This window comes from Enterobacter cloacae complex sp. IR53041 (assembly GCF_049238285.1).
In the GTDB taxonomy this organism is placed as follows: domain Bacteria; phylum Pseudomonadota; class Gammaproteobacteria; order Enterobacterales; family Enterobacteriaceae; genus Enterobacter; species Enterobacter roggenkampii.
Map to the genome: position 1 here is coordinate 1 of NZ_JBMKHB010000015.1, position 57,671 is coordinate 57,671.

Sequence of the window (57,671 nt, forward strand, 5' to 3'; positions counted from 1 at the left end):
ACTGTCGTTCTCAAAATCGGTGGAGCTGCATGACAAAGTCATCGGGCATTATCTGAACATAAAACACTATCAGTAAGTTGGAGTCATTACCGCCAGAGAGATATTAATAAAAACATCTTATTTTGATTTGCATCACGGCACTATGTCAAAAAACAAGAAAGAACTGCAATATTTTATTGCAGTACGATTAAAAGAAGAGAAAAGTGGGTGATAAAAGACGACTATTCCATTGAGGATATGAATAATAAATAAGATTTTTCACAAAGAAAATTCTTATTTATTAGGTAAGGAAGAAATAAACGAGAAATAATTAATTTGCCGTAACTCAACAATGCCATTCTTTTTCGTTACGTCTTCCATCCGATCGCCAGGGCTTCTGCTCTCCGCTCAGTCAGGAAAAACACTTTCAATGCGACTTTCTATAAAATCTGTAAAATCAAGCACCTCCTTAACTGCCGCTTTTTTAATCAAAAACGAGTAATAGCACATATCGTATAACGGTGCTACATTACGCCGCCCGCCCAAATCAGCAGTGGCCAGGCAACGCCGTAAAGTTCGGTAAAGCCTGCAACCATCACCTTGAAGAACGGTCTTATCGGCACGTCGTATCGCAAACTCTGCGCTACCTTTACAGGCTTCACATAGGTTTTACTATTTTGTCTCAATCCAAATTTCAACGCGCGTTTTTACACCCGCGTTACTGGTTTACATGGTTTGGTCTTGGCGTTCTCTGGCTGCTGGTTCAACTTCCGTACCCTGTCCTGCGTTTGCTGGGGTCGAAACTGGGCAGCGCTTCCCGCTTCTTCCTGAAACGCCGCGAATCCATCGCGCGTAAAAATATTGAGCTTTGCTTTCCGCATTACAATGCCGAAGAGCGCGAGAAACTCATCGCTGAAAACTTCAAGTCTATCGGCATGGCACTGCTTGAAACCGGCATGGCCTGGTTCTGGCCGGATGAGCGCGTCCGCAAGTGGTTTGACGTGGAAGGGCTGGATAACCTTAAACGCGCGCAGATGCAAAAACGCGGCGTGATGGTCGTCGGCGTTCACTTTATGTCGCTGGAACTGGGTGGCCGCGTGATGGGCCTGTGCCAGCCAATGATGGCGACCTATCGACCACACAACAGTCCGCTGATGGAGTGGGTACAAACGCGTGGCCGCATGCGTTCGAATAAGGCGATGATCAGCCGTAATAACCTGCGCGGTATGGTCGGGGCTCTGAAGAAAGGTGAAGCCGTCTGGTTTGCCCCCGATCAGGATTATGGACGTAAAGGCAGCAGCTTTGCGCCTTTCTTTGCGGTTAAAGATGTTGCGACGACCAACGGCACCTTTGTCATTTCTCGTTTGTCGGGCGCTTCCATGCTGACCGTGACGATGGTGAGAAAAGCAGATAAATCAGGCTATCGTCTGCACATCTCTCCTGAGATGGCTAACTATCCTGAAAACGAGTGCGAAGCCGCGGCGTTTATCAATAAAGTCATCGAAACTGAAATCATGCGTGCGCCAGAGCAGTATCTGTGGATGCATCGTCGTTTCAAAACCCGCCCTATTGGCGAAGCCTCGCTCTATATTTAAGCTCTTCAGAAAGGTTAGTTTCGCTAAGAAACTAACCTTTTCAATCACCTGTCATCCGTTAAGAAACCGTTTTTCATTGCGTCGCCCAAAGTGAATTTATTGCGATGCGAAATCAAACTGTCGCCGTTCCACGACACTCGTAAGTGACGGAAATTATTTAAAAAAATCCCTCTTGTCACCCCTCATTTTTAGGCGTACATTAGCGCCGTCTGGCAACAGGAAAGCACAGAATTCTGAGCTGGAGTCAGCGGCGAAACGGGAAAATTCTCATTTCCGCTTTGACCGGATTTCAGTTCTCTATAATCAGGTGGACTCTGTTTTTAAATGCGTACCACAAGATACGCGGAGCGATGAAACGTGAAATATTTCTTTATGGGCATTTCGGTGATTGTTTTAGTCTGGGCCGGAACCTTTGCCCTGATGATCTAGTGAAGAACATGCAGTCAAAAAAACAGGAGCCATTGGCTCCTGTTTTTTTATGTCATGATGACGCGGGATTTTCAGCCACGCTCTTCGAGGAGAGAAGCCCGTCGGCCCGGAACATACTCTTGATGCCCCTCACCGCCTGACGAATGCGGTCGCTATTTTCAATCAGGGCAAACCGCACATGGGTGTCGCCATAATCACCAAAGCCAATTCCCGGTGATACGCACACCTTCGCATCCTGGAGCAGCTTTTTGGCAAACTCCAGCGATCCCATCGCCGCGTATGGTTCCGGAATTTTCGCCCAGACGTACATGGACGCCTTCGGCATTTCCACCATCCAGCCCGCTTCATGCAAGCCTTTTACCAGCACGTCGCGACGGCGCTTATACTGAGCGGCAATCTCGTGGACGCACTGCTGGTCGCCCTCAAGAGCAGCGATAGCCGCAACCTGCAGCGGCGTGAAGGTGCCGTAATCGTGGTAACTTTTAATTCGCGCCAGTGCGCTCACCAGCGTTTTGTTACCCACCATAAAGCCAATACGCCAGCCCGCCATGTTGTAGCTTTTCGACAGGGTGAAGAACTCTACCGCCACGTCACGCGCGCCCGGGACCTGCATAATAGATGGCGCTTTCCAGCCATCATACACGATGTCGGCATAGGCTAAATCGTGAACCACCAGCACGTCATAACGCTTCGCCAGCGCGACCACTTTCTCGAAGAAATCGAGCTCCACGCACTGGGCCGTTGGGTTCGATGGGAAACCGAGGATCATCATCTTCGGTTTCGGATAGCTTTCGCGAATCGCACGTTCCAGTTCGTTAAAGAAATCGACCCCTTCCACCAGCGGAACCGAACGGACCTGCGCCCCGGCAATCACCGCACCGTAGATGTGGATTGGGTAGCTGGGATTCGGTACCAGCACCGTATCGCCATGATCCAGCGTAGCCAGCATCAGGTGTGCCAGCCCCTCTTTCGAGCCGATGGTGACAATCGCTTCACTTTCCGGATCGATATCAACCTGATAGCGATCCTGATACCAGCGCGAGATCGCGCGACGTAATCTGGGAATACCGCGCGAGGTCGAGTAGCCGTGCGTATCCGGACGCTGGGCAACCGTGCAGAGTTTTTCAACGATATGCGGTGGCGTTGGGCCGTCAGGGTTACCCATGCTGAAATCAATAATATCTTCGCCGCGCCGACGCGCAGCCATCTTCAGTTCAGCGGTGATATTGAAAACATAAGGGGGGAGACGATCGATACGCGTAAAACGGCGTTCAGGACTGAATTCAGCCATAGATTCCTCAGATTAACGTTAGCGCCCGGACCGTCCGAGCGACGCTGCCACCGATGTGGCGTGCTTAGAAAATAACCTGAAAAAAATCACGCTGTCGAGAGGGAAGTGAAAAAAAAGCGATCGCCTGAAAACCGGAACCCGGCTGTGCCGAAAAGCGGAAGTCCCTGTTTCAGGGTTGGCTTTCTGATAGCTGTTATTTAACAGGATGATATCAAAACAGTTACCTGACGATACGCAGGCTATAAAAAATCAGGATGTGTCCGTTACCGACATAAGATCCCCTTTAGAAATTATGGTTTTTCCTCATTTGATAAACCTGACGGATAGCTGGTCAACACGCGTCAGGTTTTTTATCATGGTTCTTTCCCGTTTTCCCAGGTCTACTCGTGCACGAAATATTCACTATGCTGCTGGCGGTTTTTGACCGTGCGGCATTAATGCTGATTTGCCTGTTTTTCCTCATTCGCATTCGCCTGTTTCGCGAGCTATTGCACAAATCCGCACACTCGCCAAAAGAGCTGTTGGCCGTTACCGCCATCTTTTCGCTGTTCGCCCTGTTCAGCACCTGGTCTGGCGTGCCGGTAGAGGGTTCGCTGGTTAACGTGCGCATTATCGCCGTGATGTCCGGCGGAATTTTGTTTGGCCCGTGGGTGGGTGTCATTACCGGCGTGATTGCCGGAACCCATCGCTACCTGATTGATATCGGCGGCGTCACGGCGGTGCCCTGCTTTATTACCAGCATTATCGCCGGGGTGCTCTCCGGCTGGATCAGCCGCAAAATCCCGAAAAAACAGCGCTGGCGCGCAGGGATCGTGGCGGGCATGGTGTGCGAAACGCTGACCATGATCCTGGTCGTCGTCTGGGCCCCGACCACCGAACTTGGGCTGGATATCGTCTCAAAAATCGGTATTCCGATGATCCTGGGCAGCGTGTGCATCGGCTTTATCGTGCTGCTGGTGCAAAGCGTAGAAGGGGAAAAAGAGGCCAGCGCCGCCCGTCAGGCCAAGCTGGCGCTTGATATCGCCAACAAAACGCTGCCGCTCTTCCGCCACGTTAACGCGGAGTCGTTGCGTCAGGTCTGCGAAATCATTCGCCATGACATCCACGCTGACGCTGTCGCCATCACCAATATTGACCACGTGCTGGCCTACGTTGGCGTCGGGGAGCACAACTATCGCGATAATGATGACACCATCAGCCCAACCACCAGACAGGCGATTAACTACGGTAAAATCATTATTAAAAACAATGATGAAGCCCACCGAACGCCGGAAATCCACTCCATGCTGGTGATTCCGCTGTGGGAGAAAGGCGTCGTGACGGGCACGCTGAAAATTTATTACTGCCACGCGCATCAGATCACCTCCACGCTGCAGGAGATGGCCATCGGCCTGTCACAGATTATCTCCACCCAGCTGGAAGTATCCCGGGCGGAACAACTGCGTGAGATGGCAAATAAGGCAGAGCTGCGCGCGCTGCAGAGCAAAATCAATCCCCATTTCCTGTTTAACGCGCTGAACGCGATCTCCTCGTCCATTCGTCTTAATCCGGACACCGCGCGCCAGCTTATTTTTAACCTGTCGCGCTATCTGCGCTACAACATCGAGCTGAAAGATGACGAGCAGATCGACATCAAAAAAGAGCTGTATCAGATTAAAGACTACATCGCGATTGAGCAGGCGCGCTTTGGTGACAAGCTCACGGTCATTTACGATATTGATGAAGAGGTCAACTGCGTGATCCCAAGCCTGCTTATCCAGCCGCTGGTCGAAAACGCGATTGTTCACGGCATTCAGCCGTGTAAAGGCAAAGGCGTCGTCACCATCAGCGTCACCGAAAGCGGCAACCGCGTACGTATTGCCGTGCGCGATACCGGCCACGGCATTGATCCAAAAGTCATTGAGCGGGTGGAGTCTAACGAGATGCCTGGAAATAAAATCGGCCTGCTGAACGTGCACCACCGGGTCAAGCTGCTTTACGGCGACGGGCTGCATATTCAGCGTTTTGAACCGGGCACCGAAATTGCTTTTTACGTCCCGAACGAGCGCTCTCCCGTTCATTCGGCAACGTCACTGTTGCCCCAGATGGAGTAACCCATGAAAGTCATCATCGTAGAAGATGAAATTCTGGCTCAACAGGAGCTAACCTGGCTTATCAACACCCACAGCCAGATGGAAATTGTGGGTACCTTTGATGACGGTCTGGACGTGCTGAAGTTTCTGCAGCATAACCGGGTCGATGCCATCTTCCTGGACATCAATATTCCGTCGCTGGATGGCGTATTGCTGGCGCAAAACATCAATCAGTTTGCCCATAAGCCGTTTATTGTGTTCGTGACCGCCTGGAAAGAGCACGCCGTAGAGGCCTTCGAGCTGGAGGCATTTGACTATATCCTTAAGCCTTACCAGGAGTCGCGGATTGTCAGCATGCTGCAAAAGCTGGAGGCCGCGTGGCAGCAGCAGACCGCCCCTGCAAACGCCAGCCCAACGGTACGGGAAAACGACACCATTAATTTGGTCAAAGATGAGCGCATCATCGTGACGCCGGTCAATGATATCTACTATGCCGAAGCCCATGAAAAGATGACGTTTGTCTATACGCGACGGGAATCTTACGTGATGGCGATGAACATCACCGAGTTTTGCAGCAAGCTGCCTGCGTCGCACTTTTTCCGCTGCCACCGCTCGTTCTGCGTCAATTTAAACAAGATCCGCGAGATCGAACCCTGGTTTAACAACACCTACATTTTGCGTCTGAAGGATCTGGATTTTCAGGTGCCGGTGAGCCGCAGCAAGGTAAAAGAGTTCCGCCAGCTCATGCACCTGTAACAAAAAAGCCCTCTCCTGCGGGAGAGGGCTATGCGTCAGAGGATTTGACCGAGAACCTGACGCAGGTGGGCACCCGACCCCAGCAGGCCTGGGTTATCATGCACGATCAGATAGACCGGAATGTCCTGCACGTAGCTTCTGAAGCGCCCTTTATCCTCAAACCCGCCGCGGAAGCCGGAGGCTTTGAAGAACTCCAGGAAGCGCGGCACAATGCCGCCCGCGATATAAACGCCTCCGAAGGTACCCAGCGTCAGCGCCAGGTTGCCGCCGAAGCGCCCCATGATCACGCAGAACAGCGCCAGGGCACGACGGCAGTCAATGCAGCTGTCCGCCAGCGCGCGTTCGGTGACGTCTTTCGGCTGCAGATTTTCCGGCAGACGACCGTCCGATTTCACAATCGCCCGGTACAGGTTCACCAGCCCCGGTCCTGAAAGGACGCGCTCGGCGGAGACGTGGCCGATCTCCGCGCGTAACTCTTCGAGGATAATGCCCTCTTCTTCGCTGTTTGGCGCAAAGTCCACGTGACCACCTTCACCCGGCAGGCTCACCCAGCGCTGAGCGACATGCACCAGATGTGAAACGCCCAGCCCGGTACCGGCCCCGTAAACCGCAATCGGCTTGCCTTCGACCGGTTCAGCGCCGCCAAACTGGATCAGATGCTCAGGCTTCAGCATCGGGATCGCCATGGACACCGCGGTAAAGTCATTGATGATTTCAAGATGCGCAAAGCCGAGGTTTTTTTTCATCTCGGCGATGGAGAATGCCCAGGTATGGTTGGTCATGGCGACCCAGTCGCCGGTTATCGGGCAGGCAATGGCGATGCAGCCATCTTCGACGCTTATCTGATGCTCCTCCAGATAGACGCGGACAACGGCCTCAAGGCTTGGATAATCGAGACCGGAATAGGTTTTCGCCCGGGAAATTTCACCGCTATTTACATCGCATAATGCAAGGCGCGCATTCGTGCCGCCCACATCGCCTACCAAAGCATACTTTGTCATTCTTCTACTGCTCCGCTAAAGTCAGAATAAATCTTTGGGACACTGTAAATTCAAGGCGTGATAACAACAACGACCGGAAGGTGAATGCCCATGGATTATCGATCTTCGTCACAGAATAACTTTACCGTTTCAGCACCTTTTGCACTATTGCCATAAGGCTTAATGTGCAAAGTAACGTAATACCGTTTTGTACAAGGAAATCATCATGCTTCACCCGCGAGCCAGAACCATGCTGTTGCTGGCAATTCCGGCGCTCATCATAGGCGTGGTTTCAAGTCTGGTCCTTATTGTCGTGATGAAAGTCGCGTCGGTGCTGCAAACACTATTATGGAACGCGCTTCCTGCAGGGCTGGGCGTCACCGCTGACTCTCCTGCCTGGATCGTTGGGATGCTGACGTTAACCGGTATTGCGGTGGGCCTGGTGATCCGTTTTAGTCCCGGCCATGCTGGCCCCGATCCGGCACTGGAACCGTTGATTGGTGCCCCGGTAGCCCCCTCGGCGTTGCCAGGGCTAATTATTGCGCTGATTATCGGTCTGGCCGGCGGTGTTAGTCTGGGACCTGAGCATCCGATTATGGCCGTGAACATTGGCCTGGCGGTTTTTCTTGGTTCACGCATTTTGCCCCGCGTTGGCGCGCTGGACTGGACCATTCTCGCCTCCGCAGGCACCATCGGGGCACTCTTCGGCACGCCCGTTGCGGCGGCACTGATCTTTTCTCAGACGCTCAGCAGTAACAACGATGTCCCGCTCTGGGACAAGCTCTTTGCCCCACTGATGGCCGCCGCCGCCGGAGCGTTGACGACCAGCCTGTTTTTCCATCCCCATTTTTCACTCTCCCTCCCCCACTACGGCCAGATACAAATCGCCGATATTTTCAGCGGTGCCATCGTCGCCGCCATCGCCATTGCGCTGGGCATGGTGGCAGTATGGTGTCTTCCACGCCTTCACCGGCTGATGCACAGACTCAAACACCCGGTGCTGATTCTGGGGGCTGGCGGTTTGATTCTGGGTATTTTAGGTACGATCGGCGGGCCGGTGACGCTGTTTAAAGGACTGGACGAGATGCAGCAGCTGGCCTTCAGCCAGGTGTTTAGCGTCTCCGACTATCTGCTGTTTGCCGTGATCAAGCTGGCAGCGCTGGTGGTGGCGGCCGCCTGCGGTTTCCGCGGTGGACGCATCTTCCCGGCGGTCTTTGTCGGCGTCGCGCTGGGGCTGATGCTGCACGAGCATGTCGATGCCGTTCCGGCTGCGATTACCGTTTCCTGCTCGATTCTGGGGCTGGTGCTGGTGGTCACGCGCGATGCCTGGCTGAGCCTCTTCATGGCCGCCGTGGTGGTACCGGATACCACCCTCATCCCGTTACTTTGCATCGTGATGTTGCCCGCCTGGCTCCTGCTGGCGGGCAAACCGATGATGATGGCCTGGCGAAACGACAAATGATCAGGCGCTGTTGCGCGCTTCCAGCGCTTTGGTGATCGCCCCCAGCAGCGGAGGGATATCGGCTTTCGGCAGCATCACCTCAATCAGCGAGAGCCGCTCGTGGTGTGCCACTTTCTCAAGGACGTCCGCCAGCTGCTCCGCTTCACTGACCCGCAAGCACTGGGCCTGAGGATCAAGGCTCAGGGCCTGCGGGATTTGCGTCCAGTTCCATAGTGCAATGTCGTTGTAACGCTGCTCAGGCCCGTGGTTCGCTCTTTCCACCGTGTACCCTTCGTTGTTCAGGACCAGAATAATGGGGTGTTGTTTATCCCGCAGCATCGAGCCAAGCTCCTGAATAGTAAGTTGCGCCGCGCCATCCCCCGTCAGGACAATCACGCGCCGGTTCGGGCAGGCCGTTTGCGCGCCAAATGCTGCCGCCAGCGTATAGCCAATCGATCCCCACAGCGGCTGGACGATAAAATTCACGTCAGCCGGCAGACGAAGGTCGATCGCGCCGAAGGCCGAGGTGCCCTGATCCGCAAGAATGATGTCTCCCGGACGAATAAATGTCTGCAACGTTTGCCAGAAATTCGCCTGCGTCAGCGAGCCATCCGGCTGCGGGTAGGCCATCGCGCTTTGAGAAGACTGCGCGGGTGTCTCGTGCACGTGCTGTTTGCACAGTTCCACCAGCGTTTCGATTGCCTGAAGCATAGGGATGCCGGTAAACCAGAGATCACCAACGCGTGAGGCATGAGGCTGAACTTCTATCGTTTGTGCCGGGGTGAGCTGATGCGTGAAGCCGGCGGTCAGGGTATCGGTAAATCGCGTGCCGATGCACAGTACGGTATCCGCCCCTTCAATCGCCTCTTTTACCGCACCGGCGCTCGCTGAACCGCTGTAGGTGCCATAAAATCCGGCGTGACGTTCGTCAAATATCCCTTTGCCCATCAGCATGGTGGCGTGTGCCATCGGCACGTCTTTGACCCATTTTTGTAGCGCATGCTTCAGGCCGTGGCGCAGGACAAGGAAATCGGCCAGCAGCGCAGTACGCTTGCTCCTGGCAAGCTTGTTTTCTGCGGCGTCCCGGAACGCTTTCAGGCAAGCACTATCGGCATGTGGATGCCTGAGCGTGAGAGCGTTTACAGGGGGAGTGGCGGCCTTTTTTGCCACATCGGCAGGCAACATCAGATAGCCGGGGCGACGCTCCCGGAGCATTGTCGTTAACACCCGGTCGATTTCATAACAGGCGTTTTGTTCGGTCAGGATCGCCTGTGCAGCAGTGATCGGCTCGCTCATATGATAAAAATGACGAAACTCACCGTCGCCAAGCGTGTGGTGCAGCAGCTCCCCTCTTTGCTGTGATGCCGTACCCGGTGCCCCTACAATATGCAAGACCGGAACGTGCTCGGCGAAGCTGCCCGCAATGCCGTTCATGGCGCTTAACTCTCCTACGCCAAATGTCGTCAGCAGCGCGGCAAAGCCCTTACATCGGGCGTATCCGTCAGCGGCATAAGAAGCGTTTAACTCGTTGGCACAGCCCACCCAGCAGATATCCGGGCTGTCTATCACATGGTCGAGAAACTGCAGGTTATAGTCGCCCGGCACGCCAAACAGATGATCGGCTCCACAATCAGTAAGACGGTCCAGCAGGTAATCGGCGACGCAGTATGGGGTACGCATGAACAGGTATCCTTCTAATGTTGACCTCACCTTGAGTATTAAATAAGCGTGATGGCTGTCCAGAATTGGCGATAAGAAGGGCATGGAAAGAATGCTTTACAAAAAAGGCTGCGCTATGCTGCTTTTTTTCACGAAAATGTAAACGCATACACTGATTTTTCACTTCAGCGCCAGAGGTCACGAAAATGGGTTATCAGCCAGACAAAAATCGTTACAGGACAATGGAGTATCGCCGCTGCGGGCGAAGCGGACTCAGGTTGCCTGCCATCTCACTTGGGCTGTGGCATAACTTTGGTGACACCACCCTTATCGAAAACAGCCGTCAACTTTTACAGCGTGCGTTCGATCTGGGCATTACGCATTTCGACCTTGCCAACAACTATGGCCCGCCCCCCGGATCGGCCGAACGTAATTTCGGACGTATTTTGCAGGAGGATTTCCTGCCCTGGCGCGACGAGCTAATCATCTCCACCAAAGCGGGTTATACCATGTGGGAGGGGCCTTACGGCGACTGGGGGTCACGTAAATATCTGCTGGCAAGCCTCGATCAAAGCCTGAAGCGCACGGGGCTGGAGTATGTAGATATCTTCTATCATCACCGGCCAGACCCTCAAACGCCGCTGCAGGAAACCATGAAAGCGCTTGACCATGCGGTGCGTCAGGGGAAGGCTTTGTATGTCGGATTATCCAACTACCCGGCTGTTCTGGCTCGCCAGGCGATTGATATCCTTAATGACCTCGGGACGCCCTGCCTGATCCACCAGCCGAAATACTCCCTCTTTGAACGTGCGCCGGAAGCGGGGCTGCTGGACGTGTTGCAGGAAAAAGGAGTCGGCTGTATTCCCTTCTCGCCGCTGGCCGGCGGGCAACTGACCAATCGCTATCTGAACGGCATCCCCGCAGACTCACGCGCGGCAAGCGGCAGTCAGTTCCTTAAACCCGATCAGCTCACCGAAGAGAAGCTGGAGAAAGTCAGGAAGCTGAATGCCCTGGCAGAAAGTCGCGGCCAGAAGCTGTCCCAGATGGCGCTGGCCTGGGTATTACGCCATGAGGACGTGACGTCGGTGCTGATTGGGGCAAGTAAAGCGGCTCAGATTGATGACGCCGTGGGGATGCTGGCAAACCGCCATTTCTCTGCAGAAGAGTTGGCCCGTATAGACGCGATCCTGAGCAGCTCAATATAACATCACTTTTAGCAAAAAGTGCTCTCACCCAGGAATTCGGAGTTGAGGCGATGATACGACGCTTTACCAACTCGTAAAATTGCGCTAACAGGCCCAACAAAGGCCCCGATCGTGAAGGAGAAAGAGTATGTTCAGGTCACTGATTCTTGCAGCGGTATTACTGGCTTCGGCGCCGCTGATCGCCACTGCGGGCGAAATCACCCTGTTGCCATCAGTAAAATTACAAATTGGCGATCGTGACGACTACGGCAGATACTGGGACGGCGGCTACTGGCGCGACCGTGATTACTGGCATCGTCACTATGAGTGGCGCGGCGATCGCTGGTGGAAACATGATAACGGCAGACACCGCGGCTGGTATAAAGACAGCGCCTATGAGCGCGGTTACCGTGAAGGCTGGAACGATCGTGACGACCGTCGCGGCGGCTGGGGTCGCGGGAAAGGTCATGGTCACGGCCACCATCACTAATCAAAAAGGAGCCTCCACGGCTCCTTTTTTTGTTAAAGACCCAGCGCAGTTCCCACTAACAACCACAGGTTCAGCGCCACGACCACCACCACGATGGCCCACCCGGTTCGTTTCACCAGCGTTGAGTTGACCAGCTCGCCCATCAGAGTTTTGTTGCTGGTAAAGATCAGCAGCGGCACCAGCGCCAGCGCAATACCAAAACTCAGCAGCACCTGGCTCATGACCAGAATTCGCGTTGGGTCGAGTCCCATCAGAATCACCACAAAAGACGGCAGCATGGTGACGGAACGACGAACCCACAGCGGAATATGGAACCGGACAAACCCCTGCATCACCACCTGGCCTGCCAGCGTGCCCACCACCGTAGAAGAGAGACCAGCAGCCACCAGGCTAAGGCCAAATATCGTGGCGGCAGCATGGCTCAGCAACGGCTCCAGCGTGAGATACGCCTGGTCGAGATCGGCAATACCGGTATGACCGTTAAAGTGGAAAGCTGCGGCTGCAGTAGCCATCATCGCCAGATTGACAAACCCCGCGATGGTCATGGCGATCGCCACGTCCCACTTGGTGGCGGAGTAACGCTCTTTACGCGTCCCACCGTGGAGATGCTGAGTCAGAGAGGAGTGGAGATAGATCACATGCGGCATGATGGTCGCCCCCAGCACCCCGGCGGCCAGGAACACCGCTTCCGAGGTCGGCAGGCTTGGGATCGCCATTCCTTTACCGAGCTGCGCCAGATTCGGCTGTGAGAAGATTAGCTCAACGATATAGGCCGCCGCTACAAACAGCAGCAGACCGCCAATGACCTTCTCCAGCGGCTTTTGACCCCGACGCTGCAGCATCAGGATCAGGAACGTGGCAATCCCGGTGAGGACCGCCCCCTGCAACAGCGACACACCCAGAATCAGCTTAAAGCCGATCGCTGCGCCAATAAATTCAGCAAGGTCAGTGGCCATGGCGATGATTTCAGCCTGAACCCAGTAGAGCCAGACCGCGGGACGCGGATAATGGTCGCGAATTTGCTCCGCCAGGTTTTTGCCCGTCGCAATCCCCAGCTTTGCGGAGAGCATCTGAATCAGCATTGCCATCAGGTTTGCCCAGACGACCACCCAGAGCAGCTTATAACCGAAGCTGGCCCCGGCCTGAATATTGGTCGCAAAGTTACCTGGATCGATATAACCAATGGCAGCGATGAACGCAGGTCCCATTAATGCGAACCGCAACTTGCGCGCTGCTCTGCCACTGCTACCCTCTACGCGACTGTTTGTCATTTCTGCCTCTGAAATATAGCCTTTGCTATGTTTAATGCTATCAAAATGAGAATGATTATCAAGATCATTTATGAAGTTTGCAGTGATTTCTCTGATAGCTTTGAACGATAGACGGGCGGGTAAGTGGGGCGATCTAACTGAAACTGAAATCGCGCATGCTTTTGTGAAGACTAGCACACAAACTTAACTTTTCACTCATTTACCTAACATAACAAAAATGTATTGTGGATCACTATTTTTGAGACTCGTCACAGGATGTAACTATAGTGTGTCCTCGATCTCGTTTTCTTTTCGCTTGTTACATAGAATGTGCACGAAAATTAAACCTGCCTCATATTTGGAGCAAATATGGACCGCGTCCTTCATTTTGTCCTGGCACTTGTTGTCGTTACTGCACTCGCATTGCTGGTCAGCACAGACCGCAAAAAAATTCGTATTCGTTATGTTGTCCAACTGCTGGTCATTGAAGTTTTACTTGCGTGGTTCTTCCTGAACTCCAACGTAGGCCTCGGCTTCGTGAAAGGCTTCTCCGAAATGTTCGAAAAACTGCTCGGATTCGCCAATGAAGGGACCAACTTTGTCTTCGGTAAAATGAACGACGAAGGTCTGGCGTTCTTCTTCCTGAAGGTTCTCTGCCCTATCGTCTTCATCTCCGCGCTGATCGGTATTCTGCAGCACATCCGCGTTCTGCCGTTCGTGATTCGTGGAATTGGTTTCCTGTTATCCAAAGTGAACGGCATGGGTAAGCTGGAATCCTTCAACGCCGTCAGTTCCCTGATCCTCGGTCAGTCTGAGAACTTCATCGCGTATAAAGATATTCTCGGCAAGATGTCCCGCAACCGCATGTACACCATGGCGGCAACCGCAATGTCTACCGTTTCCATGTCTATCGTGGGCGCGTATATGACCATGCTGGAACCAAAATACGTGGTGGCTGCGCTGGTACTGAACATGTTCAGCACCTTTATCGTTCTGTCGCTGATCAACCCGTACCGCGTTGACGCCAGCGAAGAGAACATCCAGATGTCTAACCTGCACGAAGGCCAGAGCTTCTTCGAAATGCTGGGTGAATACATCCTGGCCGGTTTCAAAGTCGCGATTATCGTTGCCGCCATGCTGATCGGCTTCATTGCGCTGATTTCTGCACTGAATGCCCTGTTCGCCGCGGTGCTGGGTATCTCCTTCCAGGGCATTCTGGGCTACATCTTCTACCCTGTTGCATGGGTGATGGGTGTTCCGGCTCACGAAGCGCTGCAGGTGGGCAGTATCATGGCAACCAAACTGGTTTCTAACGAATTCGTTGCGATGATGGATCTGCAGAAAATTGCCAGCACGCTTTCTCCGCGCGCGGAAGGTATTCTCTCCGTGTTCTTGGTCTCCTTCGCGAACTTCTCGTCTATCGGTATCATCGCCGGAGCGATTAAGGGTCTGAACGAAGAGCAGGGTAACGTGGTTTCTCGCTTTGGCCTGAAGCTGGTTTACGGCTCTACGCTGGTGAGCGTCCTGTCCGCATCCATCGCGGCACTGGTTCTGTAACGTTTACCGTTAAACAAAAACCGGGAGCCTGGCTCCCGGTTTTTTTATGCCCGCAATTCTTCCAGCGGTTTGGGTTTGCCTATCAGGTATCCCTGCAGGTAATCCACACCAAAGCGAAGCAGCATCTCCCGCTGGGCCGGCGTTTCGACGTATTCCGCGACGACGCACAGCGATTTCGCCTTCGCCAGATTACACATCGACTGGACGATCATTGCATCCATGTCGTCTGTACAAATGTCTTTCACAAAGCAGCCGTCAATTTTAATGATGTCCGCCTGCAGGCGTCTGAGGCGCTCGTAGTTGGCGTAGCCAGTACCAAAATCATCTATGGCAATTCGGAAACCGTAATCCCGCAGCTGCTGAATATTGTTGATACTTGTGCCTGAATTTGAAAAAGCCTGCTCCTCGGTGATCTCAATCACGACGGCCTGAGGTGCCACGCCGTACCGTTCAAACAGCGCGCAAATCTCGGTCGCCACCTCTTTTTGCATCAGCGTGAGCGGCATCAGATTGACGGAGAAACGGGTGCCAGCCTGTGTTGAAGGGTGATCGCGCAGCCACAGCAGTAATTTCTCCATAATGCACATATCAAACCGATGGCTGAGGTTGAACTGGGCAATCAGCGGAATAAAGCGGTCAGGGGTGAAGATCTCGCCCTCGCTCTCCATACGCGCCAGGATTTCGTAATACCCGCTCCCGTCCGCCTTCTGGATCGGTTGCGCGTATAAATGGAACTGCCCCGCCTCAAGGGCATGCTTAATCCGCGCCAGCATCAGGACACGCTCTGTCGTTTGTCCTGATGCCGCCTCAAGGCTATTCGTGAGCGCGAGAACGTTTTGCTCTCCGCAGGCCTGCTCTGCCAGCCAGCTCAGCTGTCCCAGCGTGTGATGCAGCTTTTCGCCGTTTTCGACCATTCCCCAGGATGCGCCAAATTCAATATCCAGCCCGGTGTTGTTCCAGAAAATCTTACGGCTGTTCAGCCGATCGACCATATGCTGGAGACGCTCGGCGGTTCCCGGCCCCAGTAATACCAGCACCAGTTCGCTTCCCGGAAGCTGGAAGAGCGTCTCATCTTTCTGCAAAAGTGGCTGTAGCGACGTGGCGATCGTACGTTTGCAGTGGACCCGCATGATAATCCCGTAGTGGCGGCTCAAAAACTCCAGGTTATCCATGCGCAGAATGCACACTTTGGCATCCGGGTGAATCTCAAGATAATCTTCCAGCGCACGAATATTGGGCAAACCGGTAAGGGGATCGGTAAGCGCCCTGCCCTGCCAGCCCCGCTTCAGCCACTCGCTGCGCTGGTAAATGCGCGACATGTAAAGCAAGCAGATAGCGAAAGAGATCAGCACGGAGAGGATAAAGGAGAGTGAATGGCCCGATTCGACCCCGTTCAGGAAGTTGTAATTGTAGGTCAACAGCAGGAGCGCTGAGGTGGCCCACAGCAGAGAAATCAACGCATAGGTCAGGCGGCTTATTGCCAGGGTAAAAAGAATAAAAATCAGCGGCATCAAATAGCCCGCAATGACCGGTGATTCAAAAGGACCACATAAAATGATGAGAATGGCGCCTAAAAGCATCAGCCAGACAAAAATATATAATGGATTCTTGTGATAAAACACGGGCTTCACGCTTCGCCGCCAGAAGGTGACGGCATAACGAGGATTAATTATCATTCTTAATGGGTAATAGAACATCATGGTAAAAATCAGCCCCGCGCATATCAGGCTTTGAATATCCACAACATTATAAATTACCGTTCCTTCGCCGAAATAGGTTGAGATAGTCACCGGAAAATCAAACAAATAGCCTGCCATATACATCGACAGCTTAATACCAAATGGCACCATAAAACCGAGCCAGAATATACGTAGCCCGATGTGCTTGTTAGGGATGGAGTGGCGCCAGCGCTTGCCCAGCATGAGGCGTAGCAGACCGCAGGCCGCGAACAACGCAAAGGTCTGACAGAACAGCAAAACTGAATATTGTAGCGGCGCTAAATTAATATAGAATAAATTAGTGACAGTAAAACCTAACAAAATGAGAAGAATAGCCCTGCGCCCAAATAGCAGAATTACCGCCAGCATCACGCTGAGCGGCAGCCATGCTAAATAAACGTCATGACCATTAACAATTGCGCGTGGAGAGAGATAACGGGAGACAGGTACCGCAATCAGACAAAGTGTCAGGGCAATTATAAATATCTTTACATTATTGTACGTTTTTCTATTCATTAAGCTGATGAGTATATTATCCGTCTGAATCATTGACCGGATGGATAATAGGTTTATTAATTGCACGAATCAAGTTCAAGTCTATTTATAGACACGTTTATTGATTTCGATTGAGGTGAGGTATGGGAATACCTTCTTTTTGATAACAAAAACCAGTGACGGGCGTTACAAACAGATAAAAAAAACCCTCGTCATTTGACGAGGGTTTACAATTTTGGTGGAGCTAAGCGGGATCGAACCGCTGACCTCTTGCATGCCATGCAAGCGCTCTCCCAGCTGAGCTATAGCCCCACATGTGACTTTACTGACCGCACTCTGTTGGGTTCAGAGTTTGGTGGAGCTAAGCGGGATCGAACCGCTGACCTCTTGCATGCCATGCAAGCGCTCTCCCAGCTGAGCTATAGCCCCATCGTAAAGCTGTCATGTTGACGGGCGGCATAATATGAATTCCGCTGCGGAGTGTCAACGGCAAAATCAATGACCGCCGTTCGATCGCCGAAAAATCATGCAAATGAATCACTTTGCGAGCGTGCTCGTAATCAGGAGTTAAGCCTGTCACGTTTTCATGTAAAACGGTGCTATAAAATGAGCCGTTAATTAACCCCACTGATATTCAGGAAATTGCATGATCAAGGAACGAATGACGCCAGAAGAGTTAGCCCTGCTCACTGGCTATAGCCGACAGACCATCAATAAATGGGTACGCAAAGAGGGTTGGATTACGTCACCAAAACCTGGCGTTCAGGGCGGGAAAGCGCGACTGGTACATGTGAACGAAAAAGTCCGCGACTTTATCCGCAGCGCACGTCGGGCAAGCGAAACGTCCGATATGGCAGAAGGTACCAGCCATAACAGTTCGCTTCACACCCTACTCCTGACGCTGGCTGATGAAATGACGCCGGAAGAGCAGAAACAGATGACATCGCTTTTACTGCGGGAAGGGATCACCGGATTGTTGCAACGTTTAGGGATTCGCGATCGGGACTGATATGAAAAAATTAAGGAGCAAAATGACCACGGAAGAGCTGGCGGAGAGTTTGGGCGTTGCCAGGCAAACGGTTAATCGCTGGATTCGCCAGCAGGGCTGGAAAACAGAAGGACTCAACGGCGTGAAAGGCGGCCGCGCGAGGCTCATTCATATCGATGCGCGCGTGAAGGAACATATTATGAGTCTCCCGGCGATTCGCAACCGTCAGGCGGTTTACCATCTCGCGGAGGCCACTTCCGCCTACAATGCCCCCTCTGAAAACCTGTTTCCGGGCATAATTGAGACGCTGGAGAGTATGACTGCAGCAGAGCAGAAGCGTCTGGACACCTTCCTGAAGCGCGAAGGCATTCAAGGCTTTCTTAAGCGTCTGGGTATTGCAGAAGAAGAAGCATAAAAAAACGGCAGGTTCCCCTGCCGTTTGTTTTATCTGAGACGTCATTACTGCTGATTTTCTCGTTCAGCGATAAAGTCCAGAGCCTTGTTAATGCGCGCCACGCTGCGTGATTTGCCGATAGCATGAACCGTTACGTCCAGCGCCGGAGACTGACCCGCACCGGTCACCGCAACGCGCAGTGGCATACCGACTTTACCCATGCCAACTTCCAGCTCGTCCGCCGTCGCCTGAATGGCGTGATGCACATTCTCTGTGGTCCACTCGGTAATGGCAGCCAGCTTGTCACGCACCACTTCCAGCGGCTGACGCGCAACCGGGCGAAGGTGTTTCTTCGCGGCGTCCGCATCAAACGCATCAAACTCTTCATAGAAGTAGCGGCAGCTTTCAGCAATCTCTTTCAGCGTTTTGCAGCGCTCGCCGAGCAGTTTCACCAGATCCGCCAGCTCAGGGCCTGTGCGGGTATCAATATTTGCCTGCTCAATGTGCCACTGCAGATACGTCGCCACATATTCTCGCGGCATGGTATTGATGTAGTGATGGTTCAGCCACAGGAGCTTGTCGGTGTTGAACGCGCTGGCGGATTTGCTGACAGAGCTCAGAGAGAACAGTTCGATCATCTCTTCGCGGCTGAAGATCTCCTGGTCACCGTGAGCCCAGCCCAGACGCACCAGATAGTTCAGCAGCGCTTCTGGCAGATAGCCGTCGTCGCGATACTGCATCACGCTCACCGCACCGTGACGTTTAGACAGCTTTTTCCCGTCGTCGCCGTTGATCATGGAGACGTGCGCATAAACAGGCACAGGGGCGTTCAGCGCCTTCAGGATGTTGATCTGACGTGGCGTGTTGTTGATATGGTCTTCACCGCGCACAACGTGGGTAATTTCCATATCCCAGTCGTCAACCACGACGCAGAAGTTGTAGGTTGGAGAACCATCGGTACGACGGATGATCAGATCGTCGAGCTCCTGGTTGCTGAATTCGATCGGGCCACGGATCTGATCGTCAAAGATCACAGACCCCTCTTGCGGGTTAGCAAAACGCACAACGCAAGGCTCATCTGCAGCATGCTCGCTGTGGTCGTGGCGGCAGCGGCCGTCATAACGCGGCTTTTCACCGTTCGCCATCTGCTCTTCACGCAGCGCATCCAGACGCTCTTTGGAGCAGTAGCACTTATACGCCGTGCCCGCGACCAGCATCTCATCAATGACGGCGTTATAGCGGTCATAGCGTTTGGTCTGGAAATAGGGACCTTCGTCCCATTCCAGGTTCAGCCAGCTCATCCCATCCATAATGGCTTCAATTGCTTCTGGCGTGGAGCGCTCAAGATCGGTGTCTTCAATACGCAGCACGAACTCACCTTTGTTGTGGCGTGCGAAAAGCCAGGAATAGAGAGCGGTACGTGCACCACCGACGTGCAGATAGCCTGTCGGGCTCGGCGCGAAGCGAGTTTTGATTTTCATGAAATGGCCTTACGTTATAAAGATGCCGGCAATCGGCAAATCCTGGGGAAAAAACAATGGGCAATATTCTATCACTGTGCGGCGATTCCTCAATGTTGTTCCCTGAATCGGGCCCGAGTTTGCGATTTTTGTTTAGAAATCATGCGCCACTGCCCATTTCGCGATCGTTTTGCTTAATTTTACGACGAACGAATAAAAACTTTAGAAAATGCGTTGACTCATTTTCAACTCTCCCTATAATGCGACTCCACACAGCGGGGGTGATTAGCTCAGTTGGTAGAGCATCTCCTTTACACGGAGGGGGTCGGCGGTTCGAGCCCGTCATCACCCACCATCTACTTCGGTAGACTCGCAGTGTAGATAAGGATTGAGATTGGGCGATTAGCTCAGTTGGTAGAGCATCTCCTTTACACGGAGGGGGTCGGCGGTTCGAGCCCGTCATCGCCCACCATTCTCATCTTATCGCAGCAGTTCCGAAATGGGCGATTAGCTCAGTTGGTAGAGCATCTCCTTTACACGGAGGGGGTCGGCGGTTCGAGCCCGTCATCGCCCACCATTTCGGGTCGTTAGCTCAGTTGGTAGAGCAGTTGACTTTTAATCAATTGGTCGCAGGTTCGAATCCTGCACGACCCACCAATGTAAAAAAGCGCCCTAAAGGCGCTTTTTTGCTATCTGCGATATAAAAAATGTGAACCTGCCGCATTTTCCTCAAGCTAATCCCGTCGGTGCCGATACCTCTGTTTTATAACGCGAGGAAAAAGTATGACGACCATTCAGGCATCAACCCAATCTATTCAAACCAGCAGTGGCGGGAATGGGGCTTCTGGCGGTAACGATATCTCTGCGTAAATCACCCGCATTCTCGACAAAATCCAAAAACTGACTCAGCAGTTAAACGAGCTGGCGAACAGTCCCGGCAGCACGGAAGATAAGAAAAAGCAGCAGGAACTGATTCAGACCCAGATCAAAGTGCTTCAGGCGCAGCTCGCCGCACTGCAGCGCCAGCAGGCCGAAGAGGCCCAGAAAAAGCAGGATCAAAAATTGGGCAAAGTGGAAGGTGTGAATAGCCCAACAGACAATAATCAGATTGATATCTACATCTAATCTTCTGAAGCGTTAAACAGTGGATCGCGTATGCGGGCCTCGGTCAATCGCTGTGCCTGGATACGCACCACTTCCCAGATAGCCTGCGCCGCCCCCGAGAGTGAACGATTTTTTCGCCGCACCAGCATTAGCTTTCGTTCGACAACGGGCGTCAACCGCTTCACGGCCAGTCGACTTCCCTGAGGCAGGGGAAGCGCCAGGGCGGGCAACACGCTGATGCCGATCCCGGCTTCCACCATGGGAAACAGCGTTGCCGGGTGACCAATCTCCTGCACGATCGCTGCCTTTACCCCCTGATTCATCAGTGCGGAATCAATCAGCGGGCGGCTGCCCGAAGCATAATCTTGTAAAACCAGGTTTGCGCCCTGCAGTGACTGCCACCTGACGTCAGGCAACGCGGCCAGCGGATCGTCGTCACGGCAGAGCAGCAAAAAGGGCTCCGAAAGTACGCTTTCGCACTCCAGATCGCTCACCTGGCCGGGATCGATAACAATACCAAAATCGACATCCCCCTGGCGGATGCTCTCCAGTACCCACTGCTGTGGCCGGTCATGCAGGACAAAGTCAATGTCCGGGTAGCGATGGTTCCCCTCGGCAATACACTGCGGGATAAGGTGTGCAGATATCGTCTGGCTGGCCGCGACCCGCACGGTACCCGAAAGCTGCTGCCCCAGCCTCCCCACGTCTCTGAGCGTGCTGTTCAGCTCATCCAGCAGCCGTTCAAGGCGCAGAGCAAGCTGCTGCCCGGCTTCGGTCAATACCACTTCGCGCGTGGTGCGGTCAAGCAACCGTACGCCGGTCTGATTTTCCAGTTCTTTCACGCTGTGGCTGACCGCCGACTGGCTCAGGCCAATCATCTCCCCTGCCCGGCTAAAGCTGCGGGCATTGGCGACGGTAACGAAAATGCGGAGCTGGCGTAAAGAATAATTCATCTGTTTAATTCATGAATGGATGCAATAAATCAATTTTATTTCTCAAACGGAAAAAAGCACAATAGCGACATCTGTTTTCAGGAGTCATTATGAAACTATTTCGTATTGTTGATCCGTTTACGCTCACCCTGGTCGTTACCGTTTTACTGGCCTCGTTCTTTCCCGCTCGCGGCGGGTTCGTCCCGTTCTTTGAAGGGCTGACGACGGCCGCCATCGCACTGCTGTTTTTTATGCACGGCGCGAAGCTGTCCCGTGAAGCGATTATCGCAGGGGGGAGCCACTGGCGGCTGCATCTCTGGGTAATGTGCAGCACGTTCATTCTCTTCCCGATCCTCGGCGTGCTGTTTGCCTGGTGGGCACCGGTTAACGTCGACCCGGCGCTCTATACCGGTTTTCTGTATCTCTGTATTCTGCCGGCTACCGTGCAATCCGCCATTGCCTTTACCTCTCTGGCGGGAGGGAACGTTGCGGCCGCCGTCTGCTCGGCATCGGCATCCAGCCTGCTGGGGATTTTCGTCTCCCCGCTGCTGGTGGGCCTGCTGATGAACATGCACGGCGCGGAAGGTAACCTTGAGCAGGTCGGCAAAATCTGTTTGCAGCTGCTGCTGCCGTTTGTGCTGGGGCATCTCTCGCGTCCGTGGACGGGCGCATTTGTGGCAAAGCACAAGAAATGGATTTCAAAAACCGACCAGTCGTCGATCCTGCTGGTGGTCTATTCCGCCTTCAGCGAAGCGGTCGTGAACGGGATCTGGCATAAGGTGGGCGCTGGTTCGCTGCTCTTTATCGTGGTGGTCAGCCTCATCCTGCTGGCAATTGTCATTGCAGTAAACGTCTTTGTGGCACGCAAGTGCGGCTTCAACAAAGCGGATGAAATTACGATTGTGTTCTGCGGTTCGAAGAAGAGTCTGGCAAACGGTATCCCGATGGCCAACATTCTGTTCCCGACCTCGGTGATTGGAATGATGGTACTGCCGCTAATGATTTTCCATCAGATCCAGCTGATGGTCTGCGCGGTGCTGGCGCGTCGCTACAAGCGCCAGACGGAAAAACTGGCGCAGGAAGGGACCCGCGCCGCAAAGGCTTAAGGACGTTTCAGGGGCTGCACCAGCTGGGTCAGCCCCTCGGTTTTGATCAGTAACGTGATAGCCATCAGCTCGCCCAGTCGCCCTGCCGGGAATTCATCCTTACGGGCAAACCACAGCAGATACTCCTCCGGCAAATCAATCAGCCTGCGGCCCTTATATTTACCGAACGGCATCTCCGTATTGGCGATCTCAACGAGCTGCTCTTTCTCCACGTTACTCTCCTAACAGACGCATCATTTCTGCTTCGTCGATAACCTCAATGCCGAGCTCCTGGGCTTTCGCCAGCTTCGAACCGGCGGCCTCCCCGGCAATGACCAGATCAGTTTTCTTCGACACGCTGCCCGCCACTTTGGCTCCCAGCGCCACCAGACGTGCCTTTGCATCATCACGGGATAGCTGGCTCAGGCTGCCGGTCAGCACCACCGTTTTACCGGCGAACGGGCTGTCGATCTCTTCGGCGTTGACGACGACCGGCGCAGGCCATTTGATGCCCTCTGCCAGCAGTTGGCCGATGACCTCGCGGTTGCTCTCTTCAGCAAAGAAGTTAAAGACGTGCGTGGCGACGACGATGCCGACATCCGGGACTTTCTGTAGCTCCTCGATGCTTGCCTTTTCCAGCGCCTCCAGCGTACCAAAGTACGCCGCCAGCCCTGCTGCCGTCGCTTCACCCACTTCACGAATGCCCAGCGCATAAAGGAAACGGGCGAAGGTGGTCTCTTTTGCCGCTTCCAGCGCGTTAACAACGTTCTGGGCTGACTTTGGCCCCATGCGATCCAGACCGGTTAGTTTACCTGCGGTCAGCCTGAAGAGATCCGCTGGCGTGTGGACGTACTCTTTCTCAACCAGCTGATCGATAATCTTGTCGCCCATACCGTCAACGTCCATTGCGCGACGGGAGACGAAGTGCTTTAGCGACTCTTTACGCTGCGCGCCACAGATTAAGCCGCCCGTACAGCGCGCCACCGCTTCACCTTCTACGCGCTCAACGTCCGAGCCGCACACCGGACAATGGGTCGGGAAGACAACCTCGCGCGTATCGTCAGGACGTTCTGACTCCACGACGTTAACCACCTGCGGGATCACATCACCCGCGCGGCGGATCACCACTTTGTCACCGATACGCAGACCAAGGCGTTCGATCTCATCGGCATTATGCAGCGTGGCATTACTCACCAACACACCCGCCACCTGCACGGGCTCCAGACGAGCGACCGGGGTAATGGCCCCCGTACGTCCCACCTGGAACTCCACGTCGCGGACGAAGGTCATCTGCTCCTGAGCCGGGAACTTAAACGCCACCGCCCAGCGCGGCGCGCGCGCCACAAAGCCCAGCTGCTCCTGCAGCGCCAGCGAGTTCACCTTGATGACCACGCCATCAATATCAAAGCCGAGCGTCGGACGGTCCGCTTCCACCTTGTGGTAGAACGCCAGCACCGCTTCCGGCGAGTCGCAGAGCTGAACGCGGTTGCTCACCGGCAGGCCCCACGCCTTAAACTGCAGCAGACGCCCGAGATGGGTATCCGGCAGCTCGCCGCCCTCCAGAATACCGACGCCGTAGCAGAAGAACGTAAGCGGTCGCTTCGCGGTGATGCGCGGATCAAGCTGGCGCAGCGAGCCCGCCGCCGCGTTACGCGGGTTAGCAAACACCTTACCGCCGGTGCGACGTGCCTCTTCGTTAATTTTCTCGAAGCCCGCCTGGGGCAGAAACACCTCGCCGCGCACTTCCAGACGTGCAGGAATGTTGTCACCCTGCAGCTTCAGCGGGATCGCGCGGATGGTACGCACGTTGGTAGTGATGTCTTCGCCCGTCGTACCGTCGCCACGCGTCGCGGCACGCACCAGCACGCCGTTTTCATAGAGAAGACTGACCGCCAGGCCATCCAGCTTCAGTTCGCAGCACCAGGTGAGAGCGTCGCTGCTTTTCAGGCGATCCTGCACGCGCTTGTTAAACGCGAGAAAGCTCTCTTCATCGAAGACGTTATCCAGCGACAGCATCGGTACTTCATGACGCACCTGGCTGAAAGCGCCCAGCGGCTCAGCGCCGACGCGCTGGGTGGGGGAATCCGGTGTGATAAGCTCCGGGTGCTGCGCTTCTAATTCGCGCAGCTCGCGCATCAGACGGTCATACTCCGCATCCGGGACTTCCGGCGCGTCCATAACATGATAGAGATATTCATGATGGCGAAGCGTGGTTCGCAGTTCAGTGAGTTGTTGTTCGATTGAGTCCATATCACACCATCAATGAGAAAAACCCCCGACATGCGGGGGTTGAGGAGGAGTTGAAGATAACGCGTCGGTTACGCGTTGGCTTCCTTAACTTCGCGGATGCGGTCCTGATACTCACGCAGCTTCTGCGGGGTCATCATGCGACGCTGATCGTCGAGCACCACACCACCCACTTCGTCAGCGATGTGCTGAGCGGATTGCAGCATCAGCTTAAAGTTTTGCAGTTCGTCGCCGTAGGACGGCACCTGCATAAAGATAGTGACACCCGGCGTCACGAAATCGCCCGTCATTTCTGGGTCGAATGTGCCAGGGTTAACCATATTGGCCAGGCTAAATAGCGCCGGGCCGCTACCGTCCGGGCTCAGGTGACGATGGAAGATATTCATATCACCAAACTTGAAGCCGGCCTGTTGAATACTGTTCAGCAGTACGTCACCGTTCAGATGGCTGCCGTGATGGGCGGCCACGTTCATGATGATCACCGCTTCTTTACGCTGCGGTTTTTCAACAACCGGCTCTGGCTCTACAACGGGCTCAGGCTCAACGTGCGGGGCCGGAGCGGGCTGCGGCGCAGGTTGAACATGAACAGGCTGCTGCGGTTGATGTACCGGTTGCGCAGGCTGCTGTTGCACAGGCTGCTGCACGGGTTGCTGTTGAACCGGCTGTGGCGCAGCAGGCTGCTGATACACAGGCTGTTGCGGCGGCTGGCGCACCGGTTCTTCCACAGGCTGCGGCGCTGGCTGGCGCGGCTGTGCAGAAGCATACGGCGGTTGATACTGGTGCTGCGAAGGACGAGGTGCTTCATGCTCCCCATGGCCTACGCCGGGCGCAGTATTGACCCGATGAACACGAACTTCACCCACGCCGTCATCGTCGCTTCCATCGATGTCATCTTCACTGTCATCGTCGTCACGACTGGACTTCATGCGCTTCAGTGGGCGATCGCGAAACATCGAGGAACGCTCTTTACGGCTGGTCCAGAAACCATGTACCAGTAAAGCGATTATGGCGATCGCGCCAACAATGATTAATATCAGACGCAAATCCTGCATCATTATATTCTCTGTTGTTCTAACACCTTGCCACCACGGCAAACATTTACTCACTAAGAGTATTTGCCGTTTACGTCAAGTGCAAGTGTGTGCAGAGCATTCACAGCATAAAGATGAAGGAAATCGTGCTTTTTGCTGGTTTTTCGAACATTTCCGAACTGGTCATTGGTCCGTAAGTGGATAATATAGGCGGGCAATTCCATTGGTTGTGTAAAAAGGAGTACAGCCTGGCTATGGTTTCAACATCTTCTTCTCCCCCGCGCAGCGGCGTCTGGTATTTTTCTCAGGGCTGGAAACTGGTCTCTCTGCCGGGTATTCGACGCTTCGTCATTCTGCCGCTGTTGATCAACATTATTCTGATGGGCGGCGCGTTCTGGTGGCTGTTCACAAAACTGGAAAGCTGGATCCCATCGCTGATGAGCTACGTGCCGGACTGGCTGCAGTGGCTTAACTACCTGCTCTGGCCGGTGGCGGTGATCTCCGTTTTGCTGGTATTTGGCTACTTCTTCTCGACGATTGCCAACTGGATAGCCGCGCCGTTTAACGGTTTGCTGGCGGAACAGCTGGAAGCGCGCCTTACCGGCGCAACACCGCCGGACACGGGCATCCTGGGGATCATGAAAGACCTCCCTCGCATTATGAAGCGTGAATGGCAGAAGTTTGCCTGGTACCTGCCCCGCGCGGTTGTGCTGCTTATCCTCTATTTTGTGCCCGGCATTGGCCAGACGGTGGCACCGGTGCTGTGGTTCCTGTTCAGCGCCTGGATGCTGGCCATCCAGTACTGCGACTATCCGTTCGATAACCACAAGGTGCCGTTTAAAGAGATGCGCACCGCCCTGCGCAGCCAGAAGATCGCCAATATGCAGTTTGGCGCGCTGACCAGCCTGTTCACTATGATTCCGTTCCTGAATCTGTTCATCATGCCGGTTGCCGTTTGCGGCGCGACCGCCATGTGGGTCGACTGCTACCGTGCTAAGCACGCGTTATGGAAATAATGCAAAAATGTGTAAAGCAGGGGTGGCTTATGCCGCCCCTTATTCCATACTGATCCCCATTATTTCCTTGCAGTATATAGATATGCGAATTCCTTACTTCCCCCTACCTGCTTAGCAGGTATGCTGGGTCGGTATCCCAATTTCATACAGTTAAGGACAGGCCATGAGTAAGATTTATGAAGACAACTCGCTGACTATCGGTCATACGCCCCTGGTTCGACTGAACCGTATCGGTAATGGACGCATCCTGGCGAAGGTCGAATCACGTAACCCGAGCTTCAGCGTAAAATGCCGTATCGGTGCAAACATGATTTGGGATGCTGAAAAACGTGGCGTACTGAAGCCGGGCGTTGAGCTGGTGGAACCGACCAGCGGCAATACCGGGATCGCTCTGGCCTATGTTGCTGCCGCGCGCGGCTACAAGCTGACGCTGACCATGCCTGAAACCATGAGCATCGAGCGTCGTAAGCTGCTTAAAGCGCTGGGCGCGAACCTGGTGCTGACCGAAGGCGCGAAGGGCATGAAGGGTGCCATTCAGAAAGCCGAAGAGATTGTGGCCAGCGATCCGGCGAAATACCTGCTGCTGCAGCAGTTCAGCAACCCGGCTAACCCGGAAATTCACGAGAAGACTACCGGCCCGGAAATCTGGGAAGATACCGACGGCCAGGTTGACGTCTTTATCTCCGGCGTAGGTACCGGCGGCACGCTGACCGGCGTGTCACGCTATATTAAAGGCACCAAAGGTAAAAAAGAGCTGATCACCGTTGCCGTTGAGCCGACTGATTCACCGGTTATCACCCAGGCCCTGGCGGGGGAAGAGCTCAAACCCGGCCCGCACAAAATTCAGGGGATTGGCGCAGGCTTCATTCCGGGCAACCTGGATCTGAAGCTGATTGATAAAGTAGTCACTATCACGAACGAAGAAGCCATCTCTACCGCGCGTCGCCTGATGGACGAAGAAGGCATTCTGGCAGGTATCTCTTCCGGTGCGGCCGTTGCGGCAGCGCTTAAACTTCAGGAAGATGAGGCCTTTACCAATAAGAATATTGTGGTTATCCTTCCTTCCTCGGGTGAGCGTTACTTGAGCACCGCACTGTTTGCCGATCTGTTCACTGAAAAAGAGCTGCAACAGTAGTGCCACTATGTTAATAACGCGTAAAAAAGCACCTTTTCAGGTGCTTTTTTGTGGCCTGCTTCAAACTTTTGCCCCTCCTGGCATTGCTTCACCCCGTTGGGTCTGGTATTTAAACCAGCAATTATTTTGATGCGTGAAATTAATCAGCGAACGAAATAGCCTTGCTGAATCGATTTTATGATTTGGTTCAAGTCTTGCTTTCGCTGCATAATGTTTAATGACGATCGAAACGTCAGCGCTAACAATACAGGCTAAAGTTCAGTCGCCAGGCTAGACTTTAGTTCCACAACACTAAACCTATAAGTTGGGGAAATACAATGTTCCAGCAAGAAGTTACTATTACCGCTCCGAACGGTCTGCACACCCGCCCTGCTGCTCAGTTTGTTAAAGAAGCGAAAGGCTTCACTTCTGAAATCACTGTGACTTCCAACGGCAAAAGCGCCAGCGCAAAAAGCCTGTTCAAACTGCAGACTCTGGGCCTGACTCAGGGCACCGTAGTCACCATCTCTGCGGAAGGTGAAGACGAGCAGAAAGCAGTTGAGCATCTGGTAAAACTGATGGCTGAGCTCGAGTAAGTTTCCGGGTTCTTTTAAATATCAGTCACAAGTAAGGTAGGGTTATGATTTCAGGCATTTTAGCATCCCCGGGTATCGCTTTCGGCAAAGCACTGCTGCTGAAAGAAGACGAGATCGTCATCGACCGGAAAAAAATTTCTGCCGACAAGGTTGATCAGGAAGTTGAACGTTTTCTGAGCGGTCGTGCCAAGGCATCTGCGCAACTGGAAGCAATCAAAACTAAAGCTGGCGAAACTTTCGGTGAAGAAAAAGAAGCCATCTTCGAAGGGCACATCATGCTGCTCGAAGATGAGGAGCTGGAGCAGGAAATCATAGCCCTGATTAAAGATAAAGGCATGACGGCCGACGCGGCTGCGCATGAAGTTATCGAAGGTCAGGCAACTGCCCTGGAAGAACTGGATGATGAATACCTGAAAGAGCGTGCGGCTGACGTACGTGACATCGGTAAGCGCCTGCTGCGCAACATCCTGGGTCTGGCCATTATCGACCTGAGCGCCATTCAGGATGAAGTGATCCTGGTTGCCGCTGACCTCACCCCGTCTGAAACCGCACAGCTGAACCTGAAAAAGGTCCTCGGTTTCATCACCGATGCGGGCGGCCGTACCTCCCACACCTCTATCATGGCGCGTTCTCTGGAACTGCCTGCCATCGTGGGTACCGGTAGCGTCACCTCTCAGGTGAAAAACGGCGATTATCTGATTCTGGATGCCGTAAACAATCTGGTTTACGTCAACCCAACTAACGAAGAGATCGAAAAACTGCGCGCGGTTCAGGAGCAGGTTGCGACTGAAAAAGCGGAACTCGCTAAGCTGAAAGACCTGCCAGCCATCACCCTGGACGGCCATCAGGTTGAAGTGTGCGCAAACATCGGTACCGTCCGCGACGTTGATGGCGCTGAGCGCAACGGTGCGGAAGGTGTTGGTCTCTATCGTACAGAATTCCTGTTCATGGACCGCGACGCGCTGCCAACGGAAGAAGAGCAGTTTGCTGCGTATAAAGCCGTTGCTGAAGCCTGTGGCTCTCAGGCGGTTATCGTCCGTACCATGGACATCGGTGGCGACAAAGAGCTGCCGTACATGAACTTCCCGAAAGAAGAGAACCCGTTCCTGGGCTGGCGTGCCGTGCGTATTGCGATGGATCGTAAAGAGATCCTGCGTGACCAGGTTCGCGCAATCCTGCGTGCCTCTGCGTTCGGTAAGCTGCGCATCATGTTCCCGATGATCATCTCTGTTGAAGAAGTGCGTGCACTGAAGAAAGAGATCGAAATCTACAAGCAGGAACTGCGCGACGAAGGTAAAGCATTTGACGAGTCAATCGAGATCGGCGTGATGGTGGAAACACCTGCGGCGGCGACCATTGCGCGTCATTTAGCCAAAGAAGTTGATTTCTTTAGTATCGGCACCAATGATTTAACGCAGTACACCCTGGCAGTTGACCGTGGTAATGATATGATTTCACATCTCTACCAGCCAATGTCACCGTCCGTACTGAACTTGATCAAGCAAGTTATTGATGCTTCTCATGCAGAAGGTAAATGGACTGGCATGTGTGGTGAGCTTGCAGGCGACGAACGTGCTACACTTCTGTTGCTGGGTATGGGTCTGGACGAATTCTCTATGAGCGCCATTTCCATCCCGCGCATTAAGAAGATTATCCGTAACACGAACTTCGAAGATGCGAAGGTGTTAGCAGAGCAGGCTCTTGCTCAACCGACAACGGACGAGTTAATGACGCTGGTTAACAAGTTCATTGAAGAAAAAACAATCTGCTAATCCACGAGATGCGGCCCAAATTACTGCTTAGGAGAAGATCATGGGTTTGTTCGATAAACTGAAATCTCTGGTTTCTGATGATAAGAAAGACTCCGGAACTATTGAGATTGTTGCTCCGCTCTCCGGCGAGATCGTCAACATCGAAGACGTGCCGGATGTAGTGTTTGCTGAGAAAATCGTTGGTGATGGCATTGCTATCAAACCAACTGGCAACAAAATGGTTGCTCCAGTTGACGGCACCATCGGTAAAATTTTTGAAACCAACCATGCGTTCTCTATCGAATCTGATAGCGGTATCGAACTGTTCGTTCACTTCGGTATCGACACCGTTGAACTGAAAGGCGAAGGCTTCAAACGTATCGCGGAAGAAGGCCAGCGTGTGAAAGTTGGCGACCCGGTGATTGAATTCGATCTGCCACTGCTGGAAGAAAAAGCCAAGTCTACCCTGACGCCGGTTGTTATCTCCAACATGGACGAAATCAAAGAACTGATCAAACTGTCTGGCAGCGTCACCGTGGGTGAAACCCCGGTTATCCGCATCAAGAAGTAATTCTTGCCGCACAGAAAAATGGCGCCTTCGGGCGCCATTTTTGTTTATGCCGGGAGGATAAGCTCGTCGTAGCCTTTCGACTGGGTATACAGCATGACGTCAGTCACCCGATCGCCGGCCATGCGAATGGCATCGGCAACGGTTTTCCCCTCTACAATGCCGCTCACCAGCTCTGAACAGAACAGATCGCCCGTTCCCTTCAGATCGGTCTCTGCGCGCGGATGCGCGCTGACGGTGACGCCCTCGCGTGAGACCAGCACCACGTGGATGTTTTGCGGATCGTCGGCAACCGGCGCACTGGTGATCGCCACCCATTTCAGGCTGTCGGAGAGCAGTCCCTGTGCCGCCGCGATGGCGCTTTCCGGCGTGCGGCACGGCTTGCCGCTTAACACTTCCAGCTCGTAGACATTGGGCGTGATCCCCTGCGCCAGCGGCAGCAGGTGCTCCCGATACGCTTCGGGGATCTCAGGCTTCACGTACATCCCGCTGTCAATATCGCCGATAACCGGATCGACCAGCACCAGCAGGTCAGGATGCTGCGCTTTGACCGCTTTCAGCCACTGCGCCAGCAGGACGATCTGGCTGGCGCTGCCCATATAGCCGGTGGTGACCGCCTTAAGCTCGCGCAGGATTTCGCGCTCTTCCAGCGCCTTCAGGTAGCCGCTGAACCACTCGTCGGGGATCACGCCGCCGTAGAAGGTGTCATAGTGTGGCGTGTTGCTGAACAGTACCGTCGGCACGGCGGTAACGTTCAGCCTGTGGGTACGAATATTCGGTACCGCAATGCTGTTCCCCACGCTGCCGTACACCACCTGAGACTGCACCGCGACAATATCGGTTTGCTGCGCCCGGGTATTATCCCGGAATAGAATCATCTCCATGACGCTTAAATCCCCGCCCCCTGCGAATAACTCTCTTCTCCAAAGACGCCGGTAGAGAGATAGCGATCGCCGCGATCGCAAATAATCGCCACCACTACTGCACCCGGGTTTGCCTGCGCCACCCGAATCGCACCCGCTACCGCGCCGCCCGAGCTGACGCCACAGAAGATACCTTCGCGCACGGCCAGCTCACGCATGGTATTTTCCGCCTCGCGCTGGTGAAGATCCAGCACCTGGTCCACAAGCTGTGCATTAAAAATGCCCGGCATATACTCCGCAGGCCAGCGGCGAATGCCCGGAATGCTGCTCCCCTCTTCCGGCTGCAGGCCAACGACGGTGACGGTTTTCGCCTGCTCGCGCAGAAAACGGGATACGCCGGTAATGGTTCCCGTGGTGCCCATGCTGGAGACAAAATGGGTGATCCGCCTGTCAGTCTGCTGCCAGATCTCTGGCCCGGTGGTGGTGTAGTGCGCGTAGGGGTTGTCCGGGTTGTTAAACTGATCGAGCAGTTTACCTTCGCCGCGCTCGGCCATTTCTAACGCCAGGTCGCGCGCGCCTTCCATCCCCTGCTCTTTGGTCACCAGAATCAGCTCGGCTCCGTAGGCACGCATCGCGGCGCGACGCTCCTGACTCATATTGTCCGGCATCAGCAGCTTCATGCGATAGCCTTTCAGCGCCGCAATCATCGCCAGGGCGATACCGGTGTTGCCGCTGGTGGCTTCAATCAGCACGTCGCCCGGCTTAATCTCGCCGCGCTTTTCAGCCTGGACGATCATCGACAGTGCGGCCCGGTCTTTCACCGACCCCGCCGGGTTATTGCCTTCGAGTTTGACCCAGATTTCGCTGCCGTTGGCCGGCCCCATACGCTGAAGCTTGACCAGAGGGGTATTGCCGATGGTGTGTTCGAGTGTATTCACGATTTTTACTCAATAAAAAAGCCGGGTTGCGCGCAGCGATCCCGGCCTACAAGACGCAGTTTTAGCTGTAGGCCCGGTCAGCGCAGCGCCACCGGGCGATAAACATCCTAATAACCTATCAGGCTGACTCCGCCAGAGCAATATCCTCGCGCGTCTCGATGCGTTCCTTGCCGTGATAAATACGGGCATGCTGAAGACCGACAAACAGGCGCTCTCCCCGATGCGGCGGGACGTCGTCGCGCATGACCACGGTCAGCGGCTCGGTGTACCAGCCCAGCGGCTGAACCACCAGTTGGGTGTAGTGCCCTTTAGGGCTCGCTTCCAGCACCTGTACCGGCAGCGGTGAGTCCAGGCTGGTTCGACGGCTCACGTCCACTTCCCACGGACGCAGGAACAGATCGACCGGGCCCTGATGCGCGGAGGTATAGCCCAGCGGCCAGCGGTGCGCGCCAACGTGGAACTGACCACCGCGAATGGTACCCTGCAGGCGGTTCACCTCGCCCATAAACTCCAGCACGAAGCGGGTCGCCGGTTCACGCCAGAGCTGCTCCGGCTCGTCAACCTGCTCAATGTTGCCCTGACTCATGACCACCACGCGATCCGCGACTTCCATCGCCTCTTCCTGGTCGTGGGTCACGAAGACGCTGGTGAATTTCAGCTCTTCATGCAGCTGACGCAGCCAGCGGCGCAGCTCTTTACGCACCTGCGCATCCAGCGCGCCGAAGGGTTCATCCAGCAGCAGAATTTGCGGCTCAACGGCCAGCGCGCGCGCCAGCGCCACGCGCTGTTTCTGCCCGCCGGACAGCTGGGCCGGGAAACGGTCCGCCAGATGCGCCAGCTGCACCATCTCCAGCAGTTTGGTCACTTTCGCCTTAATGGTTGCTGCATCCGGGCGCTCACGACGCGGCAGCACGGTCAGGCCAAACGCAATGTTGTCGAACACGGTCATGTGGCGGAACAGCGCGTAATGCTGAAACACAAAGCCCACCTTACGATCGCGGGCGTGCAGGCGGCTCACGTCAGTGCCGTGGAAGCGGATGTGCCCGCTGGTCTGGTGCTCAAGCCCGGCGATAATACGCAGCAGCGTGGTTTTGCCCGAGCCAGACGGCCCCAGCAGCGCCACCATTTGTCCGGAAGGGATATCCAGCGAGATATCATTCAGCACCTGGGTGCGACCAAAAGACTTCTTAATATTGGCAATCTCAATGCTCATGATTTCCCTCCTGATGCTGACGTTTTTCCTGATTTTCTAAACGCCACTGCACCACACTCTTCAAAAACAGGGTCAAAATCGCCATCAGCGTCAGCAACGCTGCGGCAGTAAAGGCGCCAATGGTGTTGTAGTCCTGCTGCAGGAGTTCAATCTGCAGCGGCAGCGACAGCGTTTCACCCCGAATGGAGCCAGAGACGACGGAAACGGCACCGAATTCACCAATCGCGCGGGCATTGGTCAGCACCACGCCATAAAGCAGCGCCCAGCGGATGTTCGGCAGGGTCACGCGGCGGAACATCTGCCAGCCCGACGCACCCAGCAGCACCGCCGCTTCGTCTTCGTTGCTCCCCTGGCTTAACATCACCGGCACCAGCTCGCGCACCACAAACGGACAGGTCACGAAGATGGTGACCAGCACCATGCCCGGCCAGGCGAACATGATCTGCAGGTTATGTGCATCCAGCCAGCCGCCCAGCGGGCCGTTGGAGCCGTAAAAGAGCAGATACACCAGACCCGCCACCACCGGCGATACGGCAAACGGAATATCCAGCAGGGTCAGCAGCAGCTGACGTCCCGGGAAATTAAAGCGCGTCACCAGCCACGCCAGCAGGGTACCGAACACCAGGTTCACCGGAACGGTGATCAGGGCAATCAGCACGGTCAGCCAGATGGCGTGCAGCATGTCCGGGTTCGCCAGGTTTTCCAGCGCGGGCATCAGGCCCTTGCTGAACGCCTGAACGAAGATATAAATCGTCGGCACGACGAGAATGAGGGCGGAAACCAGCACGCCCGCCCCAATCAGAAACCATTTACCCCAGTTGATGCGGGGCGCATCGTATCGCTTCAATTGCGTAACTTCCGCCATCAGTGACCTACCACACGTCGACCAAAGCGACTTTGCAGAGTGTTAATCGAGTACAGCAGCAGCAGCGAGGCCGCGAGGATCACCGAAGCGATCGCGCTCGCCGCCGGATAATCAAACTCCTGCAGGCGAATGAAAATCATCAGCGAGGTCACTTCCGTTTTCCAGGCGATGTTCCCGGCGATAAAAATCACCGCACCGAACTCGCCGAGGCTGCGGGTAAACGACAGCGCGACGCCCGCCATCAGCGCCGGAGACAGCTCCGGCAGCACCACTTTGCGGAAGCTCTGCCAGCGCGTGGCGCCCAGCGTTTCCGCCGCTTCTTCGTATTCCGGACCTAACTCTTCCAGCACCGGCTGCACGGTACGCACCACAAACGGGATGCTGGTAAAGGCCATCGCCACCGCGATACCAAGCCAGGTGTAGGTCACCTTGATGTCAAATTTCGCCAGCCACTCGCCGTACAGCCCGTTCACGGAGAAGAGCGACGCGAGGGTTAAGCCCGCGACCGCCGTCGGCAGCGCAAACGGCAGATCCATCAGGGCGTCAAGCAGCGTGCGGCCCGGGAAACGATAGCGGGTCAGGATCCACGCCATCAGCAGGCCGAACACGCCGTTAAAAATGGAGGCGACAAACGCCGACAGCAGCGTCACCTTATAGGCCGCCACCACCTGCGGGTTGGTGATCACGTCCCAGTACTGCGCCCAGCTCATCTGCGCAAGCTGCATCACCAGCGCGCTGAGCGGCAACAGCAGAATCAGGCAGACGAACAGCAGGCTGGTCCCGAGGCTTAAGGTAAAGCCCGGCAGCACGCGTTTGGTCGAGACTGCAAACATTACTTATGCCCCGCCGCCAGCAGTTTGTCTAACTCACCGCCGCTGGCAAAATGCGTTTTCATCACGTCTGGCCAGGAGCCAAAATGGTCTTCCACGCGGAACAGCGCGGTCTGCGGGAACTTATCTTTCAGCTTGTTCATCACGTCCGGATTGTTTACGCGGTAGTAGTAATCGGTAATGATGGCCTGCGCCTGAGGGCTGTACAGGTAGTTAAGATAGGCTTTTGCCGCTTTCTCGGTACCGTTCGCCTGCACGTTTTTATCCACCCATGCGACCGGGAACTCGGCCAGGATGTTGGTTTTCGGGATAACCACCTCAAAGCCCTGCGCTTCATACTGCTTGCGGATGTTGTTCACTTCCGATTCAAAGCTGATCAGCACATCGCCCAGGCCGCGCTCTGCGAAGGTCGTGGTCGCCCCGCGGCCGCCGGTATCGAACACTTCGACGTTTTTCAGGAACTGGGTCATGAATTGCTCGGTTTTGGCTTTATCGTTACCGTCAGCCTTGTCCGCCGCGCCCCACGCCGCTAAATAGGTGTAACGCGCGTTACCGGAGGTTTTTGGGTTCGGGAAGATCAGCTTCACGTCGGAACGCACCAGATCGCTCCAGTCGTGGATATTCTTCGGATTGCCCTTGCGCACCAGGAAGCCCATGGTGGAGTAGAACGGCGAGCTGTTGTTCGGCAGACGGCTCTGCCAGTCCGCCGGGATCAGCTTGCCTTTGTCGTGCAGGATCTGCACGTCAGTCACCTGGTTGTAGGTCACGACGTCCGCTTTCAGGCCTTGGAGGATGGCCAGCGCCTGCTTGGACGAACCGGCGTGAGACTGCTTGATGGTCAGCTTGTCGCCGTTATTGTCTTTCGCCCACTGCTGTTCGAACAGGGGATTAAGGGCGGCAAACAGCTCGCGGGAGACGTCATACGAACTGTTCAACAGTTCAGTCGCCTGCGCCTGTGCCACCAGCAGTAAACCTGCCAGCGCCAGAGTTCCTTTTTTCAGTACAGTAACGGCCATTGCGCACCCTTATAAATGTGATGACTATCTTATAGTCATAATATTTATAACGGTGATGAAAGCAGTAACGGTTTTATATACCGTTTGGTGATTTAGAAGCAGAAAAGGGAATAAGGAGCAGGGAAAATTGCCGGGTGGCGCTAACGCTTACCCGGCCTACGTATGGAAAGCGGTTTACAGCGCCAGCAGACGCTCGACGGACGGCGCGAAGTAGTAGCCGCCGGTCACCGGTTTGGTGAAGCGCAGCATGGCGTCGCGCTTGCCGTCGGTATCGCCGAACATGCTCAGCAGCTGCTGTTCAATGTTATGCAGGCGCGCGCAGTAGGCGCAGAAGTAGAGGCCGTGCGTGCCGCTTGCCGTGCCGTACGGCAGGCTCTGGCGGACAATCTTCAGTCCTTTACCGTCTTCTTTGAGGTCAACGCGGCTCAGGTGCGAGGTGACCGGACGGTCATCACCGTCGATCTCTTCGTTGGCCTCTTTCGTACGGCCAATCATCATCTCCTGGTCGTGCACGCTCATGCGGTTAAGCTGCTTGAGGTTATGCTCCCAGCGCTGCACGAACACGTAGCTGCCGCCCGCGTCCACGCCGTCTTTGATTACCGCGACTTCACGACGCGTCTCTTCACCCGCCGGGTTTTCCGTTCCGTCGACAAAGCCGCTCAGATCGCGCTCTTCTACCCAGCGGAAACCGTGAACCTCTTCCTGCACCTCGATGCTGTCGCCAAAGGCCGCCACCGCCGCCTGGGCAACGGAGAAGTTCACGTCGTGACGCAGAGAAAGGATGTGGATCAGCACGTCGTACTGGGTCGCAGGTGCCAGGCCTTTGCCGTAAGGAATGAAGTCCTTCAGCTCTTCCGCCCCTTCGCCGCCGCTCAGCTGACGCCAGACGTTATTGCCAAACGCAACAACGGCGCCGAGGTGGGCTTCCGGGAATTTGGCCTGGAAGGTCGCCAGTTTATCAATAATCGCTTTGCTGGCCGCACGCAGGGCATCCACGTCCCCTTTGACATTGGCTTCAATCCAAATCGCCGCGCGGCAATGTTCTGGCAAAATGCCACTCTGAACCTGAGACATCGCTCCTCCTGAAATAAAGATGCCACGTCAGCGTGGCATTGATGGCGGCTATTATACCCGGATTTCAGCGAGGCGGTTTGTTCAGACGCAAATTACTGCTTCCAGACTATTTTGCTCACCTTCCAGCTCTTCAGGGTGTCGTCAGACGGCATCACCCCTTCCGGGCCGCTCCAGGTGCCGGTAAAAACATAGCTGATGTGCTGGCTGCCTTCCGCCTTACACTCCACCGCCACTTCATCGTCGGATGGCACGCTGGTACAGTTGCCAAAGGCCTGCTTATAAAGATCGCTAAACGGCGTCCCGACCTTCACGCCGCTGGCGGTCGGAATATCTTCGTCCATCACCGCGATCCGGTTTACCGTGCCTTTGTCACCGTTGATCGCCAGCGCCAGCTTGTCGCCCTTCAGCGCCTCGTAATAGCGCACTATATTGCCATTCTCTGTTTTCATGCCGCTGCGCAGGCGGTAGTCACTGCTGAGCGCATCCTGAATAGCATTCTGATCCAGCGCCGTCGCGGCGGTAATTTTCCCCACGCCCTGCTCGGTCACTTCCGTTGATGAGCCAAACCAGTTCCACGGATACGCAGCGGACCAGTTAATGGAGGAGAGCGTCGAACAGCCGGTCAATGCCAGCGGAAGAGCGCATAAAACTAAACGCAGCGATTTCATTGAAACGTCCTTACGTGTTAAATCAACGCTTGTTGGAGTGCGACATCGGCAAAAAGTGCCGGATTAATCATCCTAAGGCACAAAACAGGCGCGAAGACGCGGGTTGGTCAGCAGCCACAGCAGCGCCACGATATCGGCAACCACCAGCGCAACGCCGATGCCCGTCAGCGGTTCACCGTACCACCAGAGTACCGGCTGCCAGAAGAGCAGCGCAATTTGGGCAAGGATCAGCAGCCCGCGAAGCGCGCGCCACAAGCGCGGGATTACGTGCCGCCGACCGCTGCACAAGAAAGCCACCACCGCTGGTACGCCCGGCAGCAAGCCGAGCCAGAAGGCATCGTGATCGGGATAAAAGAGATTTAGCAGCGTGTCGCCCTGTCCGCGCGACGCGGCGGCCATCACAAACAGCACCCAGGTGCGGGCCTGAAGCAGCAGAACGCACCAGAATAAAAAGGGCAGCCTGACGCGACCCTGCGCGTCATAATCTGCCGGATGGATCTCAGTACTCTTCATCTTCGATTAGACGCTTTCCTAAATTCAGCACGTCAGCGTGTACGTAGCCCAGGCGTTCATACATGCCCAGCACCACGTCGTTATCTTCCCGCACCATGATCTGGATTTTCGGACAGCCGCGGGCGATCAGCTTCTTCTCGAGCCGGTTGAGCAGCGCATTGGCAATACCGCGACCACGGTATTCCGGATGGACGCCCAGATAATAGGCCGAGCCGCGATGGCCGTCATAACCGCCCATCACCGTCCCCACAACCTCGCCATTGACTTCCGCAACCAGAAACAGACTGACGTCGTGATTCACCTTACGTTCGATATCCATTTCCGGATCGTTCCACGGACGCAGCAGATCGCAGCGCTCCCAAAGGGTGATCACCTCTTCGAAATCTTCCTGGCGAAAAACGCGTATCTCCATGGTATTAACCGCCTTTTCGGGTTTAAAAACAGTGATTATGGCGCGAACCACGCCTTTAGCCAATAACCGGGGAAAATCTCGCCAAAATTTGGCATAATGTCACTTTGTCACGTATTGAAATGAAAAGTAAAACAATTCTCAATAAGGACTGTCGTAACGCTAAACGCGATACGATATAACACCAGGACCCCATTTTTTAGTATTCAGGCCGCATGAGCACATTCAAACCATTAAAAGCACTCACATCGCGTCGTCAGGTTCTCAAAGCGGGGCTGGCGGCCTTAACGTTAACGGGCATCGCAAAGCAGGCTCAGGCAAAAGACGAGAGCACGCTTAAAACCAGTAACGGACACAGCAAACCGAAAACCAAAAAGCCGGGCGCAAAGCGCCTGGTGATGCTCGACCCGGGCCACGGCGGTATTGATACCGGCGCCATCGGCAAAAACGGGTCGAAAGAAAAACACGTCGTGCTGGCGATTGCAAAAAATGTGCGGGCGATTTTACGCAGCAACGGCATTGACGCGCGTCTGACGCGCTCTGGCGACACCTTTATTCCGTTGTACGATCGCGTAGAGATCGCCCACCAGCACGGGGCGGATCTGTTTATGTCGATTCACGCGGACGGCTTTACCAACCCGTCTGCCGCCGGTGCCTCGGTTTTTGCGCTGTCCAACCGCGGCGCCAGTAGCGCCATGGCAAAATACCTCTCCGACCGCGAAAACCGGGCGGATGAAGTCGCCGGGAAAAAAGCCACCGACAAAGACCACCTGCTACAGCAGGTGCTGTTCGACCTCGTGCAGACGGATACGATCAAAAACAGCCTGACGCTCGGCTCGCACATCCTGAAGAAGATTAAGCCAGTGCATCGCCTGCACAGCAGGAGCACCGAACAGGCGGCGTTTGTGGTGTTGAAATCACCGTCTATCCCGTCCGTGCTGGTGGAAACTTCGTTCATTACCAACCCGGAAGAGGAGCGACTCCTCGGCACCACGGCGTTTCGTCAGAAGATCGCCAACGCCATCGCCTCCGGCATTATCAGTTACTTCAACTGGTTTGATAACCAAAAAGCGCACTCCAGGAAACGCTGATGAAACCCAATGCTCAACTGGTCAAAACCTTCCTGCTGCAGCTGCAGGACGAAATTTGCCAGAAACTGGCCGCCGCTGACGGCGGAGAATTTCAGGAAGACAACTGGCAGCGCGAAGCCGGCGGCGGCGGGCGTAGCCGCGTGCTGCGTAACGGCGGCATCTTCGAACAGGCGGGCGTGAATTTTTCCCACGTTCATGGCGACGCGATGCCCGCGTCTGCGACGGCACACCGTCCTGAGCTGGCGGGCCGCAGCTTCGAAGCGATGGGCGTTTCGCTGGTGGTGCATCCGCACAATCCGTTTGTGCCGACCAGCCACGCCAACGTGCGCTTTTTCATTGCGGAAAAAGCGGGGGCCGATCCGGTCTGGTGGTTTGGCGGCGGTTTCGACATGACGCCCTACTACGGCTTCGAAGAGGATGCCGTGCACTGGCACACCACCGCGCGGGATCTTTGCCTGCCGTTTGGCGAAGACATTTACCCGAATTTTAAAAAGTGGTGCGATGACTACTTTTACCTGAAGCACCGCGACGAGCAGCGCGGCATCGGCGGGCTGTTCTTTGACGATCTCAACACGCCTGATTTTGATACCGCATTTAGCTTTATGCGCGCGGTGGGCGAAGGCTATACCGACGCGTACCTGCCGATTGTCGAACGCCGTAAAAATACCGACTACGGCGTGCGCGAGCGTGAATTCCAGCTTTACCGCCGTGGGCGCTACGTGGAGTTCAACCTGGTGTGGGATCGCGGGACGCTGTTCGGCCTGCAGACCGGCGGGCGCACGGAGTCGATTCTGATGTCGATGCCGCCGCTGGTGCGCTGGGAGTACGGCTACGAGCCAAAAGAAGGCAGCCCGGAGGCTGCCTTGAGCGAGTTTCTTAAAGTACGCGACTGGGTTTAACTGCCGGATGGCGCTGCGCTTATCCGGCCTACTCCAACCGTAGGTCGGGTAAGCGAACGCGCCCCCGACTTTGCATGTTTACAGCGGCTGCGTCTGCGCCTCAACCACCGCCAGCGCCACCATATTCACGATACGGCGCACGGAGGCAATCGGCGTTAACACATGCACCGGCTTCGCCACGCCCATCAGCACCGGTCCTACGGTCACCCCTTCAGAGCTGGAGACGCGCAGCAGGTTGTAGCTGATACGCGCCGCCTCCACGTTCGGCATAATAAGGATGTTTGCCGATCCTTTCAGCGGGCTGTCAGGCATACGTTCGTTACGGATGCTCTCCACCAGCGCCGCATCGCCGTGCATTTCCCCGTCAATCATCAGCTCCGGCGCGCGCTCGCGCACCAGCGCCAGCGTCTCACGCATTTTGCACGCCGCCGCGGATTTAGACGAACCAAAGTTAGAGTGCGACAGCAGCGCCACCTTCGGTTCGATACCAAAGCGACGCACGGTCTCGGCGGCCATCACGGTGATCTCCGCCAGCTCGTCCGGGGTGGGATCGTCGTTAACGTAGGTATCGGCAATAAAGGTGTTGCCGCTTGGCAGCAGCAGGGCGTTCATCGCCCCGGCGGTGTGCACGCCGTCGCGATAGCCGAAGATCTCCTGCACCACGCTAAAGTGCTCGTGGTAATCGCCGATGGTGCCGCAGATCAGCGCATCCGCCTCGCCGCGATGGACCATGATCGCGCCGATTACCGTCGTGTTGCTGATGACGGCTTTCTGCGCCTGCTCCTGGGTGATCCCCCGGCGTTTCATGATCGCGTAGTATTCGCTCCAGTACTCTTTGAAGCGCGGATCGGATTCGTTGTTAACGATCTCGAAGTCGACGCCCGGCTTAATCTGCAGGCCCAGCTTCTGGATACGCATTTCGATCACGCTTGGACGACCAATCAGAATCGGCTTCGCCAGGCCTAAGGTGATCAGCTCCTGAGTGGCGTGCAGCACGCGCGCCTCTTCCCCTTCCGCCAGCACCACGCGCTTGGCGTCGGCGCGCGCCTGAGAGAAGATCGGCTTCATGAACAGGTTCGTTTTATAGACAAACTCGGTGAGTTTATCGACGTAAGCGTCGAAGTCTTCAATCGGACGCGTCGCCACGCCGGAATCCATCGCCGCTTTTGCCACCGCAGGGGCAATTTTGACAATCAGACGCGGGTCGAACGGTTTTGGAATGATGTAGTCCGGGCCAAAGCTCAGATCCTGATCGCCATAGGCTGAGGCAACCACTTCACTCTGCTCGGCGTGGGCCAGCTCCGCAATGGCGTGCACCGCGGCCAGCTTCATCTCTTCGTTGATCGCCGTCGCGCCGACGTCCAGCGCGCCGCGGAAGATGAACGGGAAGCAGAGCACGTTGTTCACCTGGTTCGGGTAGTCGGAACGCCCGGTGCAGATAATGGCGTCATCACGCACCGCTTTCGCCAGCGGCGGCAGAATTTCCGGCTCAGGGTTCGCCAGGGCCAGGATCATTGGCGCGCGCGCCATCTTCTTCACCATCTCCTGGGTCAGCACTTTCGGACCCGAGCAGCCGAGGAAGATATCCGCGCCGTCAATCACGTCCTCAAGCGTGCGCTTGCCGTCGTCTTCTACCGCATACGCCGCTTTGGTTTCCGCCATGTTCGGCTCGCGATCTTTGTAAATCACCCCTTTGGAGTCGCAGACCACAATGTTGTGTTTCTGCATCCCCAGCGCCACCAGCAGGTTCATACAGGCGATGGCCGCGGCGCCAGCGCCGGAGACCACCATGCGCACGTCGGAGAGATTTTTCTCTACCACGCGCAGGCCGTTGAGAATGGCGGCGGTGCTGATAATGGCCGTTCCGTGCTGGTCGTCATGGAACACGGGAATGTTCATACGCTCGCGCAGCTTCTGCTCGATATAGAAACATTCCGGCGCTTTGATGTCTTCCAGGTTGATCCCGCCGAAGGTCGGCTCCAGCGCGGCCACCACGTTGATGAATTTGTCAGGATCGAGCTCGTCCACCTCGATATCAAACACGTCGATACCGGCGAATTTCTTGAACAGCACCCCCTTGCCTTCCATCACCGGCTTACCGGCCAGCGCGCCGATGTTACCGAGCCCCAGTACCGCCGTGCCGTTAGAGATCACGGCAACAAGGTTGCCGCGCGCGGTGTATTTATAGGCCGCCAGCGGATCTTTTTCGATTTCCAGACACGGGGCCGCCACGCCCGGGGAGTAGGCCAGCGCCAGATCGCGCTGTGTCGCCAGCGGCTTGGTTGGGGAGACCTGAATTTTGCCCGGGACAGGGAACTCGTGAAAATCGAGGGCACTCTGTTTCAACTGCTCATCCATCTTATTTTTCCTTTCACGTATCGGTCAAAAGGGTGACGAAAACGATCCGGTTGCACACCCTGGTGTGCCGCCTAGTATCGCCTCAGGCCGCCTCCTAAACTTTGAAGGCTGCCAAACTCTCACCATCACACATTAAAAATTGTTATCAATTTATAACAGCCATGTTACCCGTCTCAAAAGCAATGCCTCCCCCGTCTGCTATGCTTTTTTGTTAAGTCCATCATGATTTTCTCAGAAGTGTGAACTAACGCACTCAGCTAACGCTTTTATTTCCAAGGAGTAATCATTTATGAACCAGCTAGACGGCATCAAACAATTCACCACGGTGGTGGCAGACAGCGGCGATATCGAGTCGATTCGCCACTATCAGCCGGAGGATGCGACCACCAACCCTTCGCTACTGCTCAAGGCAGCCGGGCTTACCCATTTTAGTCATCTGATTGATGACGCCATTGCCTACGGAAAACAGCGCGGGAAGACGCAGGAGCAGCAGGTCGCCGAAGCCAGCGACAAGCTGGCAGTTAATTTTGGTGCGGAAATTCTTAAAAGCATTCCGGGGCGCGTCTCGACTGAAGTTGACGCACGCCTCTCGTTCGATAAAGAAAAGAGCATCAACAAGGCTCGCCGCCTGGTGGAACTCTACCAGGAGCAGGGGATCGATAAATCACGCATTCTGATCAAGCTGGCGTCGACCTGGGAAGGCATCCGCGCGGCAGAGGTGCTGGAAAAAGAGGGAATTCACTGCAACCTGACGCTGCTGTTCTCCTTTGCCCAGGCGCGCGCCTGTGCCGAAGCGGGCGTGTTCCTGGTGTCACCGTTTGTTGGCCGCATCTACGACTGGTACCAGGCGAAACAGCCGATGGATCCGTACGTGGTGGATGAGGACCCGGGCGTGAAATCGGTGCGCAATATCTACGACTACTACAAGCAGCATCGCTACGAAACCATCGTGATGGGGGCCAGCTTCCGCCGTACCGAGCAGATCCTCGCCCTGGCGGGCTGCGACCGCCTGACCATCTCCCCTAACCTGCTCCAGGAGCTACAGGACAAAGAAGAGACGGTCATCCGCAAGCTGATCCCCACCTCTACCGTTCTGCCAAAACCGAAAGCCATGACCGAAGCCGAATTCCGCTGGGAGCACAATCAGGACGCCATGGCCGTGGAAAAACTGGCGGAAGGTATCCGCCTGTTCGCCGTCGACCAGCGCAAACTTGAAGATCTTCTCGCTGCCAAACTTTAACCTTGCCACGGAGTGAACTATGTCCCGTAAAGAGCTCGCCAATGCCATCCGCGCCCTCAGCATGGATGCCGTGCAGAAAGCCAATTCTGGCCATCCCGGCGCACCGATGGGCATGGCCGATATTGCCGAAGTCCTGTGGAACGACTTCCTGAAGCACAACCCTAACGATCCCACCTGGTACGATCGTGACCGCTTTATTCTCTCCAACGGCCACGCCTCGATGCTGCTTTACAGCCTGCTGCACCTGTCCGGTTACGATCTGCCGCTTGAGGAGCTGAAAAACTTCCGCCAGCTGCACTCCAAAACCCCGGGGCACCCGGAGATTGGCTATACGCCGGGCGTGGAGACCACCACCGGGCCGCTCGGTCAGGGGCTGGCAAATGCGGTCGGGCTGGCGATTGCCGAGCGTACGCTGGCGGCACAGTTCAACCAGCCGGACCACGAGATTGTCGATCACTACACCTACGTGTTTATGGGTGACGGCTGTCTGATGGAGGGGATCTCCCATGAGGTCTGTTCCCTGGCGGGCACCCTGGGGCTCGGCAAGCTGATCGGGTTCTACGATCACAACGGCATCTCCATCGACGGGGAAACCGAGGGCTGGTTCACCGACGACACGGCAAAACGCTTCGAGGCCTACCACTGGCACGTGGTGCACGAGATCGACGGCCACGATCCTGAGGCGGTGAAAAAAGCGATTCAGGAAGCGCAGAGCGTGAAGGACAAACCGTCCCTGATTATCTGCCGCACGGTTATCGGCTTCGGCTCGCCGAACAAGGCGGGTAAAGAAGAGGCGCACGGCGCGGCGCTGGGTGACGAAGAAGTGGCGCTGACCCGGCAGAAGCTGGGCTGGAAGTACCCGCCGTTTGAAATCCCGAAAGAGATCTACCGGGCGTGGGATGCCCGTGAAGACGGTGAGAAAGCCCAGCAGGCCTGGAACGAGAAATTTGCCGCCTACAAAAAAGCGTACCCGGAACTGGCCGCCGAGTTTTCCCGGCGCATGAGCGGCGGTCTGCCGGAGGACTGGGACGATAAAACCCAGGCGCTGATTGAAAACCTGCAGTCCAACCCGGCAAAAATCGCCACCCGTAAGGCGTCGCAAAACACCCTGAATGCGATTGGCCCTCTCCTTCCTGAGCTGCTGGGCGGCTCGGCGGACCTGGCACCGAGTAACCTGACCATCTGGTCGGGCTCGAAATCGCTGAAAGAGGATATTGCCGGGAACTATATCCACTACGGCGTGCGCGAGTTCGGGATGACCGCGATCGCCAACGGCATCGCCCACCACGGCGGCTTCGTGCCCTACACCGCCACCTTCCTGATGTTCGTCGAGTACGCCCGTAACGCGGCGCGCATGGCAGCGCTGATGAAGGCGCGGCAGATTATGGTCTATACCCACGACTCCATCGGTCTGGGAGAAGACGGCCCCACCCACCAGGCGGTTGAACAGCTGGCGAGCCTGCGTTTAACGCCCAACTTCAGCACCTGGCGCCCCTGCGATCAGGTCGAAGCGGCAGTGGGCTGGAAGCTGGCGGTAGAACGCCATAACGGCCCGACGGCGCTGATCCTGTCACGCCAGAACCTGACGCAGATTGAGCGCACGCCGGAGCAGGTGAAAAACATTGCCCGCGGCGGCTACATCCTGAAAGACAGCGGCGGCAAGCCGGACGTGATCCTGATTGCGACCGGTTCCGAGGTGGAAATCACGGTGAAAGCGGCGGAAAAACTGACCGCCGAAGGCCACGCGGTGCGCGTGGTGTCCCTGCCTTCCACGGATATCTTTGACGCCCAGGACGAGGCGTACCGGGAATCGGTGCTGCCCTCTAACGTCGCGGCGCGCGTGGCGGTGGAGGCCGGTATTGCCGACTACTGGTACAAGTATGTCGGGCTCAAAGGGGCGATTGTTGGGATGCGGGGCTACGGTGAGTCCGCCCCTGCCGACAAGCTGTTCCCGTACTTTGGCTTTACCGTTGAGAACGTGGTAGAGAAGGCGCTGAGCGTGATTTAGTGCGATCTGCGTTGCCGGGTGGCGGCTACGCCTTACCCGGCCTACAAAACCACCAAACCGTAGGCCGGGTAAGCGACAGCGCCACCCGGCAAAAAGCTACCGCGTGATCCACAGCGTGGGCCAGGCGTCAGGCCCGTTCCAGTTATCGCAGCTCGGCTCTTCGGCATAACGCACCAGGCGGAAACGCTGGCCGTCAAACCGCCAGCGCGTCTGGATCCCACAATCCCCCATACCGCGCCCCAGCGAGAGCGTGGTCAGTTCGCGCGTCTTTTCATCAAAGCTGGCGTTCATCAACTCGATTTCGCTGCTGTCGCTTGACGGCGTAAACGGCAGACGCAGCCTCACGCTGCGGGCAGAGAACGGTTTTTTACGTGACACCAGCCACGCCAGATCGACCGTGTTATAGGCCCCCGCCTCGCAGCTGACGATCAGCAGCGCTTTGTCATCGGTTAACGCGGTGACGCGCACTTCGCGACGGTTAGGATCCAGCGAACACTGGCTGCTGTTCATCCTGCCGGTACCATAATCCAGCAGATCGTTCAGTTCAGCGTGGGAAAGCGGTGTTGGGGTAGGATTAACGATCGCCACCTTTTTCAGGGCAGGTGCGGGCGGCACGCTTAACGGCGGATCGTCACCTTTCTTGATCCACGCGGTTTCGCTGCCAACGCGCTTTTGCTGGGCATCAATGAACAGCAGCGCGGCTTTCAGACCGGCCAGTGAAATCACCTGCTTACCGCCTCGCAGAGTCAGGGCTTTTCCTTCCTGGATGTTTTTCAGAAAGGCGGTGATGGTGGCCGCATCGTCCGTTTTTAGATGCCAGGGGGTGAGCTGCCAGCGCTGTTTTTCGAGCTTCAGGGGAATATTATCCAGCAGCAGCCGGGGGGCAATCTCAGGCTCTTTCACGGAAGGCGTATCAAGCCCGCCGAGATCGATACGCAGCGTGGCATCCGTTTTCGCCCCGGCGCTCCGGGTGAGCGTCATGACCAGACCGCGGTGTTCGCCCGTGTTGCGGGCAAGGCAAAAGTTCTGGTTATTGCAGGTCACCTGCCAGTCAGAGAAGGCTTGCTGCGCGGGTGCAGCCCGCACCTGCGGCGCGAGGAGCACACAAAACAGGGAAAATAAAAAGACGCTGTAGCGCATGAATGACACAATCCCGGAACGAAAACGCATAACAGGGCAGTATCTTCGTGTTCCCGCCGGGGTTGCTCAATCGGATTTATCAGATATACCTGAAAAACAGGCTATATCCGTTCGAAAGGGGTGTTCATCAGCCCGGTTGTCTGTAAATACTGCAGCAATATCACCGCTTTACCATCCCTGATTTCGCCTGAACGCACCATCTCCAGCGCTCGGGCAAAAGGAAGCTCCAGCACGTCGATATCTTCATCCTCTACGCCACCGCCCCGGTGCGTGCGCTGTGCGTCGCTGTATTCAGCAATGAAGAAATGGACAATTTCCGTCACGCCGCCCGGGGACATGTACAGCTCGAAGACCTTTTTGACCTCGCCCACTTCAAAGCCGGTCTCTTCGACGGCCTCTTTGCGGATGCAGACTTCCGGCTCATCGTCATCGAGCAGGCCCGCGCAGGTTTCAATCAGACGTCCGTCAGGATTGCCATTGACCCATGTTGCCACCCTGAACTGACGGATCAGCACCACGCTCTGCTTTTCACGGTTATAGAGCAGAATGGTTGCTCCGTTACCACGGTCATAGACCTCGCGCTTGTGGCGGATCACTTCACCGTTGTTACGTGTAAGATCATAGGTGATGTTACGCAGGACAAAGTAGTTTTCAGAGAGAATTTTGTCTTTGATAACGTCAATTTTCAGGGTCATACGGGCTCCACGGCACAATGAGTCGTCCTATACTACGCCGTGAATCCCGCTTTGTCGTCCGCCGGATTAATGATGTTGTGGTACATCAACTCCCAGCCAGTCGAGTATCCCCTGCGCGGCATGACGCCCTTCCGCCATCGCGGTGACGACCAGATCCGCGCCGCGTACCGCATCGCCCCCGGCGAAGATCTGCGGGTTGGTTGTCTGATAGCGGTAGCGGCTCTCGACCGAGGCCACGATCCGCCCCCAGTCATCCGTTTCGACACCCTGCGCCTGCAGCCACGGCATCGCGTGCGGATTAAAGCCAAACGCCATGATGACTGCATCCGCGGCCATCACAAACTCGCTGCCCGCCACCGGAACGGGCCGACGACGCCCCTGCGCATCCGGCTCACCGAGCGCGGTACGCAGCATCCGGATACCGTTGACCTTACCGTTCGGATCCAGCGTCAGCTCAACAGGCTGGACGTTAAACTCAAACGCGGCCCCCTCTTCTCTGGCGTTCTGCACCTCTTTCTTCGAGCCCGGCATGTTGGCCTCATCCCGACGATAGGCGCAGGTGACCGTCGCCGCGCCGTGACGTAACGCCGTGCGGACGCAGTCCATCGCGGTATCGCCTCCGCCCAGCACCACTACGTTCAGGCCACGGGTGTCGATGAACGGCTCGCTGGCCGTCGCCTCCAGCCCCATAACATGCCGCGTGTTGCCCACCAGGAAAGGCAGCGCGTCGTAGACCCCTGGCGCATCCTCGTTCGGGATACCCGCCTTCATCGAACGATAGGTACCCACGCCAATAAACAGGGCGTCGTAATCGCTCTTGAGCTGCGACATCGACACGTCCTGGCCCACCTCGCAGTTCAGCTCGAAGCGGATCCCCATCGCGGTAAAGATCTCTCTGCGCCGCGCGAGCAGCGATTTATCGAGCTTAAATGCCGGGATGCCAAAGGTCAGCAAACCGCCGATCTCCGGATGCCGGTCATAGACCGTCACGCTCACGCCGCGGCGCGCCAGCACGTCGGCGCACGCCAGCCCGGCGGGCCCCGCGCCGACAATCGCGACACGTTTACCTGACGGCGTGACGGCGGACATATCCGGCCGCCAGCCCATCGCCAGCGCCCGATCGGAGATGTAGCGCTCGATGTTGCCGATCGTCACGGCCCCCGCCGCGTCACGAAGCGTGCAGGCTCCCTCGCATAACCGGTCCTGCGGGCAGACGCGACCGGTAATTTCAGGTAAACAGTTGGTCTGATGAGAAAGCTCGGCCGCGCCGGTGATATCCCCCGCGTTGAGGCGCTCAATCCACTGCGGGATGTGGTTGTGCAGCGGGCAGGTCCATTCGCAAATGCTGTGCTCTCCGCACTTCAGGCAGCGCGACACCTCGCGGGCGGCCTGTTCGGCCCGGAACGGCAGGTAAATTTCGTTAAAATGGCCCACGCGCTCTGCGCCAGCCAGCTTGTCGGGCTCGCCGCGGGGCGGGGTCGTTTGCATCTGCTGCATTTTGGTACGCGGCGCGTCCACGCTGACGACCTCGGCACCATGCCAGGGCTGCGCCTCCAGGCAGGCAGTGCGCTGTCGGCGCGATTTCGCCAGGTTTTCCAGCGCGGCAGGCGTCGCCAGGGAGAGGACATCCGCCGGGCAATTTTCGATACAGGCCGGGCCGTGTGGACGCGTCAGACAGAGGTCGCATTTATTCGCCGAGGCCTTCACGCTGCCATTGTCGAGCGGAGTGACGATAATCTCCATCGTGCCAAACGGGCAGGCCACCGCGCAGGCCTTACAGCCGATGCATTTTTGTTGATTCACCTGTACGCTGTCATCGCATTTGCTGATGGCGCCGTTCGGGCAGCTTTGCGCGCAGGGTGCATTTTCGCAATGATGACAGGTCACGGGGTGGCTCTTCTCGCCGGATCTCAGGACCGTGATACGGGGATGAAAATGGCGCTCGCTCAGGGCATGCTGCTCACCGTTGTGCGCCATCACGCAGGCGACTTCGCAGGCGCGACACCCAATGCACTGCTGGCTGTTAGCCATAATAAAACGATTCATAACCACACCTGTTTTTGGTTCAATAACCTTTCTCTTTATAAGAGTATGGTATTTACGCATCACGGTGCGTTCGGGCAATGTTCAAATGCCTGAAACGCCCAATTATTTCCAGTGAACCTGTGGCAGATCAATTTTATTCAGAGAGCCGTTCTGTGACCGTTAAACGACCCGTTTCCGGAAGCCTTGCCTGGGCTTTCTTTTCGATCATTGCCCTATCCGTACTCAGCAGCACCGTCGTGTTGCTGACGCTGGCCAGCAGCCAGCGCGATGCCGAAGCCATCAACATCGCTGGCTCACTGCGCATGCAGAGCTATCGTCTGGGCTACGAGATGCAGCGCAACAGCCCGTCCCTTGCGGCACATCGCGAGAGCTGGCAACAGACGCTCGGCGCGCCTGCCCTGCAGAAGCTGGATCGCTGGTACGTCCCGGACAATGTGAAAGCACGCTATCAGCAGCTGCATGTGGCCTGGCAGGAGATGGATGCGCATATCGCCCGCGGCGACAGCGCGTGGTACCAACGCAATATTGAGGATTTTGTGGGCCGCATTGATGCCTTTGTGCTCGCCCTCCAGCACTACACCGAACATAAAATTCAAACGGTCACCCTGCTCTCGCTGGCTGGCGCACTCGGGATCCTGCTGCTGACGCTGTTTACCCTGCGACGCATCCGTCGTCAGGTGGTGCTGCCGCTGAATAACCTGGTGGCGGCCAGCGAACGCATTGAGCGCGGCGAATTTGCCACTCCTGCGCCGGATAGCGCCCTGCCGAACGAGCTGGGCCAGCTTTCGCGCGCCTTTAACCACATGTCAGCCGAGCTCGATACACTCTACCGTTCGCTCGAAGCCTCGGTTGCGGAAAAGACGCGGCACCTGCACGAAGCCCACCAGCAGCTCGACATGCTGTTTAAGTGCTCGCAGGCGCTCAATACCGGTCAGATAGACAGCCACTGTTTCCGGCATATCCTGCAGATTGTCCATGACTATACGCAGATGAATTATCTGGAACTGCGCACCAGCGACGACTGGCGGCTGTGCGAAGGGACGGAGGCTGAGGGTATCCCTCTGCAAAACCTGCCGGTACTGATGCAGGACACGCTCTACGGCGAGCTGCGCTGGCAAAGCGAGGCGGATAGCGTCCCCCTTCCGCTGATGAGAAGCGTGGCGACCATGCTCGGGCGCGGGCTGTACTTTAACCAGGCGCAAAAGCATTACCAGCAGCTGCTGCTGATGGAAGAGCGCGCCACCATTGCCCGCGAGCTGCACGATTCGCTGGCGCAGGTGCTGTCGTATCTGCGCATTCAGCTTGCGCTGCTCAAACGCGCCGTGCCGGAAGAAAATACCCAAGCGCAGGCCATTATCACCGACTTCTCCCGCGAGCTGAACAATGCCTGGCAGCAACTGCGCGAGCTGCTGACCACCTTCCGCCTGACGTTGAACCACGCGAATTTACCCGCGGCGCTGCAGGAGTCCCTCGATGCCCTGCAGAGCCAGACGCAGGCGAAACTGCATCTCGACTGCCGCCTCTCCTCGCTGGCGCTCGACGCGCAAAAGCAGGTGCACCTGTTACAGATCGTGCGTGAGGCGGTGTTGAACGCCATTAAGCACGCGCAGGCCAGCGAGATCACCGTGAGCTGCGTGACCGCAGCGGACGGTACGCACAGCGTCAGCATTCGCGACAACGGCATCGGGATTGGCGAGGCCAGCGAGCCGCCGGGACATTACGGTCTGAACATTATGCGCGAACGCGCGCAACGGCTTGGAGGAGTGCTGCACTTCTCGCAGCCGCAAAACGGCGGCACGCTGGTCAGCGTGACGTTTCCGGCGCCCGCGCCGTTAACGGGTAAATAACGGTAAAGAGGGAAGCGCAGGGAAAAGCGCATGATAATTTACACTATCTCCTTTATTTCTCCACGTTTGACCTGGGCCTTACCGCTAAAGTTATGCGGGCAATAAACAATAATGACGTGCAGCAAAACGAGGTCACACTTTCATGGCGAATTTTTTCATCGATCGCCCCATTTTTGCCTGGGTGCTTGCCATCCTGTTGTGTCTGACAGGTGTCCTGGCGATTACTTCACTTCCCGTTGAGCAATACCCCGACCTGGCACCGCCGAACGTGCGCGTCACCGCAAACTACCCCGGCGCATCGGCACAGACGCTGGAAAATACCGTGACGCAGGTTATCGAGCAGAACATGACGGGTCTGGATAACCTGATGTACATGTCCTCGCAAAGCAGCGCCACGGGACAGGCGACGGTGACCCTGAGCTTTAAGGCGGGCACCGACCCGGACGAAGCGGTGCAGCAGGTCCAAAACCAGCTGCAGTCGGCGATGCGCAAGCTGCCCCAGGCAGTGCAAAACCAGGGCGTGACCGTGCGCAAAACCGGCGATACCAACATATTGACCATCGCCTTTGTCTCAACAGATGGCTCGATGGATAAACAGGACATCGCGGACTACGTCGCCAGTAATATTCAGGATCCCATCAGCCGTATCAACGGCGTCGGGGATATCGACGCCTACGGCTCACAGTACTCCATGCGTATCTGGCTCGATCCCAACAAGCTGAACAGCTACCAGATGACGGCGACCGACGTGACGGATGCTATCAAAGCCCAGAACGCCCAGATTGCCGTGGGGCAACTGGGGGGAACGCCTTCCGTTGATAAGCAAGCCCTGAACGCCACCATCAATTCGCAATCCCTGCTGCAGACGCCGGACCAGTTCCGCAATATCACCCTGCGCGTGAATCAGGACGGGTCGGAAGTGCGTCTGGGCGATGTCGCCACGGTGGAAATGGGTGCCGAAAAATACGACTACCTGAGCCGCTTTAACGGCAATCAGGCTTCCGGTCTGGGGATTAAACTGGCCTCCGGCGCGAACGAAATGGCGACGGCGAAACTGGTGTTAGACCGTCTGGACGAGCTGTCGCAGTATTTCCCGCACGGGCTGGAGTACAAAGTCGCCTATGAAACCACCTCCTTCGTTAAAGCGTCGATTGAGGACGTGGTGAAAACCCTGCTGGAAGCCATCGCGCTGGTGTTCCTGGTCATGTACCTGTTCCTGCAAAATTTCCGCGCGACGCTGATCCCCACTATTGCCGTCCCCGTGGTGCTGCTGGGGACCTTTGCGGTGCTTTACGCCTTCGGGTACAGCATTAATACCCTGACGATGTTTGCGATGGTGCTGGCGATCGGCCTTCTGGTGGATGATGCCATCGTGGTGGTTGAAAACGTCGAGCGCATCATGAGCGAAGAAGGGCTCTCTCCGCGCCAGGCGACGCGCAAGTCCATGGGGCAAATTCAGGGGGCGCTGGTCGGGATTGCGATGGTGCTGTCGGCCGTCTTTATCCCGATGGCCTTCTTTGGCGGCACCACCGGGGCGATTTACCGCCAGTTCTCGATCACCATCGTCTCGGCGATGGTGCTCTCCGTGCTGGTCGCGCTGATCCTCACTCCCGCGCTGTGCGCCACCATTCTGAAACCGCTGCACAAAGGGGAGCATCACGGGCAGAAAGGGTTCTTCGGCTGGTTTAACCGGATGTTCAACCGCAACGCCGCGCGCTATGAATCTGCCGTGGGTCGCGTACTGCACCGCAGCCTGCGCTGGATGATGATTTACGTTGTGCTGCTGGGCGGGATGGTGTGGCTGTTCCTGCACCTGCCCACCTCGTTCCTGCCGATGGAAGACCGGGGGATGTTCACCACCTCGGTGCAGCTTCCGAGCGGCGCAACGCAGCAGCAGACGCTAAAAGTGGTGCAGAAAGTGGAGCAGTACTTCTTCACCAAAGAGAAAGATAACGTTGTCTCGGTCTTCTCCACCGTCGGTTCCGGCCCGGGCGGAAACGGGCAGAACGTTGCCCGCATGTTTGTCCGCCTGAAGGACTGGGACGAACGCGATACCCGGACGGGCACCTCGTTTGCCATCATTGAACGTGCGACAAAAGCCTTTGCGCACATCAAAGAAGCGCGCGTCTTTGCCAGCAGCCCGCCGGCGATAAGCGGCCTGGGCAGTTCAGCCGGGTTCGATATGGAGCTGCAGGATCACGCCGGGGCGGGCCACACGGCGCTGATGGCGGCACGCGATAAGCTGTTAGCGCTGGCAGGCAACGATCCCGGCCTGACCCGCGTTCGCCATAACGGCCTCGACGACAGCCCGCAGCTTCAGGTGGATATCGATCAGCGTAAGGCGCAGGCGCTGGGTGTGTCGATCAACGATATCAACGACACCCTGCAAACGGCGTGGGGGTCGAGCTATGTGAATGACTTTATGGATCGCGGCCGCGTGAAAAAAGTGTATGTCCAGTCCGCCGCGCCGTTCCGCATGCTGCCGGATGATATTAACCGCTGGTTTGTCAGAAATAATGCTGGCGGCATGGTGCCGTTCTCTGCCTTTGCGACTTCGCACTGGGAGAGCGGATCGCCACGCCTGGAACGCTATAACGGCTATTCTGCGGTTGAAATCGTCGGGGAAGCCGCGCCGGGCGTCAGCACCGGTACCGCCATGGACACCATGGAAAAACTGGTGCAACAGCTGCCCGCCGGTTTTGGTCTCGAGTGGACGGCAATGTCTTACCAGGAGCGTCTCTCCGGGGCGCAGGCCCCCGCCCTTTACGCGCTCTCGCTGCTGGTGGTCTTCCTCTGCCTTGCCGCCCTGTATGAGAGCTGGTCGGTCCCGTTCTCGGTCATGCTGGTCGTGCCCCTTGGGGTTATCGGTGCGCTGCTCGCGACCTGGATGCGCGGCCTGGAGAACGATGTCTACTTCCAGGTGGGCCTGCTCACCGTCATTGGGCTATCGGCGAAAAACGCCATTCTGATCGTTGAGTTTGCCAACGAGATGAATGCCAAAGGCCACGAGCTGATGGCCGCCACGCTGCACGCCTGCCGTCAGCGCCTGCGTCCGATCCTGATGACCTCGCTGGCGTTTATTTTTGGTGTACTGCCGATGGCGACCAGCACCGGTGCAGGCTCCAGCAGCCAGCATGCCGTCGGCACGGGGGTGATGGGCGGCATGATTTCGGCCACCATCCTGGCCATTTACTTCGTTCCGCTGTTCTTTGTGCTGGTGCGTCGCCGCTTCCCGCTAAAGGAACGTCCTGAGTAAGTGGTTGAAATAAAAAAAGGCGGCTTTATCGGCCGCCTTTTTACTGTGTGATTAATTCACACTATGGTTATTTTACTTATTTTAGTGCTCTTGCAATTCTTACTGAATGTCATTTACGAAGCATACCTTCGATAAAATCTTTCCAGTTCCCCAGTTCACGTTCAATCATAACAACCTCTCTTATTATTATGCGCATTCTACAAAAACGTACCATCATTGTGAAGACTATTTAACCAATTGCTGTGATTGTACCCTACGTCCTGCGGGGATTTATGATAAATATGAACGGAGAGCCCTCAATTTTTTGTGACGGCCAGCAATATTTTGAAATAACCCTACGAACGGGTGAGTTTTATTTTATTGGCTGAGTTTATTGGATTTTTAAAGTTAATGGACATCTATGCTTAAATGATGAAAGAATATTCAGCGTACAGTTGTGAGTCGAATTAAGAAGACGTATTAATCCAGACAATTCCTGAATGTGTTATATTCCACTTAAGGATATATCTTCGAATTTACTGAACATTTAATTATCAGAACATCAAAAGGATTCACCATGGTTGTGATGTACGGCATTAAAAATTGCGACACCATCAAAAAAGCCCGCCGCTGGCTGGACGCTAACAGCGTGGAGTACCGCTTCCACGATTACCGTGCCGACGGGCTCGATGCAGAATTTCTGCATAGCGCTATTCGCGAACTGGGCTGGGAAGCCCTGCTGAACACCCGCGGTACCACCTGGCGTAAACTGGACGACTCTCTGCGCGCCAGCATCAAAGATGCCGACAGCGCGGCAAAACTGATGCTCGAGATGCCGGCAATTATCAAACGCCCATTGCTCTGCGCGCCAGGGCAGCCTATGCTGCTGGGTTTCAGTGAAACCCTTTATTCCGACTTTTTTCGTTGAGGTGTAGTTTATGTCATGCCCGGTCATTGAGCTGACTCAGCAGCTTATTCGCCGTCCTTCCCTTAGCCCGGACGACGCAGGTTGTCAGGCTCTTATGATTGAACGCCTGCGTGCCATCGGTTTTACCGTTGAACGCATGGACTTTGGCGATACCCAGAACTTCTGGGCGTGGCGCGGACAGGGCGAAACGCTGGCCTTCGCCGGGCATACTGACGTCGTTCCCGCCGGTGACGCGGATCGCTGGATTAACCCGCCGTTTGAGCCGACCATTCGCGATGGCATGCTGTTTGGTCGCGGCGCGGCAGACATGAAAGGCTCTCTGGCGGCGATGGTCGTGGCGGCAGAGCGCTTTGTGGCGCAGCATCCCAACCACAAAAACCGTCTCGCGTTTTTGATCACCTCCGACGAAGAAGCCAGCGCGCACAACGGCACCGTGAAGGTCGTCGAAGCGCTGATGGCACGCAACGAGCGTCTCGACTACTGCCTGGTCGGTGAGCCGTCCAGCACCGAAGTGGTGGGTGACGTCGTCAAAAACGGACGCCGTGGCTCGCTGACCTGTAACCTGACCATTCACGGTGTGCAGGGCCACGTCGCTTATCCGCATCTGGCCGAT

At 55.9% G+C, this 57,671-nt stretch carries 50 protein-coding genes, 6 tRNA genes and 1 pseudogene (1 of these 57 running past the window's edge); 30 read left to right on the forward strand and 27 right to left on the reverse strand.

The genetic code is table 11. The features are described 5' to 3' along the window. The 3 genes from ACOTXF_RS12285 to ypdK form a co-directional block, all read left to right on the forward strand. Positions 1–76, forward strand: a 76-nt coding sequence (locus ACOTXF_RS12285; RefSeq protein ID WP_033802282.1) for an IS1 family transposase, incomplete at its 5' end; no start/stop codon positions are given. Positions 77–653: 577 nt separating this feature from the next. Continuing rightward, positions 654–1,574 (forward strand): kdo(2)-lipid IV(A) palmitoleoyltransferase, encoded by a 921-nt coding sequence (gene lpxP, locus ACOTXF_RS12290; protein ID WP_025912768.1) that lies wholly within the window; start codon positions 654–656, stop codon positions 1,572–1,574. A gap of 357 nt (positions 1,575–1,931) precedes the next feature. After that, positions 1,932–2,003 (forward strand): membrane protein YpdK, encoded by a 72-nt coding sequence (gene ypdK, locus ACOTXF_RS12295; RefSeq protein ID WP_099458937.1) that lies wholly within the window; start codon positions 1,932–1,934, stop codon positions 2,001–2,003. A 52-nt stretch (positions 2,004–2,055) separates the two neighbouring features. Here the strand turns inward: ypdK and alaC are convergent, their stop codons facing one another. After that, on the reverse strand, positions 2,056–3,294 hold the full coding sequence (alaC, locus tag ACOTXF_RS12300; RefSeq protein WP_008501582.1) for an alanine transaminase: 1,239 nt from the start codon (positions 3,292–3,294) through the stop codon (positions 2,056–2,058). Between the two features lie 386 nt (positions 3,295–3,680). On the opposite strand from alaC, the gene ACOTXF_RS12305 reads away from it, so the two are divergent. Further along, positions 3,681–5,387 carry a sensor histidine kinase gene (locus tag ACOTXF_RS12305; protein WP_047745134.1) on the forward strand — a complete coding sequence of 569 codons (1,707 nt, stop codon included), beginning with the start codon at positions 3,681–3,683 and terminating at the stop codon, positions 5,385–5,387. Positions 5,388–5,390: 3 nt separating this feature from the next. Beyond that, entirely contained in the window at positions 5,391–6,122 is a 732-nt protein-coding gene (locus tag ACOTXF_RS12310) for a LytR/AlgR family response regulator transcription factor (RefSeq protein ID WP_021241782.1), read from the forward strand. A 35-nt stretch (positions 6,123–6,157) separates the two neighbouring features. Here ACOTXF_RS12310 and glk read toward each other — a convergent pair whose 3' ends face one another. Continuing rightward, a complete protein-coding gene (glk, locus tag ACOTXF_RS12315; protein WP_045418249.1) occupies positions 6,158–7,123 on the reverse strand; it encodes a glucokinase in 966 nt (321 codons plus the stop codon). 205 nt (positions 7,124–7,328) lie between these two features. Between glk and ACOTXF_RS12320 the strand changes: the two genes are divergently transcribed. Beyond that, positions 7,329–8,564: an ion channel protein gene (locus ACOTXF_RS12320; RefSeq protein ID WP_232926707.1), complete on the forward strand. Its 1,236-nt coding sequence runs from the start codon at positions 7,329–7,331 to the stop codon at positions 8,562–8,564. Here ACOTXF_RS12320 and ipdC read toward each other — a convergent pair whose 3' ends face one another. Further along, positions 8,565–10,223, reverse strand: a complete 1,659-nt coding sequence (gene ipdC / locus ACOTXF_RS12325; RefSeq protein ID WP_421635265.1) for an indolepyruvate decarboxylase — start codon at positions 10,221–10,223, stop codon at positions 8,565–8,567. A gap of 185 nt (positions 10,224–10,408) precedes the next feature. Here ipdC and mgrA point away from each other — a divergent pair, with 185 nt between their 5' ends. Both mgrA and ACOTXF_RS12335 read left to right on the forward strand, forming a co-directional pair. After that, positions 10,409–11,407, forward strand: coding sequence for an L-glyceraldehyde 3-phosphate reductase (gene mgrA / locus ACOTXF_RS12330; protein WP_025912771.1), 999 nt, complete (start codon positions 10,409–10,411; stop codon positions 11,405–11,407). A 127-nt stretch (positions 11,408–11,534) separates the two neighbouring features. After that, a complete protein-coding gene (locus ACOTXF_RS12335) occupies positions 11,535–11,876 on the forward strand; it encodes a DUF2502 domain-containing protein (RefSeq protein ID WP_008501589.1) in 342 nt (113 codons plus the stop codon). Positions 11,877–11,908: 32 nt separating this feature from the next. Here ACOTXF_RS12335 and ACOTXF_RS12340 read toward each other — a convergent pair whose 3' ends face one another. Beyond that, a complete protein-coding gene (locus ACOTXF_RS12340) occupies positions 11,909–13,147 on the reverse strand; it encodes an Nramp family divalent metal transporter (RefSeq protein ID WP_008501590.1) in 1,239 nt (412 codons plus the stop codon). A 348-nt stretch (positions 13,148–13,495) separates the two neighbouring features. On the opposite strand from ACOTXF_RS12340, the gene ACOTXF_RS12345 reads away from it, so the two are divergent. After that, a complete protein-coding gene (locus tag ACOTXF_RS12345) occupies positions 13,496–14,683 on the forward strand; it encodes a NupC/NupG family nucleoside CNT transporter (protein ID WP_008501591.1) in 1,188 nt (395 codons plus the stop codon). A 44-nt stretch (positions 14,684–14,727) separates the two neighbouring features. On the opposite strand, the gene ACOTXF_RS12350 is transcribed toward ACOTXF_RS12345, so the two are convergent. From ACOTXF_RS12350 to ACOTXF_RS12360, 3 genes are all read right to left on the reverse strand, one after another. Next, positions 14,728–16,917, reverse strand: coding sequence for a sensor domain-containing phosphodiesterase (locus ACOTXF_RS12350; protein ID WP_232926709.1), 2,190 nt, complete (start codon positions 16,915–16,917; stop codon positions 14,728–14,730). Positions 16,918–17,132: 215 nt separating this feature from the next. Next, a tRNA-Ala gene (locus tag ACOTXF_RS12355) sits at positions 17,133–17,208 on the reverse strand. 41 nt (positions 17,209–17,249) lie between these two features. Beyond that, positions 17,250–17,325 (reverse strand) — tRNA-Ala (locus ACOTXF_RS12360). Between the two features lie 217 nt (positions 17,326–17,542). Here ACOTXF_RS12360 and ACOTXF_RS12365 point away from each other — a divergent pair. Together ACOTXF_RS12365 and ACOTXF_RS12370 are read left to right on the forward strand one after the other, a co-directional pair. Next, positions 17,543–17,905, forward strand: coding sequence for a YfeC-like transcriptional regulator (locus tag ACOTXF_RS12365; RefSeq protein WP_008501593.1), 363 nt, complete (start codon positions 17,543–17,545; stop codon positions 17,903–17,905). 1 nt (position 17,906) lies between these two features. Then, entirely contained in the window at positions 17,907–18,299 is a 393-nt protein-coding gene (locus tag ACOTXF_RS12370) for a YfeC-like transcriptional regulator (RefSeq protein ID WP_047745138.1), read from the forward strand. A 44-nt stretch (positions 18,300–18,343) separates the two neighbouring features. Here the strand turns inward: ACOTXF_RS12370 and gltX are convergent, their stop codons facing one another. Next, a complete protein-coding gene (gene gltX / locus ACOTXF_RS12375; RefSeq protein WP_316937076.1) occupies positions 18,344–19,759 on the reverse strand; it encodes a glutamate--tRNA ligase in 1,416 nt (471 codons plus the stop codon). Between the two features lie 258 nt (positions 19,760–20,017). Here gltX and ACOTXF_RS12380 point away from each other — a divergent pair. The 5 genes and pseudogenes from ACOTXF_RS12380 (at position 20,018) to ACOTXF_RS12400 (ending at position 20,863) form a co-directional block, all read left to right on the forward strand. Beyond that, positions 20,018–20,093 (forward strand) — tRNA-Val (locus ACOTXF_RS12380). A 41-nt stretch (positions 20,094–20,134) separates the two neighbouring features. Then, positions 20,135–20,210, forward strand: a tRNA-Val gene (locus ACOTXF_RS12385). Between the two features lie 29 nt (positions 20,211–20,239). Continuing rightward, a tRNA-Val gene (locus ACOTXF_RS12390) sits at positions 20,240–20,315 on the forward strand. Between the two features lie 4 nt (positions 20,316–20,319). Continuing rightward, a tRNA-Lys gene (locus tag ACOTXF_RS12395) sits at positions 20,320–20,395 on the forward strand. Positions 20,396–20,521: 126 nt separating this feature from the next. Further along, positions 20,522–20,863, forward strand: a pseudogene (locus ACOTXF_RS12400) (FlxA-like family protein). Here ACOTXF_RS12400 and ACOTXF_RS12405 read toward each other — a convergent pair. Further along, entirely contained in the window at positions 20,860–21,795 is a 936-nt protein-coding gene (locus ACOTXF_RS12405; protein WP_023294241.1) for a LysR family transcriptional regulator, read from the reverse strand. The pseudogene ACOTXF_RS12400 and the gene ACOTXF_RS12405 overlap by 4 nt on opposite strands. An 89-nt stretch (positions 21,796–21,884) precedes the next feature. Here ACOTXF_RS12405 and ACOTXF_RS12410 point away from each other — a divergent pair, with 89 nt between their 5' ends. Continuing rightward, positions 21,885–22,880 (forward strand): bile acid:sodium symporter family protein, encoded by a 996-nt coding sequence (locus tag ACOTXF_RS12410; protein WP_008501598.1) that lies wholly within the window; start codon positions 21,885–21,887, stop codon positions 22,878–22,880. Here the strand turns inward: ACOTXF_RS12410 and ACOTXF_RS12415 are convergent. From ACOTXF_RS12415 to zipA, 3 genes are all read right to left on the reverse strand, one after another. Next, positions 22,877–23,092, reverse strand: coding sequence for a DUF3820 family protein (locus tag ACOTXF_RS12415; RefSeq protein WP_003861328.1), 216 nt, complete (start codon positions 23,090–23,092; stop codon positions 22,877–22,879). The two genes, ACOTXF_RS12410 and ACOTXF_RS12415, sit on opposite strands and share 4 nt — an antisense overlap. Position 23,093: 1 nt before the next feature. Continuing rightward, positions 23,094–25,109 carry an NAD-dependent DNA ligase LigA gene (gene ligA / locus ACOTXF_RS12420; RefSeq protein ID WP_032635318.1) on the reverse strand — a complete coding sequence of 672 codons (2,016 nt, stop codon included), beginning with the start codon at positions 25,107–25,109 and terminating at the stop codon, positions 23,094–23,096. 68 nt (positions 25,110–25,177) lie between these two features. Then, a complete protein-coding gene (gene zipA / locus ACOTXF_RS12425) occupies positions 25,178–26,161 on the reverse strand; it encodes a cell division protein ZipA (RefSeq protein ID WP_021241791.1) in 984 nt (327 codons plus the stop codon). Between the two features lie 230 nt (positions 26,162–26,391). Between zipA and cysZ the strand changes: the two genes are divergently transcribed. From cysZ to crr, 5 genes are all read left to right on the forward strand, one after another. Continuing rightward, positions 26,392–27,153 carry a sulfate transporter CysZ gene (gene cysZ / locus ACOTXF_RS12430; protein ID WP_008501602.1) on the forward strand — a complete coding sequence of 254 codons (762 nt, stop codon included), beginning with the start codon at positions 26,392–26,394 and terminating at the stop codon, positions 27,151–27,153. A gap of 163 nt (positions 27,154–27,316) precedes the next feature. Continuing rightward, the gene (gene cysK / locus ACOTXF_RS12435) at positions 27,317–28,288 is read left to right on the forward strand and encodes a cysteine synthase A (protein WP_008501603.1); all 972 of its coding nucleotides are present in this window, start codon (positions 27,317–27,319) and stop codon (positions 28,286–28,288) included. Positions 28,289–28,605: 317 nt separating this feature from the next. Further along, complete coding sequence (gene ptsH / locus ACOTXF_RS12440; protein WP_000487600.1) at positions 28,606–28,863, forward strand: phosphocarrier protein Hpr; 258 nt, start codon at positions 28,606–28,608, stop codon at positions 28,861–28,863. A 44-nt stretch (positions 28,864–28,907) separates the two neighbouring features. After that, positions 28,908–30,635: a phosphoenolpyruvate-protein phosphotransferase PtsI gene (ptsI, locus tag ACOTXF_RS12445; protein WP_008501604.1), complete on the forward strand. Its 1,728-nt coding sequence runs from the start codon at positions 28,908–28,910 to the stop codon at positions 30,633–30,635. Positions 30,636–30,675: 40 nt separating this feature from the next. Continuing rightward, complete coding sequence (gene crr, locus ACOTXF_RS12450) at positions 30,676–31,185, forward strand: PTS glucose transporter subunit IIA (protein ID WP_003861316.1); 510 nt, start codon at positions 30,676–30,678, stop codon at positions 31,183–31,185. A 44-nt stretch (positions 31,186–31,229) separates the two neighbouring features. On the opposite strand, the gene pdxK is transcribed toward crr, so the two are convergent. The 10 genes from pdxK to ACOTXF_RS12500 form a co-directional block, all read right to left on the reverse strand. After that, positions 31,230–32,066 (reverse strand): pyridoxine/pyridoxal/pyridoxamine kinase, encoded by an 837-nt coding sequence (gene pdxK / locus ACOTXF_RS12455; RefSeq protein WP_232926713.1) that lies wholly within the window; start codon positions 32,064–32,066, stop codon positions 31,230–31,232. A gap of 5 nt (positions 32,067–32,071) precedes the next feature. Then, positions 32,072–32,983 (reverse strand): cysteine synthase CysM, encoded by a 912-nt coding sequence (gene cysM, locus ACOTXF_RS12460; protein WP_047745141.1) that lies wholly within the window; start codon positions 32,981–32,983, stop codon positions 32,072–32,074. A 118-nt stretch (positions 32,984–33,101) separates the two neighbouring features. Continuing rightward, positions 33,102–34,196, reverse strand: coding sequence for a sulfate/thiosulfate ABC transporter ATP-binding protein CysA (cysA, locus tag ACOTXF_RS12465; RefSeq protein ID WP_008501607.1), 1,095 nt, complete (start codon positions 34,194–34,196; stop codon positions 33,102–33,104). Next, a complete protein-coding gene (gene cysW, locus ACOTXF_RS12470) occupies positions 34,186–35,061 on the reverse strand; it encodes a sulfate/thiosulfate ABC transporter permease CysW (protein ID WP_008501608.1) in 876 nt (291 codons plus the stop codon). Before cysW ends, cysA begins: the two co-directional genes overlap by 11 nt. Next, positions 35,061–35,894: a sulfate/thiosulfate ABC transporter permease CysT gene (cysT, locus tag ACOTXF_RS12475; RefSeq protein ID WP_008501609.1), complete on the reverse strand. Its 834-nt coding sequence runs from the start codon at positions 35,892–35,894 to the stop codon at positions 35,061–35,063. Before cysT ends, cysW begins: the two co-directional genes overlap by 1 nt. Then, the gene (locus ACOTXF_RS12480) at positions 35,894–36,907 is read right to left on the reverse strand and encodes a sulfate ABC transporter substrate-binding protein (RefSeq protein WP_047745142.1); all 1,014 of its coding nucleotides are present in this window, start codon (positions 36,905–36,907) and stop codon (positions 35,894–35,896) included. Before ACOTXF_RS12480 ends, cysT begins: the two co-directional genes overlap by 1 nt. Positions 36,908–37,081: 174 nt before the next feature. Next, positions 37,082–37,981 (reverse strand): Dyp-type peroxidase, encoded by a 900-nt coding sequence (locus ACOTXF_RS12485; RefSeq protein ID WP_047745143.1) that lies wholly within the window; start codon positions 37,979–37,981, stop codon positions 37,082–37,084. Positions 37,982–38,073: 92 nt separating this feature from the next. Next, positions 38,074–38,649 (reverse strand): RpoE-regulated lipoprotein, encoded by a 576-nt coding sequence (locus ACOTXF_RS12490; protein ID WP_047745144.1) that lies wholly within the window; start codon positions 38,647–38,649, stop codon positions 38,074–38,076. Positions 38,650–38,721: 72 nt separating this feature from the next. Continuing rightward, entirely contained in the window at positions 38,722–39,162 is a 441-nt protein-coding gene (locus ACOTXF_RS12495; protein ID WP_047745145.1) for a DUF2919 domain-containing protein, read from the reverse strand. Beyond that, positions 39,149–39,574: a GNAT family acetyltransferase gene (locus ACOTXF_RS12500; RefSeq protein ID WP_008501614.1), complete on the reverse strand. Its 426-nt coding sequence runs from the start codon at positions 39,572–39,574 to the stop codon at positions 39,149–39,151. The genes ACOTXF_RS12495 and ACOTXF_RS12500 overlap by 14 nt, the downstream gene beginning before the upstream one ends. Positions 39,575–39,786: 212 nt before the next feature. Here ACOTXF_RS12500 and amiA point away from each other — a divergent pair, with 212 nt between their 5' ends. Both amiA and hemF read left to right on the forward strand, forming a co-directional pair. Further along, entirely contained in the window at positions 39,787–40,662 is an 876-nt protein-coding gene (gene amiA, locus ACOTXF_RS12505) for an N-acetylmuramoyl-L-alanine amidase AmiA (protein ID WP_008501615.1), read from the forward strand. Next, on the forward strand, positions 40,662–41,561 hold the full coding sequence (gene hemF, locus ACOTXF_RS12510) for an oxygen-dependent coproporphyrinogen oxidase (RefSeq protein WP_047745147.1): 900 nt from the start codon (positions 40,662–40,664) through the stop codon (positions 41,559–41,561). Before amiA ends, hemF begins: the two co-directional genes overlap by 1 nt. A 78-nt stretch (positions 41,562–41,639) precedes the next feature. Here hemF and maeB read toward each other — a convergent pair whose 3' ends face one another. Beyond that, positions 41,640–43,919, reverse strand: a complete 2,280-nt coding sequence (maeB, locus tag ACOTXF_RS12515; RefSeq protein ID WP_047745148.1) for an NADP-dependent oxaloacetate-decarboxylating malate dehydrogenase — start codon at positions 43,917–43,919, stop codon at positions 41,640–41,642. A 289-nt stretch (positions 43,920–44,208) separates the two neighbouring features. Here maeB and tal point away from each other — a divergent pair, with 289 nt between their 5' ends. Both tal and tkt read left to right on the forward strand, forming a co-directional pair. Then, positions 44,209–45,159 (forward strand): transaldolase, encoded by a 951-nt coding sequence (tal, locus tag ACOTXF_RS12520; RefSeq protein WP_008501618.1) that lies wholly within the window; start codon positions 44,209–44,211, stop codon positions 45,157–45,159. Positions 45,160–45,178: 19 nt separating this feature from the next. Next, complete coding sequence (gene tkt, locus ACOTXF_RS12525; RefSeq protein ID WP_008501619.1) at positions 45,179–47,167, forward strand: transketolase; 1,989 nt, start codon at positions 45,179–45,181, stop codon at positions 47,165–47,167. Positions 47,168–47,263: 96 nt separating this feature from the next. Here the strand turns inward: tkt and ACOTXF_RS12530 are convergent, their stop codons facing one another. The 3 genes from ACOTXF_RS12530 to aegA all read right to left on the reverse strand — a co-directional run bounded on the left by ACOTXF_RS12530 (position 47,264) and on the right by aegA (position 51,048). Then, the gene (locus ACOTXF_RS12530) at positions 47,264–48,307 is read right to left on the reverse strand and encodes a DUF1176 domain-containing protein (protein WP_047745167.1); all 1,044 of its coding nucleotides are present in this window, start codon (positions 48,305–48,307) and stop codon (positions 47,264–47,266) included. Between the two features lie 101 nt (positions 48,308–48,408). Continuing rightward, positions 48,409–49,002 carry a GDP-mannose pyrophosphatase NudK gene (nudK, locus tag ACOTXF_RS12535; protein WP_025912781.1) on the reverse strand — a complete coding sequence of 198 codons (594 nt, stop codon included), beginning with the start codon at positions 49,000–49,002 and terminating at the stop codon, positions 48,409–48,411. Positions 49,003–49,068: 66 nt separating this feature from the next. Further along, a complete protein-coding gene (gene aegA, locus ACOTXF_RS12540; RefSeq protein ID WP_316937077.1) occupies positions 49,069–51,048 on the reverse strand; it encodes a formate-dependent uric acid utilization protein AegA in 1,980 nt (659 codons plus the stop codon). 152 nt (positions 51,049–51,200) lie between these two features. Here aegA and narQ point away from each other — a divergent pair, with 152 nt between their 5' ends. Beyond that, a complete protein-coding gene (narQ, locus tag ACOTXF_RS12545; RefSeq protein WP_047745168.1) occupies positions 51,201–52,895 on the forward strand; it encodes a nitrate/nitrite two-component system sensor histidine kinase NarQ in 1,695 nt (564 codons plus the stop codon). A 142-nt stretch (positions 52,896–53,037) separates the two neighbouring features. After that, positions 53,038–56,151, forward strand: coding sequence for a multidrug efflux RND transporter permease AcrD (gene acrD, locus ACOTXF_RS12550; RefSeq protein WP_045351578.1), 3,114 nt, complete (start codon positions 53,038–53,040; stop codon positions 56,149–56,151). 109 nt (positions 56,152–56,260) lie between these two features. Here acrD and ypfM read toward each other — a convergent pair whose 3' ends face one another. Next, positions 56,261–56,320, reverse strand: coding sequence for a protein YpfM (gene ypfM / locus ACOTXF_RS12555; protein WP_015572204.1), 60 nt, complete (start codon positions 56,318–56,320; stop codon positions 56,261–56,263). Between the two features lie 387 nt (positions 56,321–56,707). Here ypfM and ACOTXF_RS12560 point away from each other — a divergent pair, with 387 nt between their 5' ends. Beyond that, on the forward strand, positions 56,708–57,058 hold the full coding sequence (locus ACOTXF_RS12560; RefSeq protein WP_023294259.1) for an ArsC family reductase: 351 nt from the start codon (positions 56,708–56,710) through the stop codon (positions 57,056–57,058). Positions 57,059–57,068: 10 nt separating this feature from the next. Continuing rightward, positions 57,069–57,671 carry the 5' portion of a succinyl-diaminopimelate desuccinylase gene (gene dapE, locus ACOTXF_RS12565; protein WP_008501626.1) on the forward strand. 525 nt of this gene lie beyond the right edge of the window, so 603 of the gene's 1,128 nt are visible here — the first part of the coding sequence; it begins with the start codon at positions 57,069–57,071; the stop codon falls past the right edge of the window.

Bases quoted from the DNA above. Each gene is read 5' to 3' on its own strand.
- alaC (WP_008501582.1), bottom strand. From the start codon at position 3,294: ATGGCTGAATTCAGTCCTGAACGCCGTTTTACGCGTATCGATCGTCTC.
- ACOTXF_RS12310 (WP_021241782.1), top strand. From the start codon at position 5,391: ATGAAAGTCATCATCGTAGAAGATGAAATTCTGGCTCAACAGGAGCTA.
- glk (WP_045418249.1), bottom strand. From the start codon at position 7,123: ATGACAAAGTATGCTTTGGTAGGCGATGTGGGCGGCACGAATGCGCGC.
- ACOTXF_RS12320 (WP_232926707.1), top strand. From the start codon at position 7,329: ATGCTTCACCCGCGAGCCAGAACCATGCTGTTGCTGGCAATTCCGGCG.
- ipdC (WP_421635265.1), bottom strand. From the start codon at position 10,223: ATGCGTACCCCATACTGCGTCGCCGATTACCTGCTGGACCGTCTTACT.
- mgrA (WP_025912771.1), top strand. From the start codon at position 10,409: ATGGGTTATCAGCCAGACAAAAATCGTTACAGGACAATGGAGTATCGC.
- ACOTXF_RS12335 (WP_008501589.1), top strand. From the start codon at position 11,535: ATGTTCAGGTCACTGATTCTTGCAGCGGTATTACTGGCTTCGGCGCCG.
- ACOTXF_RS12340 (WP_008501590.1), bottom strand. From the start codon at position 13,147: ATGACAAACAGTCGCGTAGAGGGTAGCAGTGGCAGAGCAGCGCGCAAG.
- ACOTXF_RS12345 (WP_008501591.1), top strand. From the start codon at position 13,496: ATGGACCGCGTCCTTCATTTTGTCCTGGCACTTGTTGTCGTTACTGCA.
- ACOTXF_RS12350 (WP_232926709.1), bottom strand. From the start codon at position 16,917: ATGAATAGAAAAACGTACAATAATGTAAAGATATTTATAATTGCCCTG.
- ACOTXF_RS12365 (WP_008501593.1), top strand. From the start codon at position 17,543: ATGATCAAGGAACGAATGACGCCAGAAGAGTTAGCCCTGCTCACTGGC.
- ACOTXF_RS12370 (WP_047745138.1), top strand. From the start codon at position 17,907: ATGAAAAAATTAAGGAGCAAAATGACCACGGAAGAGCTGGCGGAGAGT.
- gltX (WP_316937076.1), bottom strand. From the start codon at position 19,759: ATGAAAATCAAAACTCGCTTCGCGCCGAGCCCGACAGGCTATCTGCAC.
- ACOTXF_RS12405 (WP_023294241.1), bottom strand. From the start codon at position 21,795: ATGAATTATTCTTTACGCCAGCTCCGCATTTTCGTTACCGTCGCCAAT.
- ACOTXF_RS12410 (WP_008501598.1), top strand. From the start codon at position 21,885: ATGAAACTATTTCGTATTGTTGATCCGTTTACGCTCACCCTGGTCGTT.
- ligA (WP_032635318.1), bottom strand. From the start codon at position 25,109: ATGGACTCAATCGAACAACAACTCACTGAACTGCGAACCACGCTTCGC.
- zipA (WP_021241791.1), bottom strand. From the start codon at position 26,161: ATGATGCAGGATTTGCGTCTGATATTAATCATTGTTGGCGCGATCGCC.
- cysZ (WP_008501602.1), top strand. From the start codon at position 26,392: ATGGTTTCAACATCTTCTTCTCCCCCGCGCAGCGGCGTCTGGTATTTT.
- cysK (WP_008501603.1), top strand. From the start codon at position 27,317: ATGAGTAAGATTTATGAAGACAACTCGCTGACTATCGGTCATACGCCC.
- ptsH (WP_000487600.1), top strand. From the start codon at position 28,606: ATGTTCCAGCAAGAAGTTACTATTACCGCTCCGAACGGTCTGCACACC.
- ptsI (WP_008501604.1), top strand. From the start codon at position 28,908: ATGATTTCAGGCATTTTAGCATCCCCGGGTATCGCTTTCGGCAAAGCA.
- crr (WP_003861316.1), top strand. From the start codon at position 30,676: ATGGGTTTGTTCGATAAACTGAAATCTCTGGTTTCTGATGATAAGAAA.
- pdxK (WP_232926713.1), bottom strand. From the start codon at position 32,066: ATGGAGATGATTCTATTCCGGGATAATACCCGGGCGCAGCAAACCGAT.
- cysA (WP_008501607.1), bottom strand. From the start codon at position 34,196: ATGAGCATTGAGATTGCCAATATTAAGAAGTCTTTTGGTCGCACCCAG.
- cysW (WP_008501608.1), bottom strand. From the start codon at position 35,061: ATGGCGGAAGTTACGCAATTGAAGCGATACGATGCGCCCCGCATCAAC.
- cysT (WP_008501609.1), bottom strand. From the start codon at position 35,894: ATGTTTGCAGTCTCGACCAAACGCGTGCTGCCGGGCTTTACCTTAAGC.
- ACOTXF_RS12480 (WP_047745142.1), bottom strand. From the start codon at position 36,907: ATGGCCGTTACTGTACTGAAAAAAGGAACTCTGGCGCTGGCAGGTTTA.
- ACOTXF_RS12485 (WP_047745143.1), bottom strand. From the start codon at position 37,981: ATGTCTCAGGTTCAGAGTGGCATTTTGCCAGAACATTGCCGCGCGGCG.
- ACOTXF_RS12490 (WP_047745144.1), bottom strand. From the start codon at position 38,649: ATGAAATCGCTGCGTTTAGTTTTATGCGCTCTTCCGCTGGCATTGACC.
- ACOTXF_RS12495 (WP_047745145.1), bottom strand. From the start codon at position 39,162: ATGAAGAGTACTGAGATCCATCCGGCAGATTATGACGCGCAGGGTCGC.
- ACOTXF_RS12500 (WP_008501614.1), bottom strand. From the start codon at position 39,574: ATGGAGATACGCGTTTTTCGCCAGGAAGATTTCGAAGAGGTGATCACC.
- amiA (WP_008501615.1), top strand. From the start codon at position 39,787: ATGAGCACATTCAAACCATTAAAAGCACTCACATCGCGTCGTCAGGTT.
- hemF (WP_047745147.1), top strand. From the start codon at position 40,662: ATGAAACCCAATGCTCAACTGGTCAAAACCTTCCTGCTGCAGCTGCAG.
- maeB (WP_047745148.1), bottom strand. From the start codon at position 43,919: ATGGATGAGCAGTTGAAACAGAGTGCCCTCGATTTTCACGAGTTCCCT.
- tal (WP_008501618.1), top strand. From the start codon at position 44,209: ATGAACCAGCTAGACGGCATCAAACAATTCACCACGGTGGTGGCAGAC.
- tkt (WP_008501619.1), top strand. From the start codon at position 45,179: ATGTCCCGTAAAGAGCTCGCCAATGCCATCCGCGCCCTCAGCATGGAT.
- ACOTXF_RS12530 (WP_047745167.1), bottom strand. From the start codon at position 48,307: ATGCGCTACAGCGTCTTTTTATTTTCCCTGTTTTGTGTGCTCCTCGCG.
- nudK (WP_025912781.1), bottom strand. From the start codon at position 49,002: ATGACCCTGAAAATTGACGTTATCAAAGACAAAATTCTCTCTGAAAAC.
- aegA (WP_316937077.1), bottom strand. From the start codon at position 51,048: ATGAATCGTTTTATTATGGCTAACAGCCAGCAGTGCATTGGGTGTCGC.
- acrD (WP_045351578.1), top strand. From the start codon at position 53,038: ATGGCGAATTTTTTCATCGATCGCCCCATTTTTGCCTGGGTGCTTGCC.
- ACOTXF_RS12560 (WP_023294259.1), top strand. From the start codon at position 56,708: ATGGTTGTGATGTACGGCATTAAAAATTGCGACACCATCAAAAAAGCC.